Source organism: Amycolatopsis sp. NPDC059235, assembly GCF_042754125.1.
Lineage (GTDB): Bacteria > Actinomycetota > Actinomycetes > Mycobacteriales > Pseudonocardiaceae > Amycolatopsis > Amycolatopsis albidoflava.
In genome coordinates this window covers 1-46,962 of record NZ_JBHZAG010000054.1, presented here as the reverse complement: position 1 = coordinate 46,962, position 46,962 = coordinate 1, and the positions used below count along the sequence as shown (strand labels likewise).

The following is a 46,962-nucleotide window of genomic DNA, read 5'->3' as shown; positions in this document are numbered from 1 at the left end:
GCCACCACGGCACCGCGGCCAAAGCGCGCTCAGCACCGCAGCCAAAGGGTGTTCAGCACCGCGGCCAAAGCATGCTTGCCGCCATGGCACCGCGGGCAAAGCATGCTCGGCACCACGGCCAAAGTATGCTTGCCACCGCAGCACGGCGAGCAAAGCATGCCCGGCACCACGGCACCGCGAGCAAAGCGCGCTTGCCACCACGGCACCGCGGCCAAAGCGCGCTCAGCACCGCAGCCAAAGGGTGTTCAGCACCGCGGCCAAAGCATGCTTGCCGCCATGGCACCGCGGCCAAAGCGCGCTCAGCACCGCAGCCAAAGGGTGTTCAGCACCGCGGCCAAAGCATGCTTGCCGCCATGGCACCGCGGGCACAGCGCGCTCGGCACCGGGGCACCGGGGCACCGGGGCACCGGGGCACCGGAAGCAAATCGTGCTCAGCACCACGGCACCACGGCACCACGGCACCACGGCACCACGGCCAAAGCGTGCACGGCACCACGGCACCGCGAGCAAAGCGTGCCCGGCACCACAGCACCGCGGCCAAAGCGTGCTCAGCCCCGCAGTACCCGGACGAAGCCTGCTCGCGGCCCCGAGCCGCAGCAGTGCTTCGTCCGGCGCAACTGCAGCCAAGCGCCCAAGCCAAGCCGCGGACCGCTGCGCGCGAGCCCGAGGCACCCCACTCCGCAAGCGAACCGTCCTCATCCCTCCGGCGTCCCCGACGCCGACAGCTATTCGGAGCCGATTCCCTTGCCTCCCGTCATTTTCCTCCTGGCCTGCGCGGTTTTCGCCCAAGGCACGTCCGAGTTCGTCCTCTCCGGGCTCCTCCCCCAGATCGCCGCGGGCACCGGCGTCTCGCTCGGCGCCGCCGGGTTGCTCACGTCGCTCTTCGCGGCCGGAATGGTCGCGGGCGCACCAGTTCTCGCGATGCTCGGCAGCAAACTGCCACGCAAGCTGGCGCTCCTCACCTTCCTCGGCCTCTTCTCCGCAGTTCACGTCATCGGTGCTCTCACCACCGATTTCCCGCTCCTTCTCGCCACCCGCGCCCTCGCGGCGTTCGCCAATGCCGGGTTCCTCGCGGTGGCGCTCGCGGCGCTGCCGTCGCTCGTCGCGGAGGACGCCGTCGGGCGGGCGACTTCCGTGCTGCTGTCCGGTGTCACGCTCGCTTGCATCGTCGGCGTTCCGGCCGGGACGCTGCTCGGCCAGTACGCCGGGTGGCAAGCCGCGTTCTGGGCCATCGCGGCGATCACGGCGGCGGCCGCCGTCGCGCTGACAACAACAAAGTTCGACAGCCCGTCGGCCACCAGCCCGGTGTATCGCGAGTGGCGAGTCCTGACACAGCCGCGCGTAGCGGCCACCGTGGTCAAGGGGATTCTCGTCAACGGCGGAACCTTCGCGGCCTTCACCTACCTCGGCACGATGACGCAATCAGCCAGCTGGGTTCCAGTAGTGCTGGCGGTGTTCGGAGTGGGATCGTTCGTCGGCGTCACGATCGCGGGCAAGGCAGGTCCGAGGATTCTCAAAGCGGGCACGGCAGTGCTGACCGCCGTGTGGGTGGCGGCGTTCTTCGCGGCGCAGAGTCTTCCGGGGCTCATCGCAGCCGCATTGATCACCGGGGCGATGGCGTTCGGCGTCGGGTCCGCGTTGATCGCCGCGATTGTCACCTCCGCCAGCAAGGAAGCGCCCCGGGTGGCCGGGGCGATCGCGACTACGGCGTTCAATCTCGGCGCGGTGGCCGGGCCTGCGGTGGCGGGAGCCGTCGTCCTGGATGCGGCGCATGCGAGCGCGGCGTTCTGGGTCAGTGCGGCCTTCACCGCCGCGGCGATGTTCCTTCGGGTGAAGAAATAGCGAAAGGCGGCCCGGGCGAAAACCCGGGCCGCCTCGAAAAACAGCTCAGCGGAGCGTGTCCCAGCCCGCGTAGCGAGCCTCGGTGCCCAGCTCCTCCTCGATGCGGATCAGCTGGTTGTACTTGGCCGTCCGGTCGGAGCGCGACAGCGAGCCCGTCTTGATCTGGCCGCAGCCGGTCGCCACCGCGAGGTCGGCGATGGTGGTGTCCTCGGTCTCGCCCGAGCGGTGCGACATGACCGCCGAGTAGCCCGCCTTGTGCGCGGTGTCGACCGCGGACAGCGTCTCGGTCAGGGTGCCGATCTGGTTGACCTTGATGAGGATCGAGTTGGCGATGCCGCGCTTGATGCCGTCGCGCAGGATCTCGACGTTCGTGCAGAACAGGTCGTCGCCGACGAGCTGGACACGGTCGCCGATGCCGTCGGTCAGCTGCTTCCAGCCGGTGTAATCGTCCTGGGCCAGGCCGTCCTCGATCGAGACGATCGGGAAACGCTCGGTCAGCTCGGTCAGGTACGCGACGTGTTCCTCGATGCTGCGCTTGCGGCCCTCGCCGGTGTAGTCGTAGACGCCGTCGCGGTAGAACTCCGACGCCGCCGGGTCCAGCAGCAGCGCGATGTCCTTGCCCGGCTCGTACCCGGTCTTCTCGATCGCGCGGACCACGAACTCGAGCGCCTCGTCGGCCGATCCCAGCTGCGGCGCGAACCCGCCCTCGTCGCCGACATTCGTGTTGTGTCCCGCCTCGTGCAGCGATTTCCGCAGCGTGTGGAACACCTCGGAACCCATCCGCACGGCGTCGGCAAACGTTTCCGCGCCGACCGGGCCGATCATGAACTCCTGGAAGTCGATCGGGTTGTCCGCGTGCGCGCCGCCGTTGATGATGTTCATCATCGGCATCGGCAGCAGGTGCGCGTACACCCCGCCGACGTACCGGTACAGCGGCAGCGTGTTCGCCGCGGCGGCCGCCTTCGCCACCGCCAGCGAGACCCCGAGCGTGGCGTTCGCGCCGAGGCGGGCCTTGTTCTCGGTGCCGTCGAGGGCGATCAGGGCGCGGTCGACGTCGGCCTGCGCCTCGGCCTCCATGCCGGTCACGGCGTCGGCGATCTCGCCGTTCACCGCGTCGACCGCCTTGCGCACGCCCTTGCCGTGGAACCGCTTCGCGTCGCCGTCCCGCAGCTCAACGGCCTCGCGCGTGCCGGTGGAGGCCCCGGACGGCACCGCCGCGCGGCCCACCGACCCGTCCGCCAGCACCACGTCGACCTCGACCGTCGGGTTGCCCCGGCTGTCGAGCACCTCACGGCCCCGGACCCGGACGATGCCTGTCATAACGCTCCTCGGAGGTTCGAGCCGAAGCACTCAGCGCACGCTCCGTGAAGCGCTCCGGCAGCAACGCGGCACCACGGCGAGCCGCACGTCACGCTGCAGGCTAGCAGAACCGTTCTGAATCGATCCGGCTAATACGGGACGCTCCACTTCGGACAGTCCGGAAACCGTTTCCCGGCAAAGGGAACGAACCGGAACCTGGCGCGAAAACACTTCACGCGCCGGACGCCCGGCGTTCATCGACGGGCCGCGCGGCCAGCATAACTTCGCTTCCGCCTGGGAGCCGGAGGAGGCCGTCATGTCCAACACCGTCAGCCGTCGAGGAGCGTTAGGCCTTATGGGTGCGAGCGCTGCCGTACCACTGCTCGGCACTGGTACGGCCGCTGCCGCTCCTCTTGCGCCGGCTCCGGGCGGCGGCGCGACACCGGTGCAGGGTTTACATCTCACGTTCGGCCGCGATCCCGCGCGGCAAATGGTGGTTTCGTGGCTCACCGACGGCCCGGTCCGCCGTCCCCGCGTCCTCTACGGCACGCTCGACGACGGCTTCGGCTCGTACGCACCCGCGGTCACCCGCACCTACGTCGACGGCACTTCCAACCGCACGGTCTGGGTGCATCACGCCGAGATCAACCGCCTGTGCCCGAACACCGAGTACCTCTACATCGCCCAGCACGACGGCGCGACGCCCGACGCGGGCACCTTCCGCACCGCGCCCGGCGGGAGGTCCGCGTTCACCTTTACCAGCTTCGGCGACCAGTCCGCGCCGCAGGTCACCTGGGATCTCAAAGGCGCGCCCGCGCTCGACTTCTTCTCGACCCCGGCCACGAAGGACATCGTCACCGGCATCGAGACCGTCGCACCGCTGTTCCACCTGCTCAACGGCGACCTCTGCTACGCAAACCTCGACGTCGACCGCGTGCGCACCTGGAACAACTTCTTCACCAACAACACCCGCTCGGCGCGGTACCGGCCGTGGATGCCCGCCGCGGGCAACCACGAGATCGAGAAGCAAAACGGTGCGATCGGGATGGGCGCCTACCAGGCGTACTTCCAACTCCCCTCCACCGAAACCGATCCGGAACTCGCCGGCCTCTGGTACGGCTTCACGGTCGGCTCGGTGCGGGTGATCGTGCTGCAGAACGACGACAACTGCCTGCAGGACGGCGGCGACGTCTACGTCAACGGCTACTCCGGCGGACGGCAACTGGCCTGGCTGGAGAAGGAATTGGCCGCGGCGCGGGCGTCGCGCGACGTGGACTGGATCGTCGTCGCGATGCACCAGGTCATGATCAGCACGTCCGACGCGAACGGCGCCGACCTGGGCCTGCGCGAGAAGTACGGCCCGCTGTTCGACCGCTACGGCGTCGACCTGGTGCTGTGCGGGCACGAGCACGACTACGAACGCTCCCTCGCCGTGCACGGCGTCGTCGCGGAAAGCGAGACGCTCACGCCGAATCCGGTGTCCGACGCGACCGACAACATCGACGCCACGCACGGCACCGTGCACATGATTCTCGGCGGAGGCGGCGTCTCCGGCACCACCAACGGCAGTTTCTTCAAGGACGGCACCGGAAAGGTGCTAACCGCCGTCGCCGACAAACGGGATCCGGCCACGGGCAAGCGGAAACCGACCTACGTGCGCGAAAAAGCGGTGTGGAGCGCGGTGCGCGACCTCGACCACCCCTACGGATTCGCCGCGTTCACTGTGGACCCCGGGCGCAGTCCGGGCGGCACCACCACGATGCACGTCACCTATTACAACGTGAACAAGCCGACCGGCGAGCTGTCGGTGTTCGAGCGGTTCTCGCTGCACCGCAAGCGCGCCGACGGCTGACGTCAACCCCTTCCCCGCTCTGGTCCGGACCACCCCTCAAGCGGGACAGAACGATCCTTAGCCGCGCTACGCTTGCCGCGGACCCGGTGGCCGCAACGGACACCTCCCCCATCGTCAGTCCATTGTGGACCATCGGGCCGCGAGGAGCGCCCCATGGATCACGCCGTCACCCCCTTCGTGCTGGACCCGGCGGCGCCGGACGTACACGGCGAGGGCGCCCGGCTTCGCGCACGCGGACCGCTGACCGTGGTCGAACTGCCCGGCGGCGTGCTCGCCTGGTCGGTCACCAGCCTGCCGCTGCTGCGCAGCCTGCTCGCCGACCCGAGGGTGTCGAAGGACGCCCGGCGGCACTGGCCCGCCTACCGGGACGGCGAGATCACCTCCGACTGGTCGCTCAACATCTGGGTTTCGGTGCAGAACATGTTCACCGCCTACGGCGACGAACACCGCAGGCTGCGCTCGCTGGTGTCGAAGGCTTTCGCGCCCGGCCGGATCGCCGCGCTGCGCCCGGTGGTCGCCGAAATCGTCGACGGCCTGCTCGCCGCCCTCGAAGCCGGACCGGCGGAAACCGACCTGCGCGACCAGTACTGCTACCGGCTGCCGATCGAGGTGATCTGCCGGCTGGTCGGCGTCCCCGAACAGGCGCGGCCGGGCCTGCGCACCGCGGTGGCCGGAATCTTCGCGACGTCGGCGACCTCGGAAGAAGCGACCGCGAACGTCGAACTGCTGTACGGAATTCTCGCCGACCTCGTCTCCCAGCGGCGCGCCGAGCCTGGTGACGACCTCGCCACCGCACTCATCACCGCCCGCGACTCCGACGGCTCCCGGCTGAGCGAAGCGGAACTGGTGGACACGCTGATCCTGGTGATCACCGCCGGTCACGAGACGACGGTCAACCTGCTCGACCAGGCCGTGACCGCACTGCTGACGCATCCCGCGCAGCTGCGCTCGGTGCTGGCCGGAGCGCGCACCTGGTCGGACGTCGTGGACGAGACTTTGCGCTGGCAGGCACCGCTTTCGCACCTGCCGCTGCGCTTCGCGCTGGAGGACATCGAGGTCGAGGGCACGACCATCCACGCGGGCGACCCGATCCTCGCGTCGTTCGGCCCCGCCGGCCGCGACGAGAGCCACCACGGGCCGGACGCGAACGAGTTCGACCTGTCCCGGAAGGACAAGTCAGCGCTCGCGTTCGGGCACGGCGTGCACTATTGCCTCGGCGCGCAGCTCGCCCGGATGGAAGCGGAACTCGGGCTGCCCGCGTTGTTCGAGCGGTTCCCGGACTTGGCGCTGGCGGTGGGCGGGGAGGAGCTGGAGCCGGTGCCGTCGTTCATCACCAACGGGCACGTGACGCTGCCGGTGCGGCTTAGGCGTTCGTGAGCGCCTAAGCCGGTTCTAACCGGCATCGCCGCTCACGACTCCCACTCGGCCAGCACCTCTTCCGTGTGCGAGCCCGGGACCGGCGGCGGCGAGGGCACATCCGTTGTGCTGCGCGAAAATCGCGGTGCCGGAGCGGGCTGGACGATCCCGTCCACCGTGATCAGCCCGGACCGTGCGGCGATGTGCGGATGCTTGGGTGCCTCGTCGGGAGCGAGGACCGGCGTGACGCACGCGTCGGTGCCGTCGAAGACCTCGGCCCATTCGTCGCGAGTACGGCTGAGGAACGCGCGGGTGAAGGTGGCGCGGAGCGTGGGCCAGCCGTCGCGGTCGAGCTGCGGCGGCAGGTCTTCCGCGGCGAGGCCGAGGCCGTTCAGGAGAGCCGCGTAGAACTGTGGTTCGAGTGAGCCCACCGCGACGTAACGGCCGTCCGCGCAGACGTACGTGTCGTAGAACGGCGCGCCGCCGTCCAGGAGGTTCGTGCCGCGTTCGTCGGACCACGAGCCCAGGCCGCGCAAGGCCCACATCATCTGGGACAGCACGTTCGCGCCGTCGACCATCGCCGCGTCCACGACCTGGCCGCGACCGGTCCGGCCGCATTCCCACAACGCCGCGAGCACGCCCGCGATGAGGAACATCGACCCGCCGCCGAAGTCGCCGACCAGGTTGAGCGGCGGCACCGGACGTTCGCCCGCGCGGCCGATCGCGTGCAGCACGCCGGTGAGGCCGAGGTAGTTGATGTCGTGGCCGGCGCGCTGGGCGAGCGGGCCTTCCTGGCCCCAGCCGGTCATCCGGCCGTAGACCAGGCGGGGATTGCGGGCGAAACAGTCGTCCGGGCCGACGCCGAGCCGTTCGGTGACGCCCGGGCGCAGGCCTTCGACCAGCACGTCCGCCTTCGCCGCGAGCCGCAGCACGAGTTCGCGGCCTTCGGGGGTCTTGAGGTCCGCCGCGACCGAGCGGCGGCCGCGCAGCAGCGGGTCCGGCTTGCCGCCGCTGAGGTCGAGCGATCCGGAGGGCCGTTCCACCCGGACGACGTCCGCGCCCAGGTCGGCGAGCACCATGCAAGCGTGCGGCCCCGGCCCGATCCCGGCCAGCTCGACGACTTTCAGCCCGCTCAACGGTCCCGCCACATGTCCTCCTCGGCTCCGGTGCCCCCGCGGCGGCGACCCTACCGGCCGGCCCGGCCCGCGTCCGGGCGTGTGGGGTAACCCACCCGTGGCCCGACCCGGGCAGAACCGGCGCCACGCCTCACCCGAACCGGGGACTGGCGTCTCGCCGCCGCGTCAGCCGGGTACCCGGCTGGTATCCATGTGTCACGAATAGATCAAGGAGGATTTCGATGAGCTTTTTCGACCAGGCCAAGGACAAGATCCAGGAATTCGCGGGCAACAACCAGGACAAGGTCGGCGAGGGCATCGACAAGGCCGCCGAATTCGCCGACGAGAAAACCGGCGGCAAGCACGGCGACCAGATCCGCCAGGGCGCGGACAAGCTGAAGGAAAACTTCGGCGGAGGCCAGCAAGGCGGCCAGGAACAAGGCGGCGGACAGCAGCAGGGCGGCTTCGACCAGGGCGGTCAGCAGGGCCACCAGCAGGGCGGGCCGCAGGGTCAGCAGGGCGGTTTCGGCCAGGGCGAGCAGGGCGGTCAGCAAGGCCAGGGCCAGCAGGGCGGTTACGGCCAGGGCGGCCGCGAACAGGGCGGCCAGCAAGGCGGATTCGGCCAAGGCGAGCAGCAGCAGGGCTTCGGCCAAGGCGGCCAGCAGCAAGGTTTCCAGCAGGGCGGCCAGCAGCAGGGCTTCGAAGAGCGCGGGCAGCAAGGCGGTTTCGGGCAGGGCGACCAGGGCGGCTACGAGCAGGGCGAGCAGCAGTGGGGCAACCAGCAGTAGCAAGGACTGTTCCGGCCTGAGGTTCCGCGCCGAACGCTGCGGCCGACCGCTTCGTGAATCGGCCGCGGCAAGCGAAACGCACGGCTCGACAACCGCAGTCAGCCGCGGAAGCCAGCCGCGGCAAGCGAAACGCACGGCTCGACAACCGCAGTCAGCCGCGGAAGCCAGCCGCGGCAAGCGAAACGCACGGCTCGGCAACCGCAGTCAGCCGCGGAAGCCAGCCGCGGCAAGCGAAACGCACGGCTCGGCAACCGCGGTCAGATGCGGAAGTCAGCCGCGGCAAGCGAAACGCTCGGGTCAGGACCCGCGAGCATCAGCCCCGGCGCGCGGGGCCGAGCGAATCGGCCGACGAGGGCAGCTCGCGAAGCGGCGAGCGGGCGACGGTGATCCGGCAATCGTCCGGCCGCGGCCGGGAGTTATTCGGCTGACCACCGAACCTGCCGCACGGAACGGGAGGGGCGGCATTTTCCGCGCAATTTCCGGCGTGTTCATCCGGACCGCGCGAAAATGCCGTCCCGTTTTTCCCTCGACCCGGCCGAGCCGCCGAATTTATTTCACGATACCGTGGTCGGCGGCGCTTTTCCGGAGCCGCTCAGCCGGGTTTGCGGGCCGAGATCAGCAGGTGCTCCTCCGGTTGCGCTCCCGGCTTGTCCGGCGCGAACGTCTCCGCCCGGGTTCCGGTCACCTCGAAACCGGCCGCGCGCACCCGGTCTAGCAGCGCATCCGCCGGGAAGCTCGTGACCCGGATCGAGTGGCCGAGGAACTCGATCGGCACGTCCTCGATGTCCGCGGGCACCGTCACCAGCGCGAGTCTCCCTCCCGGGGCCAGCCAGCCCGCGATCCGGCCGAGGACCTGCTCCGTTTCGGCTCGCGACAGCTGCACGAACGAGAAGAACGCGCACACCGCGTCCCACGTCCCGGGCGACGACTCCCATTCCCGCACGTCAGCCTGCACGAACTCCGCCGAAGGCACCTGCTCGCGCGCGATCCGCACCATCTCCGCCGACACGTCGATCCCGGTCACCCGATGCCCGGCCGCGGCCAGTTCAGCCGCGGCGGGACGGCCGGTCCCGCTGCCGATGTCGAGCACCCGGGCGGACGACGGCAGCACCTCGATCAGCTCCCGCACTGCCGCGTCCACCACCGGCCGGCGGCCGAACGCCTCCTCGTACCTGGCGCCGATCGCGTCGAACAGCTCCGCGGTGGTCAGCTCCTCGGACATCCCCATCTCCCCTCGCCGTCGAAGGAGTCCAGGCTATCGGCCCCCACCGACAATTCCGGTCAGTCGGCGGCTTCGTAGGTGGCCGCAGCGACCACCAGGTCCTCCCAAGCCATCCCGACGCTCTTGAACAGCCGAGGACCCGAAGGCACCGAATGCCCCTGAGCCAGCGCGGCGAGCGAGACGAGGTCATCCGCCGCGAGGGCACCGGATTCCAGTGCCAGCACCACATCCCCGGCCTCGCGGGTAGCCGCGCCGATCCCCTCTACGACCACTGTGGACCGTCCAATCAGGACATCGTCGACTTCCCGCGCTTCCGGTTCATGCGAACCGACGGCGACCACGGTGGCGTGCTCGGGGACTTTCGCGCCGTCGAACACCGGGGTCCGGGACGAGGTGCAGCACACGACCAAATCAGCCGAGGCCACGTCGTCCGGCGTACCCACCCGCGCGAACGGGTACTGCGCGGCAAAGGCTTGCGTCCGCTCGGGATTCCGCCCGACGACCACCACCTCCCGCACCGGCCGGACCGCCCGGAAAGCCTCGATGTGGCTCTCCGCCTGCGGGCCGGTGCCGAACACCACCAAGCGTTCCGCGTCCGGCACGGCGAGCAGGTCCGCCGCCACCGCGGAGACGGCCGCCGTGCGCACCGAGGTGAGCGCGACGCCGTCCAGGAGCGCCATCGGCGTGAGCGTCGGGCCGTCCATCAGCAGGTAGTGGCCTTGGATCCGCGGCAGGCCCCGCGCCGGGTTGTCCGGCGCGACGGACGCGACCTTGACCCCGGCGTAGCGGTCCCAGAACGCGGGCATGAGCAGGAACTGCCCGGTCGGCACCGGCACGACGGACCGCGGCGGGTCCTGGTCCGGGTCGAGACCGCCGGCGAGGGCCGCGCGGACCGCGTCGACGGCTTGCTGGACAGTGGGCCGGGCATCGAGGAGCAATCGCACCCCCGGAGCATCGCACAGGCCGCCGACAGAACGTTGAGCCGCAGGTCACAACCCCTTAGATACAAGCTGGGATGCATGTTAGCGTCGAGCGCGTGACCGCTGTGAAACCCGCCGCCGACCGCGCCTACGAGCTCACCAAGGAACTGGTGCTCACCGGCGAACTGCCCGGCGGGCACCTGTTCAGCGAGGGCGAGATCGCCGAACGCCTCGGGGTCAGCCGGACTCCGGTGCGCGAGGCCTTCCTGCGGCTGCAGGTCGAAGGACTGCTCAACCTGATCCCGAAGCGCGGCGCGATCGTCGTGCCGATCACCCCTGGCGAGGCCGAAGACGTACTCGAAGCCCGAGAGGCCGTCGAGAGCGCGGCGGTACACCGGCTGGGCCGCCGTCCGGAACTGATCCCGGACGCGCTCGAACAGCTGCGCGCGGTGTTGGAAACCCAGCGCCAGCACGCGGAAGCGGGCGACGTGCCCGCGTTCGCCGAGGCCGACGAGCTGTTCCACCGCACGATCGTCGCGGCAGGCGGCAACGCCCTGCTGCTCACCTTCTACACCACCCTCGCCGACCGCCAGCGCCGGATGAACGTCCACGCGCTCGCGCCGATCCCGGCCCGCCTGCCGCAGGTCGTCGGCGAACACGAACAGCTCCTGAACATCATCGCGGAGGCAGAGACGAAGGCCGACACCTTCGCCCCGGCCCTGCGCGCACACCTGGATTCGGTGCACCGTCGATGACCACTACCGCTGACCGCGCTCCCCTGCCCGGAACGCCCGAAACAACCACCCGTCCGGCCTGGTTCCCGGCCGCGGCCGCGGTGTTCGCCGCCGGATGGGGCGGTAACCAGTTCACCCCGCTGCTCGTGATGTACCACGCCGCGGGCTACTCCGCGTTCACCGTCGACGCCCTGCTCGGCGCATATGTCGTCGGCCTCGTGCCAGGACTCCTGCTGTCCGGCGGACTGTCCAATCGGTACGGTCGCCGCCCGGTGATGTTCGCCGGGACCGTGCTGTCCCTGCTAGCGAGCCTGCTGCTGGCACTCGGGCCGCTCGGCGTCGCGTGGATCGCCGGCGGCCGGTTCCTGTCCGGCATCGCGGTCGCGGTCGCGATGGCCGTGGGCTCCACCTGGATCAAGGAACTCGCCGACGCCGACCCGTACACCGCGGCCGACACCGGCACCCGCCGCGCCGCACTGTGCCTGACGCTCGGGCTCGGCATCGGTCCCGGCGTCGCCGGCGTGCTCGCGCAATGGGGCCCGTGGCCGATGGCCCTCCCCTATCTGGTCCACATCGGACTCGCGCTGGTCTCGCTCGCCGTGGTCACGCGCAGTCCGGAAACGCTTACCGTCCGGACCGATTCGGTCCGCGCCGCTTTGCCCGCCACCGCACGGCATCCGCGGTTCCGCCGGGTGATCCTGCCTGCGGCTCCGTGGATTTTCGGCTCCTGCGGCGTGGCGTACGCGATCCTGCCGCAGCTCGTCCAGCACAAGACCGGGTCTTGGGCGCTGGCCTACTCCACCCTGCTGACCGTGTGCGCGATCGGCGCGGGCGTCGGGATTCAGCCGATCGCCAAGCGCGTCGACCGCGCCACCAGCGCTCGGGCCGTGCTCACCGGAATGACCGTATTGTGCGTCGGCCTCGTCTTGAGCGTCTTCGCGGCCGCGCAGGAATCGCCCTGGATCGCACTCGGTGCGGCAGTCGTGCTGGGCACCGCTTACGGCATCGTAGTCGTGTCCGGACTGCTGGAATTGCAACGCCTCGCCCGGCCGGACGAAATCGCGGAACTGACCGGCGTGTACTACGCGCTGGCCTACATCGGATTCCTGCTGCCGTCACTTTTAGCGGCCCTGAACGGAGTAGCGGGCTACCCGGTGCTGCTCGCCTGCGTAGCACTGGTCGCGATCGCGGGAACCCTTGTGGTGACCCGGCACTCGCGCCGGCACCTCCCCCAGGGCTGACCCCGATTCCGGCAAACGGGACCGAATGCGCGACCGCGCGGAAATTCGGTCCCGTTTGCCGGATTTGTTTCCCACTATTGTCTCTTGTGGATCGTGAAGGAGTCGGAAAGAGTTCTGACTGCCGGGAAAACGAGCGTGCGACAAGTGCGCCCGATTTCATCGGGGCCGGTAACTCACGAACCCTTCTAGCAGGAAGTGGGAACTGCACATGGGGCGTTCCTCGCGATCCGTTCGCGCCCTAGTCATGGCTGCGACCGGCAGTCTGGTGCTGGCCGGGGTCACCCAGCCGGCGCAGGCTGCCGGGCCAGCCGCGGCGACGGCCGACACGACGCCGCAATCGCTGATCGTCGTCCTCTCCGACCAGTTGCCCAGCGCGCCGCCCACCAAGGCGGCCTCGGACACTCGCCGCGCCAAAGCCACCCAAGAACAGGACTCGGTGCTGGCCAAGCTCGCCGGCGCGGCACCGGCCAAGGTCAAGCACTTCGCCCTGGGCAACGCTTTCTCCGCCACCGTCACGCCCGCGCAGGCCGCACAGCTCGCGCACGACCCGGCGGTCGCGCAGGTGCTGCCGGACAGCAAGGTGACGCTGCCGGACGCCAAGCCGAGCGCACCGGCCGCCGCTCCGAAGGCGGGCGGACCGGCCGCGTCGCAGGCCCTGCCGAACGCGACCTGCCCGAGCGACCCGGCGAAACCGTTGCTGGAGCCCGAAGCGCTGACGTCGATCCGCGCGTACAGCACCACCGGCGGGAAGAGCGCGTCCGACCTGGCCAACGGGGCCGGGGTGAAGGTCGCGTTCCTCGCCGACAACATGGACCCGAACTACGCGGACTTCATCCGTCCCGACGGCAGCCATGTGTTCTCGGACTACCAGGACTTCTCCGGCGACGGTCCGAACACGACCGACGCCGGGGCCGAGGCCTTCGGCGACGCTTCGTCGATCGCCGCGCAGGGCGTCGTGGTCCACGACCTGTCGAAGTTCGTGAACGAGAAGCACCCGCTCCCGGCGGGCTGCAACATCGTCGTGAAGGGCGTCGCGCCGGGCGCGAGCTTGGTCGGCCTGAACGTTTTCGGCAAGACCGCCACGAACTCCGCGGTGCTGCAGGCGATCGACTACGCGGTGACCGTCGACCACGTCGACGTGATCAACGAGTCGCTCGGCCTCAACCAGTACCCGGATTCCAGCTCCCGCAACCTGTTCCAGGTCTTCAACGACCAGGCCGTGGCCGCAGGCGTCACGGTGACCGCCTCCAGCGGCGACGCGGGCACGACGTCCACGATCGGCAGCCCGGCCACTGACCCGCTGGTGATCTCCACCGGCGCGACGACCGACAACCGGCTGTACGCGCAGACCGGCTACGCGGCTTTCCCGTTCTCCAACGGGAAATGGGTGAGCGACAACATCTCCGCGCTGTCCTCGTCCGGCATCACGCAGAACGGCCGCACCATCGACCTCGTCGCGCCCGGCGAGGGCAACTGGGCCGACTGCGCGCCGGCGTACTCGGAATGCCGCAACTTCAACACCGTCCCGCAGCCGACCGACCTCGAATCGTTCGGCGGCACCAGCGAATCCGCCCCGCTGACCGCGGGTGTCGCCGCGCTGGTGATCCAGAGTTACCGCAATGCGCACCACGGTGCGTCGCCGTCGCCCGCGCAGGTGAAGCAGATCATCACCAGCACCGCGCGCGACCTCAACCTCCCCGCCGACGAGCAGGGCGCAGGCCTTCTCGACGCGCGCGCGGCGGTCGAAGCGGCGCTCACCGCTCCGGGCTCGACCGGGGCACCGGCGGGCGTTTCGTCGAACATCACGCTGTCGGCCGACCAGCTGACGCTGGAAGGCGCGCCGGGCAGCACGCAGCAGGCGTCGGTCAACGTCACCAACTCGGGCACCAAGCCGCTGACGGTCAGCACCGGCACGCGCACGTTCTCCCCGATGGGCACGCAGGCGCAGACCACGGCGTTCGACTCGACGAAGCTGCCGACGTTCCCGTACTTCAACGGCACGAACTGGGCGTACAAGAAGGTCACGTTCTCCGTACCGAACGGCGCGCAGCGGTTGCTCGCGCGGATGGCGTGGCAGGGCAGCCCGAAGTCGGTCAACGGCCAGTCGGTCACCCCGGTGGTGCGGCTGACGCTGCTCGCACCGGACGGCACCTTCGTCGCCAACAGCCGTCCGCAGGGTGGAGCCGCCACGGCGAACTACGCCAACGTGGACGTCACGCGCCCGGTCGCGGGCACGTGGACCGCGGTGCTGTACTCGGCGTCCGGACCGGCCGGTTACACCGGTGACATCCAGCTGGCGACGACCGCGCAGCGCGCCGTCCCGTACGGCCAGGTGTCGCCGCAGATCCTGGAACTCAAGCCGGGCCAGACGAAGCCGGTGCACGTCTCGCTGCAGACTCCGAGCAGCGGCGGCGACGCGGACTACTCGATCACCTTCGGCAGCTCCGACGGCCACCAGACCTCCGTGTCGGCCGTGCTGCGCGCGCTGATCCCGACGAAGAACGGCCCGGGAACCTTCAACGGCACCATCACCGGCGGCAACGCCCGCGCGGTGTCGCCGGCGCAGACCTTCTCCTACGAGTTCGACGTGCCGCGCGGCAAGCGGGACCTCGACGTCGCGGTGAAGCTGCAGGATCCGGGCACGCTGCTCGACGGCGTCCTGGTCGACCCGAACGGCGAACTCGCCGACGTGAACAGCAACGCCTACCTCGATTCGGCCACCACGCTGAAGCAGGGCACCGGGTTGCAGCTCGTCGACCTGAACCCGCTGCCGGGCCGCTGGCACCTGGTGCTCGTCGTGCAGAACCCGGTGACCGGCAAGCAGATCGACCAGCCGTTCAGCGGCACCGTGAGCTTCGACCAGGTCTCGGCCAGCGCGCCCGCGCTGCCGCAGTCCGCGTCGCTCGCCGCGGGCAAGGCCGTGACCGTGCCGGTGACGGTGCGCAACACCGGAGTCGAGCCGATCGCCATCGGCGTCGACGCGCGCACGAACACCCGGCAAACGCTGCAGCCGCAGCCGATCCAGGGTTCGACCGAGGTCAACCTGCCGGAACTGAACACGGACGCGCCGGTGTACTCGATTCCGCCGGAGACGAGCAAGTTCACCGTCGCGACGTCCTCGACCGTGCCCGCGCAGGCGGAGATCCAGGGCTCGGCGGCGGGCATCGACGTGCTCGGCGACCTGAAGTCCGCGCAGAACGGCAGCACGGTGTCGGTCGCGACGATCGGCGAGAAGACCGGGTATGTCACCAAGGGCGTCTGGTTCGCCGACGTGCAGGAGATCGGCCCGTTCGGTCCGGAAGGCGCGCCTGCTGGGCATTCGAGCTACACGGCGTCGATCCAGACGGCGGGCTTCGACGGTTCGGTGACATCGTCGACCGGCGACCCGTACGGCCAGTCGGTGGACCCGAACGGCACCGGCGGCACGCCGCAGCTGGTCAAGCCGGGCGAGACCGCGACCGTCCTGGTCACGATCACGCCGTCCGGCAACCGCGGCGACAAGGTGGCCGGGCACTTGAACATCGTGACCGTGCCTTCGCTGCCGACCGGCGTGACCGGTCTGCCGCAGGTCGGAACCGGTGAGGTGCTGGCGACTCTGCCGTACAGCTACCGCATCGGCTGATTTCGCGTCCGTGAGGGGAACCCTGAGGGACTCTGAGTCCCTCAGGGGTCCCCTCACGTCCGTCATGTGATGAGCGCGCGGAGGAGTTCCGCGTGCGCGCGGGTCAGTGCCGCTCGGACGCGGGGAACGCAGTCGGCGAGCGGTCCGTCGTCTGTCCAGGCGAGCACGAGAGTCGAATTCGTGGCCGCGCAATGCAATGGCCGGTAAGAGGTGTCCGGCATCGGTCTCGTCGGCGGAGCGGTCACGGTCAGGATTCCCGCCCCGTAACCGAAACACAGCACCGCCCATTCGCTGTCGGCGTAGCAGAGCCGCGGATCGGCACCGGCGTCGGCGAAGGCCGCTAGCAGTGCGCGCGTCCGGGGCTGCACTGACTGGTCGAGAAGAACGCAGCGCTGGCCGGACAGCGCGGCCGGGGTGAGCGAGTCCGGAACGCCGAGCGGATGTCCGGGAGGAATGCCGACCACCAGCGGTTCCGTGGCTACCGAGACCCATTCGAGGGGGCGTTCCCGCACGGCGTCCTGACGCAGCAGGCCGAGGTCCAGTTCGTCGCGAAGCAACGCCTCGGCCAGCTCCGCGGCGGATTCGCCGGCCCGGACCGCCAATCCGGCACCAGGATTGCGCAGGCCCACCTCACGGATCAGCCGCGGCAGCACGGGAGTCAGCACCGAACCGATCCGGATCTGCGCTGCGGGGCGTTCCAGGCCGGCGCGGGCGGCGGTCAGCATCCGGTCGAATTGCGGCACCACCGCCGTGGCGTGTTCGAGCAGGAGCTCGCCGGTTTCGGTGAACAGCTTCCCGTCCGGTTCCGCGGCCAGCAGCGCGGCGCCGACCATCCGTTCCAGCCGCCGGATCCGCAGCGCGAGTTTGGCCGGGGTAGTCCCGAGCGCGGTCGCGGCGGCGGCCACGCTGCCCGCCTCGGCGACCGCGACCAGCAGCTTCAGCTGCCGCAGCTCGACGTCCGCGCCGGTGCGGATCAGCTGGTCCGGGCGGTCAGCCACGGCAGTTCCCCCGGAATCGCGCGCGGGCCGTCGAAGCCGCCCTTTTCGTCGTGATAGGCGTCGAGGATCAATCCGGCCAGCAGGACCGCCCGCCCGGCGACCGGACTGTCCTCGCGGTACAGCAGGAAGTGCCTGGTCCGCGAGGACAGACCGGGGACCGGCCGGTGCACCACCCCCGGGGCGAGCGGGCGCGAAGCCTGGACGAGCGTGACGTCGCCCTGGTAGCGGACGATCTCGTCGCGCGGGCCGGAGACCGGCACGTAGTGGGCGATCACCGGGGCGAATCCGTACGGACCGCACACCCGGGCCAGGAACTCGCGGCAGCGGTCCGGCCCGGTCGAGGAGATCCACCGCTCGTGCTCCAGGTCGGCCAGGTCCACCTCGCGGCGGGCGGCGAGCGGATGCCAGTCCGGGAGCATCATCAGCAGCGGGTCCTCGGCGAGGTCGATCCGGCCGGTGTTCGGGGGAAGCGGCACCTCGCACTGTTCGGACAGCACGGCGACGTCGAGTTCGCCGCGGCCGAACCAGCCGAGCATCTCCGCGGTCGACTCGGCGGTCCGGATCTCCGCCCGGTCGCCGAGCCCGGTCGTCTCCAGCGCGCGGAGCAACGGGCCGGACAGCACCGTTTCCGACCAGCCGACCCGCAACGCGCTGTCGCGCTGGGCTCGCTGCTGCGCGAGAGCGGGCCCGATCCGGGCGGTGCGCGCGAGGATCCCGTCCGCGTAGTCGAGGATCAGCTGCCCGAACGGCGTGGGCCGCACCCCCGCGCGGGCGCGTTCGAACAGCGCCCGGCCGAGCAGTTCCTCGATCCTGCGCAGTTCGCGGCTGAGGGCGGGCTGCGGCAGCACCAGTTCGGTGGCCGCGCGGTTGAGGCTGCCCGCTTTGGCGATCGCCTGGAGGTGGCGCAAATGCTTGAGTTCCAACTCCACGAAAGTCCACGATATGACTCCCGCCGCGGCGAGTGCACCGGCGAAAGTGTGGCAATCGCCCGACCAAAGTAGGAAATCCTCTTTCCGAACTGCCGCCGTCGCCGTCCCGCGACGGCATAACCGGCAGGCATTACCCGCGCCGCCCGGATCCCGGCACAGTGAGCGCACCAGTCCCGCCCCGCCGGGAGAAAACGCGGAATCGAGACGAGAAAAGGTGGAGGTTTCCCATGTTCGACGCGACTCCGCTGTCTTCCGGCTGCGCCCGCCTGTATCCGGACGTCCGGCACGCCTGTGTCGGGGTGAGCCCGTTCAACGGCTATTTCACCGCGGAACGGCTGGCCCGGCTCGCCGCGTGGACCGCGGAGCACTTCGCCGAGTTCTGCTTTTTCGTCCCGGACGAGGTCACCGCCTACACGCTCGAAGCGCTCGGATACCCGCCGGCCAGGGCGAAACAGAAGGCGCACCGGCAGTCCTGCCACGTGCACAACAAGATCGCCGCCGCGTTGCGCGCGCTGGACGTGCCCGACCCGGAGAGCCGGATCCTCGGCATGGCCCGGCTGCGCGAACTCCCCGCCTATCGGCGGCTGCTGGCCTCGGCGGAAAACCGCTTCGAAACCGACGACGCATTCCGCTCCGCCTGCTACGGCGCTTCCACCTGGGTGCTGCAGGGCCGGACCGGAAACGTGCCGGACGAGCGGGCGCTGCGGCTCGCGGTGCGCTACTTCCTCGCCGAACTCCCGTTGTTCGCCGGTTCCGGGCTGATCACCGGAAATCCGCGGTCGATGTTCGTCTACCACCAGCGGGTGCCGTTTCTCGAGAAGTTCTTCGACCGGGAATTCGCGTTCCGGCCCGAGGCGGGGCAGGGTTTCCTGGTCGTCGCCGAAGCCGCACTGGAAGCAACGGGCCGATGAGCGAGCGCCACGACGACTATTCGCTGACCCGCGTCCCGGACGGCGCCCGCCGGTCCTGGCCGTCGGTCGCGGTGCAGCGGTTCGGGCAGGTGTCTTCGTTCCAGCAGTTCATCGTCGGCGCGCTGCTGGGCTACGGGATGACGTTCTGGAACGCGGTGCTGGCCATCACGATCGGTTCGGTGCTGCTGGAGGTCATCACCGTGCTGCTCGGCATCGCCGGGGTGCGCGAGGGACTGTCCACCTCGGTGCTGGCGCGCTGGGCCGGGTTCGGCCGGAAGGGCTCCGCGCTGGTCGGCCTGCTGGTCGCGATCAGCCTCGCGGGCTGGTTCGGCGTGCAGAACGGGGTGTTCGCGCACGGGATGCGCGCGCTCGGCGGCGCGCTGCCGGAATGGGGCTGGGCGCTGGTCGGCGGAGCGGCGATCACCGTGATCACCGTCTACGGCTTCCGCCTGATGGCCTGGACCGCCTACCTCACCGTGCCCGCTTTCCTTGTGCTGGCCGGGTATTCGGTGCTGGACGCGCTGCACACGCACTCGCTGTCGGCGTTGATCTCCGCTCCCCCGCCGGGGCCGCCGCTGTCGCTCGGCGCGGCGACCACGCTGGTGTCCGGGGCGTTCATCCTCGGCGCGCTGATGACCCCGGACATGACGCGGTTCAACCGCACCCGCGGCGACGTGGTCAAGCAGACCGTGCTCAGCGTGACGCTCGGCGAGTACCTCATCGGGCTGATCGGCGTGCTGCTCGCGCACGCCGCCGCGACCTCGGACGTCGTCGGCATCGTCACCACCTCCTCGGGGCTGCTCGGCACCCTGGTGCTGGCCACCGCGATCCTCAAGATCAACGACTGGAACCTGTACTCCTCCTCACTCGGCCTGGTCAACGTCGTGGACGTGCTGTTCGACCGGAAAGTCAGCCGCGTGCACGTGGTCCTGGTGCTCGGGGTGTTCGGCACCGCGGCGTCCGCGCTCGGGATCGCCGACAATTTCGCCGGGTTCCTGACCACGGTCGGCGTGCTCGCCCCGCCGGTCGCCGGGGTGCTCATCGCGGAGTACTTCGTGCTTCGCCGATGCCGTCCCGCTTTCGCCGCCCTGCGCCGCGGACAGGCGGTGGCCGGTCGCGACTGGGAACCGGCCGCGCTCATCAGCTGGACGCTCGGGACCGCTTTCGCGCTCGTCTTCGACTTCGGGATTCCCACGATCAACTCGGTGGTCGTGGCGTTCGTCTGTCACCTCGCGACGGGCCTGCTGGCCCGCCGCCGGAACCCGGGAGGAACCGGCATGCTTCCGCTGATCGGCCGCGAAGAGCTGAAAACCGCGATGGACGAGGGCACGGTGATCGTCGTCGACACCATGCCGCCCGATTACTACGCCCGCGAACACCTTCCCGGCGCCCGCAACATCCCCGGCTTCCCCTACGAGCAGGCCGCGCGGTTCACCGACGACCACGCGCCGCGGGTGGTCCCGGACAAGACCGCGGCGATCGTCGTCTACTGCGCCAACACCCCTTGCCGCAACAGCGAATTCGTCGGCGCCCGGCTGCTCGAACTCGGGTACGCCGACGTCCGCAAGTACCGCGAAGGAATCGAAGACTGGGTCGAAGCCGGCCATCCCACCGAAACCGGCCCCGCCCCCGAAGCCCCGGCGCGCCCGGCGCCGGTGCCGGTCAACCACCCCGAATAGAGGAGAGAACATGGGAACCAGAATCCGGATGTTCGCGGCCGTCACGGCGATCGCGGCGGGAGTCCTCGGCGGAGCCGCGGCGACTCCGGCTAGCGCCGCCCCGGCGTCCTACGTTTCGCTGGCCCCGCAGGACGAGACCGTCATCGACGTCACCTCGGCCAACTACGACCAGGTGATGGAGATGTCCAAGACCAAGCCGGTGGTGCTGGACTTCTACGCCAGCTGGTGCGGTCCCTGTCAGAAGATGGCTCCCTACCTCGAGAAATACCACGCCGCCGACAACGGAAAGTGGATCTGGGCGAAGGTGGACCTGAGCGAGCAGGGCCAGAACAAGGACATCGCCGACAAGTACGGCATCGAGTACATCCCGACGCTGATCGACGTCTCCAGCGGTCAGGAGAAGGGCAGCCGGGTGGTCGGATTCGACGAGGGCAGCGGCCCGGACGACCTGCGCACCTGGCTGAACGGTCTCTGACATCGCCGGCCGCCGCCGGGACTCCCCGAGGTCCCGGCGGCGGCCCCTCGAAGGGATAACCATGAAACGCACCCCGAAAGCCGTCGTGCTGGCGGCGCTTCTCTGTGTCGCGGCCGGCGCGGTGGCACCCGCCGCGGTCGCGGAAGACACCGCCGTGTACATCGTGCGGCTCAAGCCGATGGACAAAGACAAGGACAAGGTCACCGCCGCCGCGAACGCGCTGATCGCCAAGTACGGCGGCACGCTGCGCCGGGTCTACTACTCGGTCTCGCAGGCGTTTTCCCTTTCGCTGACCCGGGAACAGCACGACAAGTACCTGACCGACGCCGCGGTCACCACGGTCGGGGCCAACCAGGTCTACACCGCGGCCGGCACCCAAGACGACCCGCCTTCGTGGGGACAGGACCGGATCGACCAGGCGGACCTCCCGCTCGACGGCAGCTACACCTACCCGAATACCGCGGCCAATGTGCACGTTTATGTGCTCGACACCGGGGTGCGCACCAGCCACCACGACTTCGACGGCCGCGCGCACGCCGCGTACGACGCGGTCGATCCCGACAACGACCAGAGCGGCTCCGACTGCAACGGCCACGGCACCCAGGTCGCGGCCGCCATCGCGGGCCGCAACTACGGCGTCGCGAAAGAGGCTTCGGTCGAGTCGGTGCGCACTCTCGGCTGCGACGGCACGGGCACGTCCGAGGAGATTCTGTCCGCTTTGGACTGGGTGAACCTCAACGCGCAACGCCCGGCCCTGCTGAACCTCAGCTTCGCCGGTCCCAGCGGCACGGTCCTCGACATCCAGCTCTACAAGATGACCCAGAACGGTCTCGCTTACACGGTCGCCGCGGGCAACGGCTCCGGCGGCACCGGGGTGAATGCCTGCGACATCACGCCTGCCCGGCAGACCACCGGGATCACCGTGGGCGCCACCGATCAGGCCGACCACCGGGTGCCGTCGTCGAATTTCGGCAGCTGTGTGGATCTTTACGCGCCAGGAAAGGACATTCCGACGGCGGACAGCACCGACGACTGCGCGTCCAGCGTGGTTTCCGGGACGTCGATCGCGTCGGCGGAAGCAGCCGGGGTGGCCGCGATGTTCCTCTCCGCGCATCCGGACGCCACGCCGGATCAGGTGGTCAAGGGCATGACCGATGCGGCGACCAAGGACAAGGTCGTCGATCCTGGCGAGGGATCGCACAACCTGCTGCTGCACACCGCATAACCGGTCGCGGCCGGGCCACCCCGGGCCGGACGTTTTCGGCCCGGCCGCACCGCACTCCGCACCAGCACGACCAACGCGGTCGCCAAACCACCACGCGACGAACCACACAACCCGCGCGGCCGGGCCGCCACGACCCCGAGGACCCCGCCATGGACGTCACCGCACCGCCCGGCCGCACCGCGCTCCCCTTCCCCGCTCTGCTGGCGCTGGCCGCCTCAGTGTTCCTCGGCTGCCTGACCGAGATCGTCCCGGCCGGAATCCTGCTCCCGGCCGCGGCCGACCTCGGGGTGTCGCCAGCCGCCGCCGGACAGCTGGTGACGGTGTACGCGATCACCACCGCGCTCACCGCACTGCCGCTGACCGCGGCGTCGGCCCGGATGCCCCGCCGGAAACTCCTGCTCCTGCTGGTCGCCGGATTCGTGGCGACCAACCTGGCGATCGCGCTGTCCCCGTGGTTCGCGCTGGTGCTCGCGGCGCGGGTGGCTTCCGGGGCGCTCACCGGGATTCTGTGGTCCCTCGTGGCGAACTACGCCATGCGCCTCGTGCCCGCGGAGCGGTCCGGCCGCGCGCTCGCCGTCGCGATGGCGGGCACCCCGGTCGGTTTCGCGCTCGGCGTCCCGGCTGGCGCCGCCCTCGGCGAACTCGTCGGCTGGCGCTGGGTGTTCGCCGGAATGGCCCTCGTCGCGGCGCCACTGCTGTGGTGGATCGTGGCGGTGGTTCCGCCGCTGCCCGGCGAAGAACCAGGTGCCCGGACGAGTCTTCGTGCGGTGCTGCGCACGCCGGGCCTCCGCCCGCTGCTGCTTCTGGTGATCGCTTTTTCCTTGGCGCACAACATGTTCTATACCTATCTCGGGCCGTTCTACGCCGGTCGCGGGCATCTCGCGCTGTTGAGCGCCGGGCTGCTGCTGTTCGGCGCCGCCACGGTGGCCGGGCTGTGGCTGGTCGGACTCGCCCTCGACCGCTATCCCCGCGCCGTGCTCACGTGCTGCGCCGCCGTTACCGCGGCCTGTTTAGGGATACTGGTCCTCGGCGGCCGCGACCCGGTGCTGCTGCTGGCCGCGTGTGCGTTGTGGGGCTTGGCTTTCGGCGGCGCGCCGACGTCGTTCCAAGCAGTCACCGCGGTCCTGGCCGGACGCCGTGCCGACATCGCTCAGTCGCTGACCATCGCCAGTTGGAACGGCGCCGTCGCCGGCGGTGCGCTGATCGGCGGCGTCCTGCTCGGCACCGCGCCCGGCGCACTGCCTTGGACAGCCATCGCACTGATGATCGTGCCGGTTTGCCTTTCCCGTTTTGTTCTCCAGCAACGGTGAACGCCGGTCAGCTTTCAGCGCCCTTCCCTGGATTCGGCGGGCACCGGGCTGGTCGCGGCGGCCTGGCAGGCACCAAAGCCCTCGGCCCGCAGCAGAATATGTCCATTGTGGACACGGATCGCGGTCTCGGTCGCGTCGCTGACCGCCGAAACCCCTGCGGCGGAAGCCACCGCGCCGGTCTCGTCCACGATCACGCGCACGTTCGGCCACGCCGATTCCGGACACGAGCGCTTCAGCAATCCGCGCAGATCCGCCAGCACTAAATTGGTCAACGGCACCAGCTCCCCCGGCTGACCCGTCACCACCACGAGCGTGACCTCGCCGGCCGCGCGCAGGGCTTCCTCCACTGCGGACAGCCGATGCAGCCCGATCACCGCGACCACGCCGTCGCCGTCGATGCGGACCGGCCGCTCTCGCAGGGCGTCGAAAACCTCTGGCGGAGACCAGATTTCCCCGTCCGCCCGCGCTTGCGGCACGATCGGCGGCTCCGGCCAGGCATCGCTCAGTTCCAGCGCGGGCAACGCTTCACAGGCGCGCACGACGTTGAACGGCTCGCCGAACCCGGGTGCCGCGGCCGCGAGCTGACTCGCGCCGTGCAGCATCGTCAGCGCCGCTTCCGCCACCCGCACCAGCCGTCCGGACGACGGAGAAAGCCGTTCCAACGCCATGCCGAGCACAATCGCGTCGAACCGCAGCAACTGCGCGTACGGCCGGTGGGTGAGTTCGTCGGCGAGGATTTCCGGCAGCAGGTCGACGCCGAGACGCGCGTCCGCATCGGTGGCCAGCGGCAGCCGGGCGACCCACGCGCGGGCGAACGCACCGAGCGCTTCGGCGGGCGTGAGGCCCGGGTCCGGATCGGGCGCCTCGGCGGCGAACCGCTCCGCCTCGGCCGCGAGCACAGCGAAGTAGAGCGCGCGTTTGCCGGGGAAGTTGGAGTAGACCGCGCCGCGGGTCAACTCGGCGCGCTCGGCGATCACGTCGATCTTGGCGTCGCGGAACCCGCGCTCGGTGAACTCGTCGCGAGCGGCGGCCAGCACCTTCGCCCGGTTGCGCTCCTGCGCCTGCGCCCTGGTCAGCCGCGCCATCGTGAGTCCTCCCGGTCCGCTTCCTTGCCAAGATACCGTCACCATTCATATGATGAGATCATCTGAATTGCCCATCTGGAGGTTGCTTGTGTCTGCCTTGGCCCCCGTTCCCGAACTCGACCTGACCGATCCGGCCGTCACGAGCGACCCGTTCACGACCTACGGCGCCGCCCGTGAGCAGGGCCCGCTCGCCAAGCTGACCGGCCCCGGCATGCCGCCGATGTGGGTCCTGACGCGCCATGCCGAAGCCCGCGCGATGCTGACTGACCAGCGGTTCGCCTTGAGCGAGGCCAGCTACCAGCGGCCGGAGGTGCCCGAACACTGCCGTCCTTACCTGCGAACCATGCAGGAAATGGAAGGAGCCGAGCACGCCCGCCTGCGCCGTCTCGCCACGCCCGCCTTCGCCGCCCGCCGCGCGCTGGATTTCCGGCCGGAGATCGAGAAAATCGTCGCCCGGTACCTGGACGCACTGCCCGCGGAAGGCCCAGTCGACCTGTTGGCCGAGTTCGCCCAGCCGCTGCCGATGGAGGTCATCTGCGCGCTCGTCGGCGTGCCGGAACCCGAACGGCCGCGCTGGCACGAGTACGGCGCGGCGGTCGTCCAGGTGTCCGGCGACGAGTTCGCCACCGCCGTGCCCGGGATCATCGACAGCTCGCGGACGCTGGTCGCGCATCCGGACAGCGCGATGCTGGCGCATCTGACGAATGCGGGCCTGACGGAAACGGAAGCCGTCGCGCTCGTCTGGCAGCTCGTTCTGGCCGGGCAGACGCCGGCGAATTTCATCGCCAATTCCGTGGAAACCCTGCTGGCGCACCGGGATCAGCTCGAACTGCTGCGCACGGAACCGGAACTGTGGCCGGGCGCGGTCGAGGAATTGATGCGCTGGTGCGGTTCGCAGCTGCTGACGATTCCCCGGCGGGCCACCGAGGATCTGGAATTGCACGGCGTGCGGATCCGCGAGGGCGAGCCGGTGACCGCGTCGATCGCGGCGGCGAACCGGGACCCGCGCGTCTTCGCCGATCCGGACCGCTTCGACGTCCGCCGCTCGGCCGGCGCGCATCTCGGTTTCGCGCACGGGCCGCATTTCTGCCTCGGCGCGTCGTTCGCGCGGGTGCAGGCGGAGGTGGCGCTGACCGCGTTGCTGGACCGGTTCGCCGGATTGCGTGTCCTCGAGGCGAAGCGGGTACCCGACCCCGGAACGTGGCGGCTGGCCGGATTGACGGTGGATTGGTAACGCCCTCGATCGGGTGAGGTCCCGGCGACGGCGCGCCGGTCCGGCTACCGTTTCGCCAGGTCAGCACGACACCCCGGGAGGCAATCCATGTCCACGCCCATTCCGCCCGTCCTCGGCTTCGCGGTGCTCGACCCGCGCCGCGCGTGGCCGCTCGTGCTCACGCGCGGGATCCTGGGCATCCTGTTCGGCGTGCTGGCGCTGGTGTGGCCGGGGATCACCGTGCTGGCGCTGGCTTTCCTCTTCGGGATCTACGTGCTGATCGACGCTGTCGGCGCGATCATGCAGGCGTTCCGGCCGGGCGACGGCGGGCACCGGATCGCGTACGCGCTGCTCGGCGTGCTGGGCCTGGTCGCCGGGATCATGACGCTCGTGTGGCCCGGGGTGACCGTGCTGGTGCTGGCGACGCTCGTCGGGGCGTGGGCGGTGGTCACCGGGATCATGGAAATCGTCGCCGCGATCCGGCTGCGCAAGCAGATCACCGGCGAGGCGTTTCTCATCGTGGCGGGCGCGCTTTCGGTGATCGCCGGGGTGCTCGTGCTGTTCCACCCGATCGCCGGAGCGTTCGGCGTCGCGCTGCTGATCGGGATTTACGCGGTCATTTACGGGGTAACCCTCGCGGTCCTGTCGTTCCGGCTGCGCAAGCTGGCGAAATCCGCCGACCCGGCGGAACAGCCTCAGTAGCGCGACAATCGACAGCGACCGCTTTTGCGAGGGAAGGACCGCCCGATGGTTCAGCAGTACCCCGGCAGTTACGGGGAGGACACCCGGCCAGGCATCGACGCGGCGAGGCTGTGGGCGGGCGGTGTGGCCACCGCGGTAGTCGCGGCGCTCGTGGCGGTGGTGGGCCTGCTGATCGCGCGAGGGATCTTCGACGTGCCCGTCCTAGCTCCTAAAGGCGACGGCCTGTGGGGCAAGGCGAGCACGCCGACGTACGCGATCTCCGCCGCCGCTGTCGCGCTGCTGGCGACGGGGCTGATGCACCTGCTGAGCGTGGCGACGCCCGCGCCGGGGCAGTTCTTCGGGTGGATCATGGTGCTGGTCACGGCCATCGCGGTGGTCCTGCCGCTCACGCTGACGGTGGGCATGGAGGCGAAGATCGCCACCGCGGCGATCAACCTGGTGATCGGGCTGGTGATCGCCTCGCTGGTGAGCAGCATGGCGGCCAGTGCGCGGACGTTGCATCGGCGGAAGCGCAGCAGCCGGGCGGAGCAGCAGCCGCCGCCTCCCCCGCCGACGCGGCAGTGGCCGGAGGGGCCGACTACGTATTACGACCGCTGACCTAACGCCTCCGAGCCGTTTCAGCTATCGCGTCCAGCACCCGGACGGCCACATCCGGATCCGATAACTCCGGCAACGGCCGATCCACCGGCGCGAGCGTCGTCAACGCGTGCGCGCACGCCCGGTGCACGTCCAACTGGTCCATCGGGTCAGACCCGGCCAGCCCCCGCCGCAGGGCCGCGAACAGGCCCGGCAGCGGCAGCAGCCTCGCGCTCCGATCCGGCGGCACCAGCGCGGAACCCCCGAACTCCCCCACCGCATCGACCACCACCGTCGCGTTTCGGGCGACTTCCGGCAGCGGGAAGCCGGCCGCGTCGTCGCGTCGCCAGGCCACCACCTCGCCCACCCCGGACGCCGCCAGCAGCGGTACCAGCAACGGCATCGTGTCCGACCCGGCTACCACCACTTTCGCGTCGAACGGCGCGACGTGCAGCCGTCGCGTCCGGATCAGCACCGCCGCGGTCAGCACGATCCCGGCCGTTTCTTCCTCGGTGATCACCGGTACAATCGCGGCGAGTTCTCGTTGCGCCGCACGGGCTTTCGCCGGTTCAGCCCCGGTCAGGTACACCGCCGCGACCTCGCCCGGCAGCGACCGCAGGGCGGCCGCCAGCTCCGCCGCGTCGCGCGACCGCACCGTGAACGCCGACGTCGGCACGCCGGTGTGCTCGCGGATCGCCCGCGCGTCCTCCCGCAGCCGCGACACTCCGGCCGACTCGCCGTCGCCGACTATCGCCAGCTCGGAGTGCGCCCAGCTCATCGGCCTGACTCGCCGAGGTCGACGTCGTTCTGCCGCGCGATTTCCCGCAGTTCGGCCAATCGCTCGCGGTGGCCTTCCGCCTCGTCCTCGCCGGCATGCTCCAGCGCCTGCTGCGCCGCCGCGATGCCCCGCTTCAGTTCCCGCACGAATTCGCTCGTCACATCGCCTCCGGTCGGATATCGCAGTCTCAGCTCTCCGGGGAACGCGGCCCGCCCGCGTGCGCGGCGCGCAGGTCGTCGAGCAGTTCGACCTGGCCAGACAGCACGCCGGTCAAGATCTCGCGCGCGACCGCCAGCAGCTCCGCGACCTGCGGGCTGATCAGCGAGTAGTAGACGCTCGACCCTTCCTTGCGCGTCGTGACCAGCCCCATCCGCCGCAGCACCGCGAGCTGCTGCGACAGGTTCGCCGGCTCGATCCCGACCTCCGGCAGCATCTCCGCGACGGCGTGCTCGCGCTGCGCCAGCAGCTCCAGCACCCGGATCCGCGCCGGATGGCCGAGCGTCTTGAAGAACTCGGCTTTCAGCTGGTACAGCGGTCTGCTCACGATGCCGCCTCCGGGTCTCGCCCTCCGCGCCTGACTGGTTCAGCAATTGCAAATATTAGCAATTGCTGAACCAGCTAGGCGACAGGCCTCCTCAACGCTCCGCAGGCCCGAACTCGCCCGCGTGATCGGCCACCCACTGAGCGAACGTCCGCGCCGGAACCCCGGTGACCTCCTCCACCGTCGTCGTCGGCCGGTCAGGTGCGCGGTCGGCCAAGCGGGCGAAGGCGTCGAGCATGGCGTCCGCGTACTCCGCCGGGATCCGCTCGAGGAGGAGTTCGCGCGCGACCTCCCGGGACACCTCTTCCCAGCGGGTCTCCCGGCCGATCACCTCCCCGATCACCCGGACCTGCTCGACCTGCGTCAGCGCGGCCGCGCCGGTGAGGTCGTACTTCGCGCCGACGTGCCCGTCAGAAGTCAGCGCGGCCACCGCGACCGCCGCCATGTCGGCCTCGTGGATGAGCGTCGAAGACACCGAGCCGTATGCCCCGCGCACGACGCCGTCCTCGCGAATCTGCGCCGCCCAGCCGAGCGTGTTGGTCGCGAAGCCGTGGGGTTGAAGGAACGTCCACTCCAGACTCGTACGCTCGATCGCCTTCTCCACCGCGCGATGGACCCGGCTGATCGCGTCGTCCGAGTCAGTGCGCGCGGCGGCCGACGACAACAGCACCAACCGACGAGCACTCTCGGCGATCGTGTCCGCGATTCCCTGAGCCGGCTCGCCGGAAATCAAGGGCCACATCAAAAATACCGAGTCCACGCCCCGCAACGCGGTGCGCAGACTGTCCACATCAGACAGATCACCGGGCACGACCTCAACGCCGCTGGGCAGCTCGGCCTGTTCGGGCCGCCGAGCCAGCGCGCGTACCGGAAGGCCGCGTTCGGTCAACTGGACAACCACCTGACGGCCGACGTTGCCGGTCGCGCCGATCACCAGAATCTTGGTCACGGGAGTACCTCCTTGTGTCGCAGTGAGGCTCACCGTAGGTTTTGGGCTATCCTTTTGTAAGTACGAACCGCGAGGTAAGCTCCCGACATGGGAGTAGGCACCGAGGCAGGACGCCGCGCCGCCGCGGACCCGGGTGACGCATTCGACAGCGACTGCCCCGGCCGCGGGGTGCTCAACCACGTGTGCAGCCGCTGGGGCACGCTGATCCTGCTCTCGCTGCGCGAACGACCGGCGCGCTTCTACGAACTGCGCGACACGATCGGCGGAATCAGCGAGAAGATGCTCTCGCAGAACCTGCGCACCCTGACCCGTGATGGCTTGATCCACCGCGAGGTGGAGCCCGCGACGCCGCCCAAGGTGACGTACTCGCTCACCGAGCTTGGGCAGGAGTTGGCGACGCCGTTGCAGGGGCTGTTGGATTGGGTCGGTGCGCGGACGATGGATGTGGTGCGGGCGCAGCGGCGGCATGATCGGCAGCACAAGCCTGCGTCCTGAGCGTTAAGCGCGATTGATCCGGGCAAACGCATCCTGACAGTTCTTGCCAAATCTCGGCCGGCATGGGGCGTCAGAGCCCGAATGCGCCGCCTTCGACGAGGATCAGCAGGCCGATTCCGATCAGAACGACGGGGAGCAGGATGCGTCCCCAGCGTTCCAGGGCGCGGGCGACGACCGGGTGGCTGGCGATCAATCGCCCGAGCAGGCACCAGACCGCGGCCAGGGCGAGGAACACGACGGCGAACACGACCAGGCTGCCCGCTCCGGCGGTGGCGAAAACAGGCACGTACACGCCGATGTTGTCGCCGCCGTTGGCAAAGGTCACTGCGGCGACCGCGAAGACGCCCGGACCGCCGGCCGTAGCGGACTCCTCGGGCTCGGGCGAGTTGCGGTGCTCGCGCCAGACTCGCCATGCCGCGCGCAAGCCGAGCGCCAAGGGCAGCAGGCCCAGGTAGGGAATCGCGGCGGCGGGCAGCAGTCCGGTTCCGAGCGCGCCGAGGACCGATGCGGCCAGGATGGCGGCGAATCCGAGGTATTGGCCGGCCACGACCCGTGCTGTGCCGCCTCGGCTCCCTGCGGCCTGTCCGAAGAACAGGGCCAGGACAACGATGTCGTCCACGTTGGTGACCGCGAACATCCCTGCGGCCTGGCCGACCAGCCCTAGGTTCACCCCGGTCCCTCCCGCCGACGCTGGGAGCGAACCTACCGGGCCGGCTGGCAGCCGAGGCCCTGAACTTCCGACGCGGTGTTCGGACGGCCCGACACCGATCACGGCATGTCAGAACCGTCCGAACTACCGGGTCAAGAACCTCAGCCCTTCAAAAGCTGCCGAGCCATCACCAGTCGCTGGATCTGGTTCGTGCCTTCGTAAATCTGCGTGATCTTCGCGTCCCGCATCATCCGCTCCAGCGGGAAGTCCCGCGTGTACCCGTAACCGCCGAGCAGTTGGACCGCGTCCGTCGTCACGCTCATCGCCACATCCGAGGCGTGGCACTTGGCCGCCGCGCCGAAGAACGACAGGTCCGCGTCACCTCGCTCGGACTTCGCCGCCGCGGTGTACACCATCTGGCGCGCCGTCTCCACTGCCATCGCCATGTCCGCCAGCATGAACTGGATTCCCTGGAAATCCGCGATGTGCTTGCCGAACTGCTTGCGCTCCTTCACGTAACCAAGCGCGTGGTCCAGCGCGCCCTGCGCGATGCCGACGGCCTGCGCGGCGATCGTCACGCGGGTGTGGTCGAGCGTCCGCAGGGCGATCTTCAGGCCCTCTCCCGGCTCGCCGACCATCCGGTCGCCGGGGATGCGCACCTGGTCGAACAGCAGCTCACGCGTCGGCGAGCCCTTCACACCCAGTTTCTTTTCCTTGGCGCCGAAGGAAAAACCGGCGTCGGACTTTTCCACCACGAAGGCGCTCACGTTGGCGCCGCGGCGGCCGTCCGGGTCGGTGACCGCCAGGACCGTGTAGTACTCCGACACACCGGCGTTGGTGATCCACGACTTCTGTCCATTGAGGATCCAGTCGTCGCCGGAAGGGGTGGCGCGGCACCGCATCGATGCGGTGTCCGAGCCCGCGTCGCGTTCGGACAGTCCATACGAGAATCCGGCTTCGCCCGAAGCCAGCGGCGGCAGGTACTTCGCCTTGACGTCCTCGTTCGCGGCCAGGATCAACGGCAGGCTGCCGAGTTTGTTCACCGCGGGAATGAGCGAGGAGGACGCGCACACTCGCGCTACTTCCTCGATCACAATGCAGGTGGCCAACGCGTCGGCACCGGCGCCGCCGTACTGCTCGGGTACGTGCGGGGCGTGGAAGTCCGACGCGACCAGTGCGTCGTAGGACGCCTTGGGGAATTCTTCGCGCTCGTCGGCCTCCGCGGCGTGCAGGGCGATCTGCTCCTCGGCGACCGCGCGGACGGCCTCGCGGATCGCTTCGTGGTCTTCGTTGATCTTGAACAGGTCGAAACTCATCGGGATCTCCTCGCCGGAACTCAGTAGGTGTAGAAGCCGCGGCCGGTTTTGCGGCCCAGCAGGCCGGCGTCGACCATCCGGGCCAGCAGCGGCGGCGGCGCGTACAGCGGCTCCTTGAACTCCTCGTACAGCGATTCCGCGACCGCCTTCGTGGTGTCGAGCCCGATCAGGTCCGCCAGCGCGAGCGGGCCCTGCGGGTGCGCAGCGCCGCGCACGAGGCCCTCGTCGATCGCTTCCTTCGTCGCGAAGCCCGATTCCAGCATGCGCACGGCGGCGAGGATGAACGGGATCAGCAGCGCGTTCACCACGAACCCGGCGCGGTCCTGGCACAGGATCGCGTGCTTGCCCAGCGTCTCCTCGGCGAATTTCCGCGCGCGGGCGGTGGTCTCGTCGCCGGTGAGCAGGCTCGGGACCAGTTCGACCAGCGGCAGCACCGGGACCGGGTTGAAGAAGTGGATGCCGAGCACCTGCGCCGGGCGCGCGGTCGCGGTGCCGAGCTTCATGATCGGGATCGAGGACGTGTTGGAGGCCAGCACCGCGTCCGGCGCGGCGACGATCTTGTCCAGCTTCCCGAACAGCTCCGCCTTGACCGCCTCGTTCTCCACGATCGCCTCGACGACGAGCGTGCGGTCGGCCAGGTCGTCGAGGTCCTCGGTGATCCGGATCCGCTCCAGCACGCCGGCCGCGGACGCGATCTTCCCCTTGCGCTCGGCCCGGCCCAGCGAGGCCTCGAGCCGCGCCCGGCCCGCGTCGGCGGCCGCCCGGGTCGACTCGACCGCCACGACGTCCAGCCCGGCCCGGGCGCACACCTCGGCGATCCCCGCCCCCATCTGGCCGCAGCCGACCACGCCGACGAGCTCCACGTGCCTCACCCATCCCTCCGGTACTTGGTTTCATGATGACGGTACTCAGTACCGACCGGTAGGCCAGAGCGGGGTGGTCCACCTCACCCTGCTCGCTCGGGCCAGGAGGCGATTAGGCTGGCCGCAGCGTGCGTGCGAAAGGTGGCCCGATGCCCGACAAACCGGCCAAGCAACGGCTGACCGAGGCCGCGTTCGCGCTGTTCGAGGAGCACGGCTACGACCAGACGACGGTCGACGACATCACTGACCGCGCGGGCGTCGGGCGCAGCACGTTCTTCCGGGCGTTCCGGTCCAAAGAGGACGTCATCTTCCCCGACCACGAGGTGCTGCTGAGCGCGATCGAGGCCCGGCTGGCCGGTTCCGACCCGCGCACCGCGACCGTCGCGGTCACCGAGGCCTCTCGGCTGGTGCTGCGGCATTACGTCGCCGAGGGCGATCTTGCGCTGGCGCGGTACCGGCTCACCCGCAGCGTTCCCGCGCTGCGCGCCCGGGAAATCGCCGGCACTCGGCAGTATCAACGGCTGTTCCAGGAATTCGTCCACCGCTGGATGGGCGGCGGCGAAGAAACCGCACTGCGCGCCGAACTCATGGCGGCGGCCGTGGTGACGGCGCACAACCACGTCCTCCGCCGCTGGCTGCGCGGGCAGACGACAGACCCGGAAGCCGCGTTCGACGCCGCGATGGCGGACACCGTCGCACTGTTCGGCAATACCGGCGAGACCGAGACGACAGTCGTCGCTTTCCGTACGGGCAAAGACCTTTCCGCGGTCCTGCCGGGGTTGCGCAAACTGCTCGGCGACGAGGGGACGCTCGGCTGAGCGGCTACCAGGCCTCGTCGAACCGCACTCCGCCCTCGTACCAGTCCTCGTCGCTCACCGGACGTTCCGGCTCCGCCGGTTGCTCGGGGTCGGCGGTGCGGTTGCGGAGGTAGTCGCCCTCGCCCGAAGCCGCGGAAGCGCCGCCCGCTGCTTGCCGAGGCGCGGGAGCCGCTGCCCGCGGCGCGGAAGGATTCCCTGACGCAGCAACGGGTTTCGACTGGACCGGCATAGCAGCCGGTTTCGGTTGGACCGGCACAGCAGGCGGTTTCGCTTCGGCGGGCGGAGCAGGCCGAGCAGGCCGCCGAGGAGCAGCGGCCGGAGCAGCGGGAGCCACGTCCGGCGTGAACCCGGCCCGCCACATCAGCCGGTCCATCACGTACCCGCGGGTGCCGAGCGGAGCCAGCAACGACGCCGTCTGGTGCGCCGATTGCCGCTGCGCTTCGGCGTACGTGTGCAGCACCAGCGCGGCCAACTCCTCCGGCGGCAAATTCCGCACTGCGCCGGAGAGTTTCAGTCCAGTGAGGACACCGTCGGTGTTCACCGTGGCCGTGACCGCGTTGTCGGCCGAGGACGCCTCGACCGACAACGCGGACAGTGCCTGGAGCAGTTCTTCCGGATCGGCCACGTCAGTCCATTGTGGACGGCGACAGCGGCTGCGACACCGAACCGTCCGGCGCGATGTCGACGTTCCGGTCCCGGACCTTCTTCTCGGTGTCCTTCGGGGTGTTGGAGGTCTCGAAGTTGGACGGGTCGAACGAATCGCCGGGGCTCACGTCGGCCGGCTTCGGGATGTCGGGCAGGCCGTCGGCCTTCTCGCGGATCTTGTCCGCGAGCCGTCCGGTCGACTGGTCCATTCCCGAGCGGATCTTCTCGACGTTGTCGAGGAAACTCTCGAAGATCTCCTTCGAGGACTCCCCTTCGACCCGCGCCGAGGCCTCCGCCACGACCTCGGACAGCCCCGCGCCCGCACCGGCCACCGCGGCCTGCGTGCCCGCGGCGGCGAGGCTCAGCCCGGCGCCCGCGGCCGCCGGGGTCGCGACCGCGGCGAGCATCCCGACCAGTGCCGCGGTGAAGGCCGTCGTCATGACCTTGGACAGCGAGATCTCGCCCTCCTTGGCCTTGTCCTTCTGGTATTTCTCCGCGGCGTCCTTGAGCGACTTGCCGAGCGTGTTGAGGTCGTCCCGCGCGCCCCACACGCTGTCCCGGCCCGCGACGACGCCGCTCTCCAGCACCGAGATCTCAGTGGCCATCTGGTCGTAGGTCTCCGACAGCCGGTCGAGATACGTCTTCACGTCCTCGGCCGCTTCGCCGCGCCACGAACCCATCAGTTCCTTCGCCCGGCGCAGCTCCGTCATCGAGCCGCGGCCGAGGTTCTGCCAGATGTGCTCGTAAGAATTGATCAGCGACTGCAGTCCGGCGCCGGTGTCTTTGAGGTCGGCCTCGGAGAACTCGCGGAAGATGCTCGTGACCTCGTCCTGATAGGACTCGTACAGGCCGTCCATCATCTGGAACAGCATGAACTCCGCGTAGCGCAACGCCAGCACGCCGTCGAGCGCGTCGTTCGCGCCTTGCCGCAGGTCCTCGCAGATGCCTTCGAGCAGCTGCTCGCGCGAGCGTTCGTCCGAACCGCCGCTCAGCCCGAAGTAGTTTTCCTGGTCACTCACGTCAGAGCCCCTCCCCTGCCGCGTTGCGCACGCCCATCCGCGCTTCCCCGTCGGCGCTCTCGTACAGGTCGGCCACGCGCGCGAGCGCGACGCTCGCCTGCTGCGTGGTGAAAGCGAGCTTCGCCAGCGCTTCCTCGACCTTCGAACGGTGGTACTCGTACGCCGCCGCGACCTGGCGCATGCCGAGCGAGCCGCCGAACGCCGTCGTCGGGCCGCCGCCGAACGGGTTGAACCCGCCGAAGATGCCCTGCGGTCCGGTCGCCTCGGGCATGTCCAGCCCGCGCACGCCGTCGCGCGCGGTTTCCGCCGCGTGCCCGGCGTCCTCGACGAACCCGCTCGCCTTGCGCAGATCCTTCACGTCGGTTTCGAAACCGATCATGGGTCCACCCCCAGTCGTATGAACCGTCACCCTACTGAGCGAACGGTATCCTTCCGACTCATCGGACATGACGCCGGTTCACGACATCGACGTGACCACCGCCACATTCCGGACGTACCGGCTATCCCTCGCGCGCGGGCGCGGACGCCGCTCGGCGCGGAAACCACGGCACGATGGGAGAAACGCGCCGCTGGTAGTCCGCGTACTCCGGATAGCGGCCGAGGGTGATGCTCTCGGTGAAGATCGTCGAGCCGATGAACAGCGCCGTCAGCAGGACCGCGCCGACGATCGTCCAGGTGACCGTGCCCGCCGCGGACACACCGAGCAGGAACACGAGCCACCACTGCGCTTGTTCGAAGAAGAAGTTGGGGTGGCGGGAAAAGCGGAACAGCCCGGTCTGCGCGAACCGCGGGTCGGGGGTGCGCCCGGCGGCCGTCTCGCGCTTCTTCCGCTGGTGGAAGTTCCACTGCTGCTGATCGGCGAGGGTTTCGCCGGCCAGGCAGGCAACGAACGCCACCGCCAGCACGATGTCGGCGACGCCCAGCGGCGTCTGATGATCAAGCGCGGTCCACGCGGGCAGAGTGATGAGCAGCAGGATCACGTTCTGGTACAGCGTGATGAAGAAGAGGTTGAACAGCTGGAACTGCCACGGAGCCATCCGGCCGCGCAGCACCGCCCAGCGGTAGTCCTCGCCGCCGCGTGCGTAGCCGCCCTTGCGTCCGTAGTTGAAGGTCAGCCGCGCGCCCCACAGGAACACGAGCGCGAACAGCAGGTTCAGCCTGGCGTCCGCGAACCCCGCGTGACCGGCGAAGATCCCGGCGTAGGCCACCGGGACGACCGACCAGATCCGGTCCACCCAGGAGTACTCCCTGGTGAGCACCGACAGCAGCCAGCAGCCGGCGCACACGCCCGCGAAAACCCAGAGGCACACCTGGAACGCGTTCATGACCGCGACTTTACTGCCGGAATCGCCCGCGCGACGCCGTTAGAATCCGCCGATGACGGCGAACCTGCCCCTGCGCGAACGCAAGATCGACCTCTTCTTCGCGGCGATCTTCTCGGTTTTCACGGTGACGTCGCTGATCAGCGACCTGCTGCCGACGATCGGCGTCGACTTCTCGCGGCCGACCGGCAACTTCTTCGTCGACTCCAACTACTGGTACGCCCACGACGCCGACCCGCTCTTCATGCACCCGCCGGACTGGATGCGGATCGTCACCGGGCTGTCCGCGTTCGTCTACCTGCCTTTCTACGTCGTGCTCGTCTGGTGTCTCGTCACCGGCCGCAACGGGATCCAGCTGTTCGCGGTGATCTACGCGACGATGATCGTCACCCTCACCGGGATCGTCGTGTTCGGCGTCGAGTTCTTCGGCGACCCGGCTACCCGTACTGGCAACCCGGGCAAGTTCCTCGCGTTCAACCTCCCTTACGTGCTGATCCCGTTGCTGTTGCTGGTGCGGATGCGTCGACCGCTGCCGTTCGCTCGGCGGTTTTGACCATTGTGGACAGACATTGGCGGGGGCTGGCGGGTCGCCGAAGAGCGCTTCCGGGGCACGGGCGTGACCGGCGGCGAAAGCACCATCGGGGCAGCCTGCCGCCGAGCCGGTTGAAGAACGACGCTGGCCCAGCGACCCGGCCGCGCTGGCCGTCGTTGGTCACGTCAGCGGCGACTGGCAGGAACATCGCCGCCATCGTGTCGACGTCCAGCAAGACGACCCACTGACCGCGCCCGCAGTCACCCCACCTCCGCCCCCGCCTTGCGCAGCACCCGTTGTCGCCGGCTCGTGTAAGCCGCGACCGAACCGCACAGCAAGGCCAGGATCGCGACTGCTGCCAATACGTCCGTCACTGACGTGACCAGGAACGAAAGCACCAGCGGACCAGCGAGCCCGACCGACCCGGCGATCCGCCGCGCTGGCCGTCGTCGGACACCTCAGCGGCAAACGGCAGGAACACCGCCGCCATCGTGTCGACGCTCATCAAGGCGACCACTGACAGCCCCCGCAGTCACCCCACCTCCGCCCCTGCCTTGCGCAGCACCCGTTGTCGCCGACTCGTGTAAGCCGCGACCGAACCGCACAGCAAGGCCAGGATCGCGACTGCTGCCAGCACGTCCGTCACTGACGTGACCAGGAACGAAAGCACCAGCGGACCGGCTAATCCGCCGAGCCGGTTGAAGAACGACACCGACCCGGCGACTCGGCCGCGCTGGCCGTCGTCGGCTACGTCGGCGGCGACGGGCAGGAACACCGCGGCCATCGTGTTGACGCCGAGCAAGGCGACCGTCAGCACGGCGCCCGACAGCCACGGCGCGGCGACTGCCCATCCGGACACCGCGAGTGCCAGCAACAGCACCGCGGTGCACACGGCCAATCGCACCGTCACGCCGGTCGGGCCGAAACGGCGGTAGCCCAGCACCAGCAGCCCCGCGCACAGCACCATCGCCACCGCGGATCCGGTGAGCAGGGCGTTCGCTGTGGTCAGCGACAACCCGCCGACGCGGGACAACGTCGGCACCCAGGTGGTCAGGCCGAACGTGGTCAGACCGATCGAGAAGGCGAACACCCATTGCAGCCGGGTCGTCAGCGTGTTCCGGGCCAGCCAGTTCGTCTCCGCCGCGGGTTGTGCGGGGGCCCCGCGCTGATCCGGGATGACCGCCGCGGCGGCGGCCAGCAGCAGACCGGTCGGCGCGCCGATGAGCCACAGCACCCGCCACCCGAACACCGGCTCCAGCCACAGCGCCGAACCGGACGCGACCAGGTAGCCGATCGCGGTCGCCACGATCGACAACCCGGTCACCACCGCTCCCCTGCCGCGTCCGGGGAACAGGTCGCTCAGCACCGTGATCAGCATCGGAGCCAGCCCGCCGACAGCGATGCCCATCAGGAAGCACATCACCGCGTTGCCGCCGAAATTGGGCATCGTCCCGCACATGCTGGTCGCGGTGAACCCGAGCGTGGCGAGCAGATAGCAGGCCCGCCTTCCGACGCGCTCGGCCAGCTGGCTGCACAGCAGAGCGCCCAATGCGGTGCCGGACAGCCCGCTCACCGCCAGCAGCGACGCGGTCGAGGCGTCGATGCCGTATTCCGCGCGCAGGCCGGGAATGACGAACCCGAGCGTCGACGTCTTGCTGATGTCGATGGTCAGCGCGGCGGTGGCGACCACCGCGATCGTCCGTCTTCCCCGGACTTTCGGCTGTGGCAGGGCGACGGGGGAAACACTGTGCCGCGTCCGGCCGAGGACCAGCGCGGCTCCGAGCGCGAGCAGCAATGCCGTTCCGGCCACGAACATCTCCGGCATGTCGGCCAGCGCCATGCCGTGCAGCCGCCGGTCGGCCATCGAACCCATCGAACCCATCGCGCCGGCCGGGTCCGTCCCGGGCATTTCGAAAGCGCGGAAAAAGCCCACCGCCGAAGCGACCACAACCACTGCCGCCGCCACTGCGAGCAATCCCCGCCAGCCCGTCCGAGCCGGCGCCGAAATCGTCGTCATGCCTCCAACTTCTCACCCGGGCGCCCGGTCCGGCATCTTCAGTCTTGCGCTTCAGTTTTCCTGGAGGACGGAAAGAATATTCCCCGCCGGATCCTTGAACCACGCGATCAGCGGACCGCCCAGCCGGAAGACGCCCTTCTCGTCGACTCCGTCGAACGGTTCGAACGAAACCCCTGCCGCGCCAAGGCCCGCGACCGCCTGGTCGATGTCGTCGACCGGGAAGTTGAGCACGGTGTACTCGGCCGGAACGTGCTTGTCGCCCTTCGGATAGACGAGCACTTCGCGCCCTTCCGCGAGACGCAGGCGCAGCATCCCCCAGTTTTCGGTGACCTCGATGCCGAGCGTCTCAGCGTAGAACTTCCGCGCGGCCGGGATGTCGTCCACGGAAAAACCGCTGAACGCTTTGCTGGTGTCGAACATTATTGCTCCTTGAGAATTGTCAGTGCCGCTTCGGACGGTAGGTCACCGAGAGGACCCCGTTTTCGAAGGTCCGGGAAGCGGCGAGTTCGAGATCGGCCCGATCGGACGGCGGCTCGAACAGCCGCGCGCCCGAGCCGAGCACGATCGGGTGGATCAGCAGATGCAGCTCGTCCAGCAGACCCGCCGGCAGCAGCGACCGCACCAGCCGGGGGCTGCCGGGGATGTGGATGTTCTTGCCCGGCTTGCTCTTAAGCGCGGTCAATTCGGCCGCCAGGTCGGCGCCGAGCAGCGTCGAGCCGCTCCAGTCCAGTTCGGCGAGCGTGCTCGACACGATGTACTTCGGGGTGTTGTTCATGAACGCGGCTACCGGCGACGAGTCGCCCAGCTCCGGCCACCTATGGGCGAAGTCCGCGTAGGTGTTCCGGCCGAGCAGGATGGCGTCCGACTCGGCGATGCTGGTGCGGATCACCTCGTCCGCCTCGTGGTTCAGCATCAGCCAGTCCGGCGGCGACTCCGTCACTCCGTCCAGCGAAACCGACAGCCCGGCCACGATCTTGCGCACGGCTATGCTCCTTCCTCAGCTGACATTCACCGGGGACGTCGGAGCCGGAATCCGGAAGGCGACACCGGCGGCGGAGAAATTTTCGAAGGCGGTGCGGTGCGGTACCTGATCATGATCCACAGCAATCCGCGGTTCCGGGCTCTCTGGGAGGAGCTGCCGGACGAGAAGAAGGCCGAGTTCGGCCGCAGCCATCTCGCGCTCAACCGGTCCCTCGAGGAGTCCGGCGAGCTGGTGCTCAGCGACGGGCTGGCCGATCCCGCCGAAGCCAAGTGCGTCACCGTGCGGGACGGCAAGGCGGTGGCGAGCGACGGACCGTTCGCCGAGGTCAAGGAGCATCTGGTCGGTTTCTACCTGGTCGAATGCGAGAGCATGGAACGGGCGCTGGAGCACGCGGCCCGGGTGCCGGACGCGCTGTACGGCAAGATCGAGGTACGACCGCTCCGCAACGTGAAAGAGCTGGATCTCTGACTCCCCCGCCCGGCTTCGAACAGCTCCTGCGCGACCTCGCGCCGCAGGTGCTCACCGCTGTCTGCCGCCGGTTCGGCGACTTCTCGCTTTGCGAGGACGCGGTGCAGGAAGCGCTGCTGTCCGCCGCGCTGAAGTGGCCGGAGCAGGGCCTGCCGGACAACCCCAAGAGCTGGCTGATCACCGCCGCCGCGCGCAGGCGTATCGACATCGAACGCAGCGAGACAGCCCGTCGGCAGCGCGAGCACACGGCCGCCGGACTGGCGGTGCCGCAACCGGAACTGGCACCGGCCGACGACGACACGCTGACCCTGTTGATGCTGTGCTGTCGCCCCGAACTCGGCAAAGCGTCCCAGCTCGCGTTGACGCTGCGAGCGGTCGGCGGCCTCACCACGGCGGAAATCGGCCGGGCGTTGCTGGTGCCGGAGAAAACCGTGAGCCAGCGGATCAACCGGGCGAAGAAACGGCTCAGCGGCGCGCGATTCCGGATGCCGCCGCCGGAAGAACGGGCCGAGCGGATGGCCGCGGTGCTGCAGGTGCTGTACCTGGTCTTCACCGAGGGGCACACCGCCAGCTCCGGGACCGCGGTCAACCGGGTCGAACTCACCGCCGAGGCCATCCGGCTCACCCGGCAGCTGCACGCACAAGTCCCCGACGACGGCGAGGTCGCCGGGCTGCTGGCGCTCATGCTGCTCAGCGACGCCCGGCGGCCCGCGCGGACCCGGCCCGACGGCACCGCCGTTCCGCTGGCCGAACAGGACCGCACCCGCTGGGACGCCGCGGCGATTGCCGAAGGGCTCGGCCTGATCGAGAAAACCCTGGCCACCGCCCGGCTCGGGCCGTATCAGCTCGAGGCCGCGATCGCCGCCGTGCACGACGAGGCGGCCCGCGCCGAGGACACCGATTGGCCGCAGATCCTTGCCCTGTACGACCTTCTGCTCGCCCTCGCGCCGAGCCCGGTCGCGGCGCTGAACCGGATCGTCGGCGTCGCCATGGTCCACGGCGCGCGCGAGGGACTGCGGCAGCTGGACGCGATCGCCGGGCTGGACGAGCACCATCGCGTCGACGTCGTGCGCGCGCACCTGCTCGACCTGGCGGGCGAGCACGGGCAAGCCCAGGCCTATTACCGTTCAGCGGCACAGAAAACACTCAGCGTTCCCGAACGACGATACCTGGAATCCCGCGCCGCGAACGGGAAATCACCCTAGCCGGCGACCCGGGCCATCGACGGCGGACGCAGGGAATCCGGGTCCGGCAACCGCATCGGCACAGTGTGCGCGTGATACTCGAAGTGCCACCATTCGTTGTCGTAGCGGCGATACAGCCGATACTCCGGCCCGTGCCGCTCCAGCCACGCCGCGCCCTCGCTCGGGCGCACGTCCAGTGCCGTGCCGCGGACATGCGCCGATTCGTGCGGCGGCAGCACCCGGCGCCGAGCCGCGGTGACGGAACCGGTGCGGTGCACCTCTTCGGCGAACAGCCGGTGCTGATGAGCGGCGTCGCGGTGGCCGGAGGTGAGACCGATGAGCTGGCGGTGCTGCCAGAACGCCTCGGTGCGCGCCGCGGTGAAGGCTGCGCGAGCCGGTTCGCTGAGGCCGGCGAGGTCCTCGGCCGGGTATCGCATCGCGAGCGCCCACTGGCAGGCCAGATACCGGCCGCGGCCGGGCGAACGCAGGAAAGCCGCCGGGAGCAGCGCCACCGCCAGGAGGCGGGTGACGGCCGCGAGGACCCGGGGCCGGCGAAGCGATTCGATCATGAGGTCCACTTTCGGACCCCAGTGTGCGCGCACTGCGCACGGAGTTTGACAGCTCTGTAACAGTTCGCCACGGCCGCGCTGTTACCGAACGATGACACGGCACGCACCGGGCGGGGATCCTGGCCGGGCAGGCTGGGCCCTGGTTGTCCGCTGTGGACTGTCCGGGCGGGCGGACGGGCGGGCTGCGATAGTGGGAGACATGCCGAGGGTGCTGCTGATCGAAGACGACCAGGCCGTGCGCGACGGCCTGCGGCTGGCCCTGACGTACCAGGGCCACACGGTCGAAGCGGTGGAGACCGGCGAGGAAGGCCTCGCCCGGCTCGCCGGAGACCCGGCCGACGTCGTCGTCCTCGACCTCATGCTGCCCGGGATGGACGGCTTCGAGGTGTGCCGGCGCATCCGCGCGTCCGGCGACCTGCCGATCATCATGCTCACCGCGCGCAACGACGACATCGACGTGGTGGCCGGGCTCGAAGCCGGAGCCGACGACTACGTCGTGAAGCCCGCGCAGGCCCGCGTCCTGGAGGCACGCATCCGCGCCGTGCTGCGCCGCACCGGCGGCGAACCGCGCGGCCAGGGCCCGAAACCGGGTCCGGAACGGCACGGCGACCTGACGATCGACCGCGAGGGTCTCGTGGTCAGCAAGCACGGCACGGTCATCGGCCTAGCGCCGACCGAACTGCGGCTGCTGCTGGAGCTGTCCGCCTCTCCCGGCCGCGTGCTCAGCCGTCAGCAGCTGCTCGAATCCGTGTGGGACCAGGGTTATCTCGGCGATTCGCGGCTCGTCGACGCGTGCGTGCAGCGGCTGCGGTCCAAGATCGAGGACGACGCCGCCAAACCGGTGTACGTCCAGACCCTGCGAGGTTTCGGCTATCGCTTCGGGCCGCTGTGACCGGCTGGCTGTTCCGGGGGCTGCGCACCCGGCTGCTGGTCGCGTTCGCGCTGCTGAGCGTGTTCACCGCGCTGGCCGTCGCCGGGATCGGGTATGTGCAGGCCCGCGACGGGATCCTGCAGCGCACCCAGGACAACGCCGCCGTCGAGATGACGAACCAGCTCAAGCAGCTGTACCCGCTCCCCCGGCGGCCGGTGAACTCGAGCGCGCTGCAGCTGGCCGCCGACCGGCTGAACGGCCGGAGGAACTCCGCGCTGGTCACGAGCGGCGGGCACAGCGAAGGCAACATGCCCGCCTCGGTGATCACGCCGGAACTGCGCGGGGCCGTGCAGTCCGGCCGGGTGGCGTGGCAGCGGGTGGACGTCGGCGGCGTGACGCAGCTGGTGCTGGGCTCGCCGTTGCTGATCGCGACCGGCGACCGGCGGAATCCGACGGTTCCGTCCGGGATCGAGGTCTACGAGCTGCGCAATCTCGACGCGGAAATCGAGGCGGTGAACCGGCTCGCCCGGGACGCGTGGCTCGCCGGCGGGGCCGCGCTGGTGGTGGCTTTGATCCTCGCCGTACTCGCCGCCGGCAGCGTGTTGCGGCCGGTGGGCGAGTTGCAGCGCGCGGCCCGCAGGCTCGGCGCGGGCGACCTCGACGCCCGGATCGCCGTGCGCGGCAGCGACGAACTGGCCAGCGTCGCCGAGACGTTCAACTCGACCGCCGACTCGCTGCAACGCCACGTCGGCGAACTGCGCCGGATGGAAGCCGACGCGCGGCGGTTCGTCGCCGACGTGTCGCACGAACTGCGCACTCCGCTGGCCGCGATGACCGCGGTCACCGACATGCTCGACGCCGAAGCGAAGCGGCTGCCGGACGCGGCGGGCGAGGCGGTGCGGCTGGTCAGCCAGGAGACGCACAACCTGGCGCGGCTGGTGAACGACCTGATCGAGGTCACCCGCTTCGACTCCGGCACCGCGTCGCTCGCGGTGGACGACGTCGACGTTGCCGAGGCGGTCCGCGCGACTCTGCGGGCGCGGGGGTTCGCCGTGGAGACCGATTTGCCGGACGGCATCCGGGCGCGCGTCGATCCGCGCCGGCTGGACGTGATCGTGGCCAATCTCGTCGGGAACGCGCTGCGGCACGGCGCGGAGCCGGTGACCGTCCGGTTGCGGGGCGACCAGGCGGGGATCACGCTTTCCGTCGAAGACTCCGGCTCCGGGCTGGACGAGGAGGTGCTTCCGCACGTGTTCGCCCGGTTCTACAAGGCGGATACCGCTCGCAGCCGGTCCGAGGGAAGCGGGCTCGGGCTCGCCATCGCCTGGGAGAACGCGCGGTTGCACCACGGGGAGCTGACGGCCGGGAACCGGCCCGGCGGCGGTGCGGTGTTCACGTTGTGGCTGCCTCGGGAGGTGCGGCAGTGAAGCGATTGCTCACGCTGATCGCCGTGGTGGCGCTGACGGTGAGCTGCGGGGTGCGGCCCAGCGGCGTGATCACCGGGGAGAACGCGCCCAGCGGGCCGCCGAACGGGAACCTCGGCTCCACGGCGACGGTGTATTTCGTGCTCAACGGGAACGTCGCGCCGGTGGTGCGCAACGGGGTCGGCGACGTGGCCGCGGACCGGGTCCGGGTGCTGGAGCGGGGGCCGGACGAGGACGAACGGGCCGGCGGGTACACGACGGAGCTGCCGCCGTCGTTCGAGCCGATCGCCATCGGGGTGAGCGACGCGGAGATCGGGGTCAACGTCCGGGAATTGTCGCCGAATGCCGTGTCGCAGATCGTGTGCACCGTGCTCGCGGCGGGCGGGGGCGGGGCGTCCGGCACGATCACGCTTTCCGGAGGGGGCCAGACGCTGCATCCTCAGGCTTGCGGCAGATAGCTCAGCCGCGCGGCTTCATCACCGGCGCGAACACCACCGCCACCACGCCAGAGGCAGCAGGAACGCGACGTTCAGCGGCACCCAGTGCGCCAGCCCGCCGATGATCGCCGGACCGGCCAGCAGCCCGACGTACCCGACGCCGACCACCCGCGCCATCAACGCCCCCGACGCCCGCTTGTCCAGATTGCCCGCCGCGGTGAACAGCTGCGGGACGCCACCGGAGAGCCCGAGCCCGAACAACGCCCAGCCGCACAACGACAACGGAACCCACGGCGCCAGCGACGCGATCGCGAGCCCCAGCGCGGCCAACCCGCTTCCGTAGCGCACCACCGCGACCGGACCGGCCAGCGCGGCTACCCGGTCAGTCGCGAATCGGCCGACTGTCATGGCCACCGCGAACGAGCCGTACGCCAGGGCGGCGGTGCTCTCGGACGTCCCCAGCCCGTCTCGGAGATACAGCGCCGCCCAGTCGTTCGCGACACCCTCGGACAGCATCAGCGCGAAGGCCAGCAGACCCAGCAGCCACACCACGCGGGCGGGCGTGCGCGTCGGTTTGGCTTCCTCAGCGGTTTCCTCGGCAGCCTCGTCCGACGAGTCGAGCAGGTACCGGCGGACCAGCAGCGAAACCACAACGCACAGCGCGCCGGTACCGCCGAGCGACACGAGCGTCGGCACGCCCGCCCCCAGCACCGCCGCGCCGACGACCGCCGCGATCGCGCCGCCGATCGACCACATCGCATGGAACGCCGCCATGATCGGCCGGGGATAAGCCCGTTCCACGACCACCGCGTGCGCGTTCATCGCGACGTCCAGCGATCCGTTGAAGAAGCCGAACGCCGCGAGCGCCAGCCCGAGCGTCCACCAGTTCGCCGCGAACCCCGGCAACACGACCGCGACCCCGACGAGCACCCCCGCGACGGACACGACCCGCGGATGCCCGAACCGGTCCGCGAGCGGCCCGGTCACCTGCATCCCGATCAACGCCGAACCGCCGAGCACCAGCAGCAACGCCCCGAGCGCGGTGTGCGAGACGCCGGTCGCGCGCTCGATCACCGGAATGTGCACCACCCACATGCCGACCGCGAACCCGCAGAGGGCGAACACGATCCAGGTGGCGACGCGGGCCGCGCGGGGCAGCACCGGAGGCGGGGAAAGCTCGGTCATCGGGCTCGGCTCCTCTTCGGGGGTCGGGTCCAGTCAGGAACACAGGCACGGGCGGGGGAAAGGGGGCTGGGGCATGATGGGCGAGTGGAAGCCGGCCTGATCGCCGCCCCGTGAGCGGGGGCTACCTGAAGGGCAGAATCCGCCGCGACGACATCGTTTCGGCGGCGGCCGCGGTGTACGGCGAGGCGGGCTACCACGCGTCGTCCCTGCGGGAAATCGCCAAACGAGCCGGCATCACCCACGCCGGCTTGCTGTACCACTTCCCGACGAAGGAAGCCCTGCTCGCCGCAGTCCTGGAACGCCGCGACGCCGAGGACGCCGCCCGCGAACACCTGACCGCCGCCCCGCCCGGCCTGGACGTCCTGCGCCGCTTCATCGCGCTGGCCGAACACAACGTCCGGCACCGAGGCATCGTCGAGGTGTACTCGCGCCTCGCCGCCGAGGCAGTGTCGGAGGACCACCCCGCACACGCCTACTTCGCCCGCCATTACCGCGAGGCCCGCGACAGCATCGCCCAGTCGTTCCACGCGCTCGCCGAAACAGGCGAGCTGCGCCCCGGCGTAGACCCGGACTTGGCGGCACTCACCTTCATCGCACTGATGGACGGCCTCCAGGTCCAGTGGCTCACCACCCCCACGCAAGTAGATACGGTCGGTTCCCTCCGCCTCTCTCTCCAAACTCTCCTGGCTGTCCCCCTGTTCCCGAATTAGGCGAATTCCGGAAATCTCGCCCCAGATGGCCGCCATCCCGCCACAGCTTCCGTGAGGGGAACCCTGAGGGACTCTGAGTCCCTCAGGGTTCCCC

General features: G+C 69.8%; 48 protein-coding genes and 1 pseudogene. 25 read left to right on the top strand and 24 right to left on the bottom strand.

Going from position 1 to position 46,962, the window contains the following annotated elements; all coding sequences use genetic code 11:
* Positions 1-744 precede the first annotated feature (744 nt).
* Positions 745-1,842, top strand: coding sequence for an MFS transporter (locus ACFXI3_RS29645; protein ID WP_378403894.1), 1,098 nt, complete (start codon positions 745-747; stop codon positions 1,840-1,842).
* A gap of 45 nt (positions 1,843-1,887) precedes the next feature.
* Here ACFXI3_RS29645 and eno read toward each other — a convergent pair whose 3' ends face one another.
* The gene (eno, locus tag ACFXI3_RS29640) at positions 1,888-3,162 is read right to left on the bottom strand and encodes a phosphopyruvate hydratase (protein WP_378403892.1); all 1,275 of its coding nucleotides are present in this window, start codon (positions 3,160-3,162) and stop codon (positions 1,888-1,890) included.
* Positions 3,163-3,457: 295 nt separating this feature from the next.
* On the opposite strand from eno, the gene ACFXI3_RS29635 reads away from it, so the two are divergent.
* Positions 3,458-4,993, top strand: a complete 1,536-nt coding sequence (locus ACFXI3_RS29635; RefSeq protein WP_378403890.1) for a purple acid phosphatase family protein — start codon at positions 3,458-3,460, stop codon at positions 4,991-4,993.
* Between the two features lie 153 nt (positions 4,994-5,146).
* The gene (locus ACFXI3_RS29630; protein WP_378403888.1) at positions 5,147-6,370 is read left to right on the top strand and encodes a cytochrome P450; all 1,224 of its coding nucleotides are present in this window, start codon (positions 5,147-5,149) and stop codon (positions 6,368-6,370) included.
* A 32-nt stretch (positions 6,371-6,402) separates the two neighbouring features.
* Here ACFXI3_RS29630 and ACFXI3_RS29625 read toward each other — a convergent pair whose 3' ends face one another.
* Positions 6,403-7,497 (bottom strand): CaiB/BaiF CoA transferase family protein, encoded by a 1,095-nt coding sequence (locus tag ACFXI3_RS29625; RefSeq protein ID WP_378403886.1) that lies wholly within the window; start codon positions 7,495-7,497, stop codon positions 6,403-6,405.
* 209 nt (positions 7,498-7,706) lie between these two features.
* Here ACFXI3_RS29625 and ACFXI3_RS29620 point away from each other — a divergent pair, with 209 nt between their 5' ends.
* Complete coding sequence (locus tag ACFXI3_RS29620) at positions 7,707-8,252, top strand: antitoxin (protein WP_378403884.1); 546 nt, start codon at positions 7,707-7,709, stop codon at positions 8,250-8,252.
* 592 nt (positions 8,253-8,844) lie between these two features.
* Here ACFXI3_RS29620 and ACFXI3_RS29615 read toward each other — a convergent pair.
* Positions 8,845-9,474, bottom strand: a complete 630-nt coding sequence (locus ACFXI3_RS29615; protein ID WP_378403883.1) for a class I SAM-dependent DNA methyltransferase — start codon at positions 9,472-9,474, stop codon at positions 8,845-8,847.
* A gap of 59 nt (positions 9,475-9,533) precedes the next feature.
* Entirely contained in the window at positions 9,534-10,418 is an 885-nt protein-coding gene (locus ACFXI3_RS29610; RefSeq protein WP_378403881.1) for an ornithine cyclodeaminase family protein, read from the bottom strand.
* Positions 10,419-10,510: 92 nt separating this feature from the next.
* On the opposite strand from ACFXI3_RS29610, the gene ACFXI3_RS29605 reads away from it, so the two are divergent.
* The 3 genes from ACFXI3_RS29605 to ACFXI3_RS29595 all read left to right on the top strand — a co-directional run bounded on the left by ACFXI3_RS29605 (position 10,511) and on the right by ACFXI3_RS29595 (position 15,991).
* Complete coding sequence (locus ACFXI3_RS29605) at positions 10,511-11,149, top strand: GntR family transcriptional regulator (RefSeq protein ID WP_378403879.1); 639 nt, start codon at positions 10,511-10,513, stop codon at positions 11,147-11,149.
* Positions 11,146-12,369: an MFS transporter gene (locus ACFXI3_RS29600; RefSeq protein ID WP_378403877.1), complete on the top strand. Its 1,224-nt coding sequence runs from the start codon at positions 11,146-11,148 to the stop codon at positions 12,367-12,369. Before ACFXI3_RS29605 ends, ACFXI3_RS29600 begins: the two co-directional genes overlap by 4 nt.
* A gap of 244 nt (positions 12,370-12,613) precedes the next feature.
* Complete coding sequence (locus ACFXI3_RS29595) at positions 12,614-15,991, top strand: S8 family serine peptidase (RefSeq protein WP_378403875.1); 3,378 nt, start codon at positions 12,614-12,616, stop codon at positions 15,989-15,991.
* A gap of 62 nt (positions 15,992-16,053) precedes the next feature.
* On the opposite strand, the gene ACFXI3_RS29590 is transcribed toward ACFXI3_RS29595, so the two are convergent.
* Both ACFXI3_RS29590 and ACFXI3_RS29585 read right to left on the bottom strand, forming a co-directional pair.
* Positions 16,054-16,989 carry a LysR substrate-binding domain-containing protein gene (locus tag ACFXI3_RS29590; RefSeq protein ID WP_378403873.1) on the bottom strand — a complete coding sequence of 312 codons (936 nt, stop codon included), beginning with the start codon at positions 16,987-16,989 and terminating at the stop codon, positions 16,054-16,056.
* The gene (locus tag ACFXI3_RS29585; protein ID WP_378403871.1) at positions 16,965-17,918 is read right to left on the bottom strand and encodes a LysR family transcriptional regulator; all 954 of its coding nucleotides are present in this window, start codon (positions 17,916-17,918) and stop codon (positions 16,965-16,967) included. Before ACFXI3_RS29585 ends, ACFXI3_RS29590 begins: the two co-directional genes overlap by 25 nt.
* 227 nt (positions 17,919-18,145) lie before the next feature.
* On the opposite strand from ACFXI3_RS29585, the gene ACFXI3_RS29580 reads away from it, so the two are divergent.
* The 6 genes and pseudogenes from ACFXI3_RS29580 (at position 18,146) to ACFXI3_RS29555 (ending at position 23,518) form a co-directional block, all read left to right on the top strand.
* Entirely contained in the window at positions 18,146-18,829 is a 684-nt protein-coding gene (locus ACFXI3_RS29580; RefSeq protein WP_378403869.1) for a tRNA-dependent cyclodipeptide synthase, read from the top strand.
* Positions 18,826-19,962 (top strand): annotated as a pseudogene (locus ACFXI3_RS29575) (purine-cytosine permease family protein); the annotation flags it as partial. The gene ACFXI3_RS29580 and the pseudogene ACFXI3_RS29575, both read left to right, overlap by 4 nt.
* A 144-nt stretch (positions 19,963-20,106) precedes the next feature.
* A complete protein-coding gene (locus ACFXI3_RS29570) occupies positions 20,107-20,508 on the top strand; it encodes a rhodanese-like domain-containing protein (protein WP_378403934.1) in 402 nt (133 codons plus the stop codon).
* Between the two features lie 10 nt (positions 20,509-20,518).
* Positions 20,519-20,983: a thioredoxin family protein gene (locus ACFXI3_RS29565; protein ID WP_378403867.1), complete on the top strand. Its 465-nt coding sequence runs from the start codon at positions 20,519-20,521 to the stop codon at positions 20,981-20,983.
* 61 nt (positions 20,984-21,044) lie between these two features.
* Complete coding sequence (locus tag ACFXI3_RS29560) at positions 21,045-22,208, top strand: S8 family peptidase (RefSeq protein WP_378403865.1); 1,164 nt, start codon at positions 21,045-21,047, stop codon at positions 22,206-22,208.
* Between the two features lie 149 nt (positions 22,209-22,357).
* Positions 22,358-23,518: an MFS transporter gene (locus tag ACFXI3_RS29555; RefSeq protein WP_378403863.1), complete on the top strand. Its 1,161-nt coding sequence runs from the start codon at positions 22,358-22,360 to the stop codon at positions 23,516-23,518.
* 14 nt (positions 23,519-23,532) lie between these two features.
* On the opposite strand, the gene ACFXI3_RS29550 is transcribed toward ACFXI3_RS29555, so the two are convergent.
* Entirely contained in the window at positions 23,533-24,603 is a 1,071-nt protein-coding gene (locus tag ACFXI3_RS29550) for a TetR/AcrR family transcriptional regulator (RefSeq protein ID WP_378403861.1), read from the bottom strand.
* 97 nt (positions 24,604-24,700) lie between these two features.
* On the opposite strand from ACFXI3_RS29550, the gene ACFXI3_RS29545 reads away from it, so the two are divergent.
* The 3 genes from ACFXI3_RS29545 to ACFXI3_RS29535 all read left to right on the top strand — a co-directional run bounded on the left by ACFXI3_RS29545 (position 24,701) and on the right by ACFXI3_RS29535 (position 27,115).
* A complete protein-coding gene (locus ACFXI3_RS29545) occupies positions 24,701-25,837 on the top strand; it encodes a cytochrome P450 (protein WP_378403932.1) in 1,137 nt (378 codons plus the stop codon).
* 87 nt (positions 25,838-25,924) lie between these two features.
* Entirely contained in the window at positions 25,925-26,518 is a 594-nt protein-coding gene (locus ACFXI3_RS29540) for an HdeD family acid-resistance protein (protein ID WP_378403859.1), read from the top strand.
* Between the two features lie 45 nt (positions 26,519-26,563).
* Positions 26,564-27,115: a DUF6069 family protein gene (locus ACFXI3_RS29535; protein WP_344279047.1), complete on the top strand. Its 552-nt coding sequence runs from the start codon at positions 26,564-26,566 to the stop codon at positions 27,113-27,115.
* 1 nt (position 27,116) lies between these two features.
* Here ACFXI3_RS29535 and ACFXI3_RS29530 read toward each other — a convergent pair whose 3' ends face one another.
* From ACFXI3_RS29530 to ACFXI3_RS29515, 4 genes are all read right to left on the bottom strand, one after another.
* Entirely contained in the window at positions 27,117-27,872 is a 756-nt protein-coding gene (locus ACFXI3_RS29530; RefSeq protein WP_378403857.1) for a hypothetical protein, read from the bottom strand.
* A complete protein-coding gene (locus ACFXI3_RS29525) occupies positions 27,869-28,033 on the bottom strand; it encodes a hypothetical protein (RefSeq protein WP_378403855.1) in 165 nt (54 codons plus the stop codon). The genes ACFXI3_RS29530 and ACFXI3_RS29525 overlap by 4 nt, the downstream gene beginning before the upstream one ends.
* Before the next feature lie 26 nt (positions 28,034-28,059).
* Entirely contained in the window at positions 28,060-28,416 is a 357-nt protein-coding gene (locus ACFXI3_RS29520; protein ID WP_344279038.1) for a metalloregulator ArsR/SmtB family transcription factor, read from the bottom strand.
* Positions 28,417-28,507: 91 nt separating this feature from the next.
* Positions 28,508-29,362, bottom strand: a complete 855-nt coding sequence (locus tag ACFXI3_RS29515; protein ID WP_378403853.1) for an NAD(P)H-binding protein — start codon at positions 29,360-29,362, stop codon at positions 28,508-28,510.
* An 87-nt stretch (positions 29,363-29,449) separates the two neighbouring features.
* On the opposite strand from ACFXI3_RS29515, the gene ACFXI3_RS29510 reads away from it, so the two are divergent.
* Positions 29,450-29,857 carry a winged helix-turn-helix transcriptional regulator gene (locus ACFXI3_RS29510; protein WP_378403851.1) on the top strand — a complete coding sequence of 136 codons (408 nt, stop codon included), beginning with the start codon at positions 29,450-29,452 and terminating at the stop codon, positions 29,855-29,857.
* 70 nt (positions 29,858-29,927) lie between these two features.
* On the opposite strand, the gene ACFXI3_RS29505 is transcribed toward ACFXI3_RS29510, so the two are convergent.
* From ACFXI3_RS29505 to ACFXI3_RS29495, 3 genes are all read right to left on the bottom strand, one after another.
* Entirely contained in the window at positions 29,928-30,494 is a 567-nt protein-coding gene (locus ACFXI3_RS29505; protein WP_378403849.1) for a cadmium resistance transporter, read from the bottom strand.
* Between the two features lie 173 nt (positions 30,495-30,667).
* Positions 30,668-31,822 carry an acyl-CoA dehydrogenase family protein gene (locus ACFXI3_RS29500; RefSeq protein WP_378403847.1) on the bottom strand — a complete coding sequence of 385 codons (1,155 nt, stop codon included), beginning with the start codon at positions 31,820-31,822 and terminating at the stop codon, positions 30,668-30,670.
* Positions 31,823-31,842: 20 nt separating this feature from the next.
* Entirely contained in the window at positions 31,843-32,694 is an 852-nt protein-coding gene (locus tag ACFXI3_RS29495) for a 3-hydroxybutyryl-CoA dehydrogenase (protein ID WP_378403845.1), read from the bottom strand.
* Between the two features lie 140 nt (positions 32,695-32,834).
* On the opposite strand from ACFXI3_RS29495, the gene ACFXI3_RS29490 reads away from it, so the two are divergent.
* Complete coding sequence (locus ACFXI3_RS29490; protein ID WP_378403843.1) at positions 32,835-33,503, top strand: TetR/AcrR family transcriptional regulator; 669 nt, start codon at positions 32,835-32,837, stop codon at positions 33,501-33,503.
* 4 nt (positions 33,504-33,507) lie between these two features.
* Here the strand turns inward: ACFXI3_RS29490 and ACFXI3_RS29485 are convergent, their stop codons facing one another.
* From ACFXI3_RS29485 to ACFXI3_RS29470, 4 genes are all read right to left on the bottom strand, one after another.
* On the bottom strand, positions 33,508-34,128 hold the full coding sequence (locus ACFXI3_RS29485; protein WP_378403841.1) for a YbaB/EbfC family nucleoid-associated protein: 621 nt from the start codon (positions 34,126-34,128) through the stop codon (positions 33,508-33,510).
* A gap of 1 nt (position 34,129) precedes the next feature.
* Positions 34,130-35,167 carry a hypothetical protein gene (locus ACFXI3_RS29480; RefSeq protein WP_378403839.1) on the bottom strand — a complete coding sequence of 346 codons (1,038 nt, stop codon included), beginning with the start codon at positions 35,165-35,167 and terminating at the stop codon, positions 34,130-34,132.
* 1 nt (position 35,168) lies between these two features.
* Positions 35,169-35,546, bottom strand: coding sequence for a hypothetical protein (locus tag ACFXI3_RS29475; protein WP_344279014.1), 378 nt, complete (start codon positions 35,544-35,546; stop codon positions 35,169-35,171).
* Between the two features lie 121 nt (positions 35,547-35,667).
* Positions 35,668-36,492 carry a DUF1295 domain-containing protein gene (locus tag ACFXI3_RS29470; RefSeq protein WP_378403837.1) on the bottom strand — a complete coding sequence of 275 codons (825 nt, stop codon included), beginning with the start codon at positions 36,490-36,492 and terminating at the stop codon, positions 35,668-35,670.
* A gap of 52 nt (positions 36,493-36,544) precedes the next feature.
* On the opposite strand from ACFXI3_RS29470, the gene ACFXI3_RS29465 reads away from it, so the two are divergent.
* Complete coding sequence (locus ACFXI3_RS29465; RefSeq protein WP_378403835.1) at positions 36,545-37,042, top strand: EXPERA domain-containing protein; 498 nt, start codon at positions 36,545-36,547, stop codon at positions 37,040-37,042.
* 349 nt (positions 37,043-37,391) lie between these two features.
* Here the strand turns inward: ACFXI3_RS29465 and ACFXI3_RS29460 are convergent, their stop codons facing one another.
* From ACFXI3_RS29460 to ACFXI3_RS29445, 4 genes are read right to left on the bottom strand one after another with little or no spacing between them, the layout of a single operon-like run.
* Positions 37,392-37,526, bottom strand: a complete 135-nt coding sequence (locus ACFXI3_RS29460) for a hypothetical protein (protein ID WP_378403833.1) — start codon at positions 37,524-37,526, stop codon at positions 37,392-37,394.
* 27 nt (positions 37,527-37,553) lie between these two features.
* A complete protein-coding gene (locus ACFXI3_RS29455; protein ID WP_378403831.1) occupies positions 37,554-39,038 on the bottom strand; it encodes an MFS transporter in 1,485 nt (494 codons plus the stop codon).
* A 51-nt stretch (positions 39,039-39,089) separates the two neighbouring features.
* Entirely contained in the window at positions 39,090-39,458 is a 369-nt protein-coding gene (locus ACFXI3_RS29450; RefSeq protein ID WP_378403829.1) for a VOC family protein, read from the bottom strand.
* 19 nt (positions 39,459-39,477) lie between these two features.
* The gene (locus tag ACFXI3_RS29445; protein ID WP_378403827.1) at positions 39,478-40,020 is read right to left on the bottom strand and encodes a dihydrofolate reductase family protein; all 543 of its coding nucleotides are present in this window, start codon (positions 40,018-40,020) and stop codon (positions 39,478-39,480) included.
* Positions 40,021-40,116: 96 nt separating this feature from the next.
* Between ACFXI3_RS29445 and ACFXI3_RS29440 the strand changes: the two genes are divergently transcribed.
* Positions 40,117-40,488 carry a YciI family protein gene (locus ACFXI3_RS29440; RefSeq protein WP_378403825.1) on the top strand — a complete coding sequence of 124 codons (372 nt, stop codon included), beginning with the start codon at positions 40,117-40,119 and terminating at the stop codon, positions 40,486-40,488.
* Positions 40,485-41,693: an RNA polymerase sigma factor gene (locus tag ACFXI3_RS29435; RefSeq protein WP_378403930.1), complete on the top strand. Its 1,209-nt coding sequence runs from the start codon at positions 40,485-40,487 to the stop codon at positions 41,691-41,693. The genes ACFXI3_RS29440 and ACFXI3_RS29435 overlap by 4 nt, the downstream gene beginning before the upstream one ends.
* Here ACFXI3_RS29435 and ACFXI3_RS29430 read toward each other — a convergent pair.
* On the bottom strand, positions 41,690-42,241 hold the full coding sequence (locus tag ACFXI3_RS29430) for a D-alanyl-D-alanine carboxypeptidase (RefSeq protein ID WP_378403823.1): 552 nt from the start codon (positions 42,239-42,241) through the stop codon (positions 41,690-41,692). The two genes, ACFXI3_RS29435 and ACFXI3_RS29430, sit on opposite strands and share 4 nt — an antisense overlap.
* Positions 42,242-42,440: 199 nt before the next feature.
* Between ACFXI3_RS29430 and ACFXI3_RS29425 the strand changes: the two genes are divergently transcribed.
* The 3 genes from ACFXI3_RS29425 to ACFXI3_RS29415 are packed head-to-tail and all read left to right on the top strand — an operon-like array spanning position 42,441 to position 44,994.
* Positions 42,441-43,133: a response regulator transcription factor gene (locus tag ACFXI3_RS29425; RefSeq protein WP_344281458.1), complete on the top strand. Its 693-nt coding sequence runs from the start codon at positions 42,441-42,443 to the stop codon at positions 43,131-43,133.
* The gene (locus tag ACFXI3_RS29420; protein WP_344281455.1) at positions 43,130-44,539 is read left to right on the top strand and encodes a HAMP domain-containing sensor histidine kinase; all 1,410 of its coding nucleotides are present in this window, start codon (positions 43,130-43,132) and stop codon (positions 44,537-44,539) included. Before ACFXI3_RS29425 ends, ACFXI3_RS29420 begins: the two co-directional genes overlap by 4 nt.
* A complete protein-coding gene (locus tag ACFXI3_RS29415; protein ID WP_378403821.1) occupies positions 44,536-44,994 on the top strand; it encodes a hypothetical protein in 459 nt (152 codons plus the stop codon). Before ACFXI3_RS29420 ends, ACFXI3_RS29415 begins: the two co-directional genes overlap by 4 nt.
* 18 nt (positions 44,995-45,012) lie before the next feature.
* On the opposite strand, the gene ACFXI3_RS29410 is transcribed toward ACFXI3_RS29415, so the two are convergent.
* Positions 45,013-46,158, bottom strand: coding sequence for an MFS transporter (locus ACFXI3_RS29410; protein WP_378403819.1), 1,146 nt, complete (start codon positions 46,156-46,158; stop codon positions 45,013-45,015).
* A 110-nt stretch (positions 46,159-46,268) separates the two neighbouring features.
* Here ACFXI3_RS29410 and ACFXI3_RS29405 point away from each other — a divergent pair, with 110 nt between their 5' ends.
* Positions 46,269-46,868, top strand: coding sequence for a TetR/AcrR family transcriptional regulator (locus tag ACFXI3_RS29405; RefSeq protein ID WP_378403817.1), 600 nt, complete (start codon positions 46,269-46,271; stop codon positions 46,866-46,868).
* The last annotated feature ends 94 nt before the right edge of the window (positions 46,869-46,962 follow it).

Bases quoted from the DNA above. Each gene is read 5' to 3' on its own strand.
- ACFXI3_RS29560 (WP_378403865.1), top strand. From the start codon at position 21,045: ATGAAACGCACCCCGAAAGCCGTCGTGCTGGCGGCGCTTCTCTGTGTC.
- ACFXI3_RS29635 (WP_378403890.1), top strand. From the start codon at position 3,458: ATGTCCAACACCGTCAGCCGTCGAGGAGCGTTAGGCCTTATGGGTGCG.
- ACFXI3_RS29540 (WP_378403859.1), top strand. From the start codon at position 25,925: ATGTCCACGCCCATTCCGCCCGTCCTCGGCTTCGCGGTGCTCGACCCG.
- ACFXI3_RS29565 (WP_378403867.1), top strand. From the start codon at position 20,519: ATGGGAACCAGAATCCGGATGTTCGCGGCCGTCACGGCGATCGCGGCG.
- ACFXI3_RS29450 (WP_378403829.1), bottom strand. From the start codon at position 39,458: ATGTTCGACACCAGCAAAGCGTTCAGCGGTTTTTCCGTGGACGACATC.
- ACFXI3_RS29555 (WP_378403863.1), top strand. From the start codon at position 22,358: ATGGACGTCACCGCACCGCCCGGCCGCACCGCGCTCCCCTTCCCCGCT.
- ACFXI3_RS29620 (WP_378403884.1), top strand. From the start codon at position 7,707: ATGAGCTTTTTCGACCAGGCCAAGGACAAGATCCAGGAATTCGCGGGC.
- ACFXI3_RS29425 (WP_344281458.1), top strand. From the start codon at position 42,441: ATGCCGAGGGTGCTGCTGATCGAAGACGACCAGGCCGTGCGCGACGGC.
- ACFXI3_RS29580 (WP_378403869.1), top strand. From the start codon at position 18,146: ATGTTCGACGCGACTCCGCTGTCTTCCGGCTGCGCCCGCCTGTATCCG.
- ACFXI3_RS29510 (WP_378403851.1), top strand. From the start codon at position 29,450: ATGGGAGTAGGCACCGAGGCAGGACGCCGCGCCGCCGCGGACCCGGGT.
- ACFXI3_RS29460 (WP_378403833.1), bottom strand. From the start codon at position 37,526: ATGAGCGTCGACACGATGGCGGCGGTGTTCCTGCCGTTTGCCGCTGAG.
- ACFXI3_RS29550 (WP_378403861.1), bottom strand. From the start codon at position 24,603: ATGGCGCGGCTGACCAGGGCGCAGGCGCAGGAGCGCAACCGGGCGAAG.
- ACFXI3_RS29630 (WP_378403888.1), top strand. From the start codon at position 5,147: ATGGATCACGCCGTCACCCCCTTCGTGCTGGACCCGGCGGCGCCGGAC.
- ACFXI3_RS29500 (WP_378403847.1), bottom strand. From the start codon at position 31,822: ATGAGTTTCGACCTGTTCAAGATCAACGAAGACCACGAAGCGATCCGC.
- eno (WP_378403892.1), bottom strand. From the start codon at position 3,162: ATGACAGGCATCGTCCGGGTCCGGGGCCGTGAGGTGCTCGACAGCCGG.
- ACFXI3_RS29455 (WP_378403831.1), bottom strand. From the start codon at position 39,038: ATGACGACGATTTCGGCGCCGGCTCGGACGGGCTGGCGGGGATTGCTC.
- ACFXI3_RS29430 (WP_378403823.1), bottom strand. From the start codon at position 42,241: ATGATCGAATCGCTTCGCCGGCCCCGGGTCCTCGCGGCCGTCACCCGC.
- ACFXI3_RS29505 (WP_378403849.1), bottom strand. From the start codon at position 30,494: ATGTTCGCGGTCACCAACGTGGACGACATCGTTGTCCTGGCCCTGTTC.
- ACFXI3_RS29475 (WP_344279014.1), bottom strand. From the start codon at position 35,546: ATGATCGGTTTCGAAACCGACGTGAAGGATCTGCGCAAGGCGAGCGGG.
- ACFXI3_RS29490 (WP_378403843.1), top strand. From the start codon at position 32,835: ATGCCCGACAAACCGGCCAAGCAACGGCTGACCGAGGCCGCGTTCGCG.
- ACFXI3_RS29410 (WP_378403819.1), bottom strand. From the start codon at position 46,158: ATGACCGAGCTTTCCCCGCCTCCGGTGCTGCCCCGCGCGGCCCGCGTC.
- ACFXI3_RS29535 (WP_344279047.1), top strand. From the start codon at position 26,564: ATGGTTCAGCAGTACCCCGGCAGTTACGGGGAGGACACCCGGCCAGGC.
- ACFXI3_RS29465 (WP_378403835.1), top strand. From the start codon at position 36,545: ATGACGGCGAACCTGCCCCTGCGCGAACGCAAGATCGACCTCTTCTTC.
- ACFXI3_RS29470 (WP_378403837.1), bottom strand. From the start codon at position 36,492: ATGAACGCGTTCCAGGTGTGCCTCTGGGTTTTCGCGGGCGTGTGCGCC.
- ACFXI3_RS29600 (WP_378403877.1), top strand. From the start codon at position 11,146: ATGACCACTACCGCTGACCGCGCTCCCCTGCCCGGAACGCCCGAAACA.
- ACFXI3_RS29595 (WP_378403875.1), top strand. From the start codon at position 12,614: ATGGCTGCGACCGGCAGTCTGGTGCTGGCCGGGGTCACCCAGCCGGCG.
- ACFXI3_RS29530 (WP_378403857.1), bottom strand. From the start codon at position 27,872: ATGAGCTGGGCGCACTCCGAGCTGGCGATAGTCGGCGACGGCGAGTCG.
- ACFXI3_RS29615 (WP_378403883.1), bottom strand. From the start codon at position 9,474: ATGTCCGAGGAGCTGACCACCGCGGAGCTGTTCGACGCGATCGGCGCC.
- ACFXI3_RS29570 (WP_378403934.1), top strand. From the start codon at position 20,107: ATGCTTCCGCTGATCGGCCGCGAAGAGCTGAAAACCGCGATGGACGAG.